Annotated in this window: 45 protein-coding genes, 4 tRNA genes and 2 pseudogenes; 36 read left to right on the top strand and 15 right to left on the bottom strand. The window is 38.8% G+C overall.

Translation table 11 applies throughout. The features are described 5' to 3' along the window. Positions 1-343: 343 nt before the first annotated feature. Entirely contained in the window at positions 344-526 is a 183-nt protein-coding gene (locus tag FIM66_RS06235) for a hypothetical protein (protein WP_120927827.1), read from the bottom strand. A gap of 80 nt (positions 527-606) precedes the next feature. Here FIM66_RS06235 and mscS point away from each other — a divergent pair, with 80 nt between their 5' ends. The 6 genes from mscS to FIM66_RS08175 are packed head-to-tail and all read left to right on the top strand — an operon-like array spanning position 607 to position 3,010. After that, on the top strand, positions 607-1,431 hold the full coding sequence (mscS, locus tag FIM66_RS06230; protein ID WP_000343432.1) for a small-conductance mechanosensitive channel MscS: 825 nt from the start codon (positions 607-609) through the stop codon (positions 1,429-1,431). A gap of 52 nt (positions 1,432-1,483) precedes the next feature. Next, positions 1,484-1,615 carry a hypothetical protein gene (locus FIM66_RS08240; protein ID WP_274595187.1) on the top strand — a complete coding sequence of 44 codons (132 nt, stop codon included), beginning with the start codon at positions 1,484-1,486 and terminating at the stop codon, positions 1,613-1,615. Beyond that, positions 1,602-2,135, top strand: coding sequence for a hypothetical protein (locus FIM66_RS06225; protein ID WP_140490729.1), 534 nt, complete (start codon positions 1,602-1,604; stop codon positions 2,133-2,135). Before FIM66_RS08240 ends, FIM66_RS06225 begins: the two co-directional genes overlap by 14 nt. Then, a complete protein-coding gene (locus FIM66_RS06220; RefSeq protein ID WP_238699365.1) occupies positions 2,117-2,281 on the top strand; it encodes a hypothetical protein in 165 nt (54 codons plus the stop codon). The genes FIM66_RS06225 and FIM66_RS06220 overlap by 19 nt, the downstream gene beginning before the upstream one ends. 26 nt (positions 2,282-2,307) lie before the next feature. Beyond that, complete coding sequence (locus FIM66_RS08180; RefSeq protein WP_238699363.1) at positions 2,308-2,859, top strand: hypothetical protein; 552 nt, start codon at positions 2,308-2,310, stop codon at positions 2,857-2,859. Then, positions 2,846-3,010 (top strand): hypothetical protein, encoded by a 165-nt coding sequence (locus tag FIM66_RS08175; protein WP_238699361.1) that lies wholly within the window; start codon positions 2,846-2,848, stop codon positions 3,008-3,010. Before FIM66_RS08180 ends, FIM66_RS08175 begins: the two co-directional genes overlap by 14 nt. Positions 3,011-3,382: 372 nt before the next feature. On the opposite strand, the gene ftsZ is transcribed toward FIM66_RS08175, so the two are convergent. The 3 genes from ftsZ to FIM66_RS06200 all read right to left on the bottom strand — a co-directional run bounded on the left by ftsZ (position 3,383) and on the right by FIM66_RS06200 (position 7,628). Next, entirely contained in the window at positions 3,383-4,540 is a 1,158-nt protein-coding gene (gene ftsZ, locus FIM66_RS06210) for a cell division protein FtsZ (protein ID WP_140600232.1), read from the bottom strand. A 130-nt stretch (positions 4,541-4,670) separates the two neighbouring features. Next, positions 4,671-6,164: a cell division protein FtsA gene (gene ftsA, locus FIM66_RS06205; RefSeq protein WP_194149266.1), complete on the bottom strand. Its 1,494-nt coding sequence runs from the start codon at positions 6,162-6,164 to the stop codon at positions 4,671-4,673. Next, positions 6,165-7,628: a peptidylprolyl isomerase gene (locus FIM66_RS06200; RefSeq protein ID WP_140600230.1), complete on the bottom strand. Its 1,464-nt coding sequence runs from the start codon at positions 7,626-7,628 to the stop codon at positions 6,165-6,167. A 128-nt stretch (positions 7,629-7,756) separates the two neighbouring features. On the opposite strand from FIM66_RS06200, the gene FIM66_RS06195 reads away from it, so the two are divergent. Then, the gene (locus FIM66_RS06195) at positions 7,757-9,067 is read left to right on the top strand and encodes an adenosylmethionine--8-amino-7-oxononanoate transaminase (RefSeq protein ID WP_140548525.1); all 1,311 of its coding nucleotides are present in this window, start codon (positions 7,757-7,759) and stop codon (positions 9,065-9,067) included. Between the two features lie 85 nt (positions 9,068-9,152). Here the strand turns inward: FIM66_RS06195 and gatC are convergent, their stop codons facing one another. From gatC to FIM66_RS06180, 3 genes are read right to left on the bottom strand one after another with little or no spacing between them, the layout of a single operon-like run. Further along, the gene (gene gatC / locus FIM66_RS06190) at positions 9,153-9,434 is read right to left on the bottom strand and encodes an Asp-tRNA(Asn)/Glu-tRNA(Gln) amidotransferase subunit GatC (protein WP_140600229.1); all 282 of its coding nucleotides are present in this window, start codon (positions 9,432-9,434) and stop codon (positions 9,153-9,155) included. A 14-nt stretch (positions 9,435-9,448) separates the two neighbouring features. After that, positions 9,449-10,924, bottom strand: a complete 1,476-nt coding sequence (gene gpmI / locus FIM66_RS06185; RefSeq protein WP_140479061.1) for a 2,3-bisphosphoglycerate-independent phosphoglycerate mutase — start codon at positions 10,922-10,924, stop codon at positions 9,449-9,451. A gap of 12 nt (positions 10,925-10,936) precedes the next feature. Next, positions 10,937-12,010 (bottom strand): hypothetical protein, encoded by a 1,074-nt coding sequence (locus tag FIM66_RS06180; RefSeq protein ID WP_140502085.1) that lies wholly within the window; start codon positions 12,008-12,010, stop codon positions 10,937-10,939. Positions 12,011-12,121: 111 nt separating this feature from the next. Here FIM66_RS06180 and glyS point away from each other — a divergent pair, with 111 nt between their 5' ends. The 18 genes and pseudogenes from glyS to FIM66_RS06085 all read left to right on the top strand — a co-directional run bounded on the left by glyS (position 12,122) and on the right by FIM66_RS06085 (position 34,228). After that, positions 12,122-14,224: a glycine--tRNA ligase subunit beta gene (glyS, locus tag FIM66_RS06175; RefSeq protein WP_140479057.1), complete on the top strand. Its 2,103-nt coding sequence runs from the start codon at positions 12,122-12,124 to the stop codon at positions 14,222-14,224. After that, positions 14,214-15,509 (top strand): TolC family protein, encoded by a 1,296-nt coding sequence (locus FIM66_RS06170; RefSeq protein ID WP_194149265.1) that lies wholly within the window; start codon positions 14,214-14,216, stop codon positions 15,507-15,509. The genes glyS and FIM66_RS06170 overlap by 11 nt, the downstream gene beginning before the upstream one ends. Continuing rightward, entirely contained in the window at positions 15,506-16,585 is a 1,080-nt protein-coding gene (locus FIM66_RS06165) for an efflux RND transporter periplasmic adaptor subunit (protein WP_140600228.1), read from the top strand. Before FIM66_RS06170 ends, FIM66_RS06165 begins: the two co-directional genes overlap by 4 nt. After that, entirely contained in the window at positions 16,585-19,644 is a 3,060-nt protein-coding gene (locus tag FIM66_RS06160) for an efflux RND transporter permease subunit (RefSeq protein WP_194149268.1), read from the top strand. The genes FIM66_RS06165 and FIM66_RS06160 overlap by 1 nt, the downstream gene beginning before the upstream one ends. A gap of 10 nt (positions 19,645-19,654) precedes the next feature. Next, the gene (locus FIM66_RS06155) at positions 19,655-19,936 is read left to right on the top strand and encodes a DUF3240 family protein (RefSeq protein WP_140600226.1); all 282 of its coding nucleotides are present in this window, start codon (positions 19,655-19,657) and stop codon (positions 19,934-19,936) included. A 69-nt stretch (positions 19,937-20,005) separates the two neighbouring features. Then, the gene (locus FIM66_RS06150; RefSeq protein WP_120927837.1) at positions 20,006-20,293 is read left to right on the top strand and encodes a virulence factor; all 288 of its coding nucleotides are present in this window, start codon (positions 20,006-20,008) and stop codon (positions 20,291-20,293) included. 267 nt (positions 20,294-20,560) lie between these two features. Beyond that, positions 20,561-22,207, top strand: coding sequence for a dynamin-like GTPase family protein (locus FIM66_RS06145; RefSeq protein ID WP_140600225.1), 1,647 nt, complete (start codon positions 20,561-20,563; stop codon positions 22,205-22,207). Between the two features lie 2 nt (positions 22,208-22,209). Next, positions 22,210-24,542: pseudogene (locus FIM66_RS08045) on the top strand (dynamin family protein). Next, on the top strand, positions 24,542-26,701 hold the full coding sequence (gene acpP / locus FIM66_RS06130) for an acyl carrier protein (protein ID WP_140600224.1): 2,160 nt from the start codon (positions 24,542-24,544) through the stop codon (positions 26,699-26,701). Before FIM66_RS08045 ends, acpP begins: the two are co-directional and overlap by 1 nt. Before the next feature lie 131 nt (positions 26,702-26,832). Then, a complete protein-coding gene (locus FIM66_RS06125) occupies positions 26,833-27,771 on the top strand; it encodes an NAD(P)H-dependent glycerol-3-phosphate dehydrogenase (protein WP_140600223.1) in 939 nt (312 codons plus the stop codon). A gap of 13 nt (positions 27,772-27,784) precedes the next feature. Further along, positions 27,785-28,696 carry a glycine--tRNA ligase subunit alpha gene (glyQ, locus tag FIM66_RS06120; RefSeq protein ID WP_140600222.1) on the top strand — a complete coding sequence of 304 codons (912 nt, stop codon included), beginning with the start codon at positions 27,785-27,787 and terminating at the stop codon, positions 28,694-28,696. After that, a complete protein-coding gene (locus FIM66_RS06115; RefSeq protein ID WP_140548542.1) occupies positions 28,683-29,414 on the top strand; it encodes a GTP cyclohydrolase I in 732 nt (243 codons plus the stop codon). Before glyQ ends, FIM66_RS06115 begins: the two co-directional genes overlap by 14 nt. A gap of 9 nt (positions 29,415-29,423) precedes the next feature. Next, a complete protein-coding gene (locus FIM66_RS06110) occupies positions 29,424-30,176 on the top strand; it encodes a zinc ribbon domain-containing protein (RefSeq protein ID WP_140548544.1) in 753 nt (250 codons plus the stop codon). After that, complete coding sequence (gene waaA / locus FIM66_RS06105) at positions 30,177-31,358, top strand: lipid IV(A) 3-deoxy-D-manno-octulosonic acid transferase (protein WP_140548546.1); 1,182 nt, start codon at positions 30,177-30,179, stop codon at positions 31,356-31,358. A gap of 17 nt (positions 31,359-31,375) precedes the next feature. Further along, positions 31,376-32,104, top strand: coding sequence for an RluA family pseudouridine synthase (locus FIM66_RS06100; RefSeq protein WP_140548548.1), 729 nt, complete (start codon positions 31,376-31,378; stop codon positions 32,102-32,104). 9 nt (positions 32,105-32,113) lie between these two features. Further along, positions 32,114-32,968, top strand: a complete 855-nt coding sequence (gene lgt, locus FIM66_RS06095) for a prolipoprotein diacylglyceryl transferase (RefSeq protein WP_140600221.1) — start codon at positions 32,114-32,116, stop codon at positions 32,966-32,968. Next, positions 32,965-33,596, top strand: a pseudogene (gene rdxA / locus FIM66_RS06090) (oxygen-insensitive NAD(P)H-dependent oxidoreductase RdxA). Before lgt ends, rdxA begins: the two are co-directional and overlap by 4 nt. Positions 33,597-33,661: 65 nt before the next feature. Further along, positions 33,662-34,228: a hypothetical protein gene (locus FIM66_RS06085; RefSeq protein WP_024118295.1), complete on the top strand. Its 567-nt coding sequence runs from the start codon at positions 33,662-33,664 to the stop codon at positions 34,226-34,228. 1 nt (position 34,229) lies between these two features. On the opposite strand, the gene FIM66_RS06080 is transcribed toward FIM66_RS06085, so the two are convergent. Both FIM66_RS06080 and recO read right to left on the bottom strand, forming a co-directional pair. Beyond that, on the bottom strand, positions 34,230-34,886 hold the full coding sequence (locus FIM66_RS06080) for a CinA family protein (protein WP_140600220.1): 657 nt from the start codon (positions 34,884-34,886) through the stop codon (positions 34,230-34,232). 10 nt (positions 34,887-34,896) lie between these two features. Then, positions 34,897-35,511 (bottom strand): recombination protein RecO, encoded by a 615-nt coding sequence (gene recO, locus FIM66_RS06075; protein WP_194149264.1) that lies wholly within the window; start codon positions 35,509-35,511, stop codon positions 34,897-34,899. Between the two features lie 81 nt (positions 35,512-35,592). On the opposite strand from recO, the gene accD reads away from it, so the two are divergent. From accD to FIM66_RS06060, 3 genes are read left to right on the top strand one after another with little or no spacing between them, the layout of a single operon-like run. After that, positions 35,593-36,462, top strand: coding sequence for an acetyl-CoA carboxylase, carboxyltransferase subunit beta (gene accD, locus FIM66_RS06070; protein ID WP_140600218.1), 870 nt, complete (start codon positions 35,593-35,595; stop codon positions 36,460-36,462). Between the two features lie 13 nt (positions 36,463-36,475). Further along, the gene (gene rlmH, locus FIM66_RS06065; RefSeq protein ID WP_140499969.1) at positions 36,476-36,928 is read left to right on the top strand and encodes a 23S rRNA (pseudouridine(1915)-N(3))-methyltransferase RlmH; all 453 of its coding nucleotides are present in this window, start codon (positions 36,476-36,478) and stop codon (positions 36,926-36,928) included. A 9-nt stretch (positions 36,929-36,937) separates the two neighbouring features. Continuing rightward, positions 36,938-37,951 (top strand): LapA family protein, encoded by a 1,014-nt coding sequence (locus FIM66_RS06060; RefSeq protein WP_001213468.1) that lies wholly within the window; start codon positions 36,938-36,940, stop codon positions 37,949-37,951. Between the two features lie 395 nt (positions 37,952-38,346). Here FIM66_RS06060 and FIM66_RS06050 read toward each other — a convergent pair whose 3' ends face one another. The 6 genes from FIM66_RS06050 to FIM66_RS06025 form a co-directional block, all read right to left on the bottom strand. Continuing rightward, a complete protein-coding gene (locus FIM66_RS06050; RefSeq protein ID WP_014536165.1) occupies positions 38,347-38,709 on the bottom strand; it encodes a hypothetical protein in 363 nt (120 codons plus the stop codon). A 311-nt stretch (positions 38,710-39,020) separates the two neighbouring features. Then, complete coding sequence (locus tag FIM66_RS06045; RefSeq protein ID WP_140600217.1) at positions 39,021-40,511, bottom strand: Na+/H+ antiporter NhaC family protein; 1,491 nt, start codon at positions 40,509-40,511, stop codon at positions 39,021-39,023. A 125-nt stretch (positions 40,512-40,636) separates the two neighbouring features. Continuing rightward, a tRNA-Ser gene (locus FIM66_RS06040) sits at positions 40,637-40,724 on the bottom strand. Between the two features lie 47 nt (positions 40,725-40,771). After that, positions 40,772-40,846: transfer RNA gene (locus FIM66_RS06035), tRNA-Cys, on the bottom strand. Positions 40,847-40,898: 52 nt separating this feature from the next. Further along, positions 40,899-40,985: transfer RNA gene (locus FIM66_RS06030), tRNA-Leu, on the bottom strand. A 41-nt stretch (positions 40,986-41,026) separates the two neighbouring features. After that, a tRNA-Gly gene (locus tag FIM66_RS06025) sits at positions 41,027-41,101 on the bottom strand. Positions 41,102-41,490: 389 nt separating this feature from the next. On the opposite strand from FIM66_RS06025, the gene FIM66_RS06020 reads away from it, so the two are divergent. The 8 genes from FIM66_RS06020 to FIM66_RS05985 all read left to right on the top strand — a co-directional run bounded on the left by FIM66_RS06020 (position 41,491) and on the right by FIM66_RS05985 (position 50,602). After that, positions 41,491-41,868, top strand: a complete 378-nt coding sequence (locus FIM66_RS06020; RefSeq protein ID WP_000665793.1) for a RidA family protein — start codon at positions 41,491-41,493, stop codon at positions 41,866-41,868. A 21-nt stretch (positions 41,869-41,889) separates the two neighbouring features. Further along, positions 41,890-43,122, top strand: coding sequence for an NAD(P)/FAD-dependent oxidoreductase (locus tag FIM66_RS06015; protein ID WP_140548924.1), 1,233 nt, complete (start codon positions 41,890-41,892; stop codon positions 43,120-43,122). Positions 43,123-43,162: 40 nt separating this feature from the next. Next, complete coding sequence (locus tag FIM66_RS06010) at positions 43,163-44,515, top strand: alanine/glycine:cation symporter family protein (RefSeq protein ID WP_140600216.1); 1,353 nt, start codon at positions 43,163-43,165, stop codon at positions 44,513-44,515. A gap of 6 nt (positions 44,516-44,521) precedes the next feature. Beyond that, complete coding sequence (gene alr / locus FIM66_RS06005) at positions 44,522-45,655, top strand: alanine racemase (RefSeq protein ID WP_140548928.1); 1,134 nt, start codon at positions 44,522-44,524, stop codon at positions 45,653-45,655. 67 nt (positions 45,656-45,722) lie between these two features. Further along, positions 45,723-46,493: an amino acid ABC transporter substrate-binding protein gene (locus FIM66_RS06000; protein ID WP_140600215.1), complete on the top strand. Its 771-nt coding sequence runs from the start codon at positions 45,723-45,725 to the stop codon at positions 46,491-46,493. Continuing rightward, entirely contained in the window at positions 46,477-47,190 is a 714-nt protein-coding gene (locus FIM66_RS05995; protein WP_140548936.1) for an amino acid ABC transporter permease, read from the top strand. The genes FIM66_RS06000 and FIM66_RS05995 overlap by 17 nt, the downstream gene beginning before the upstream one ends. A 67-nt stretch (positions 47,191-47,257) precedes the next feature. Next, positions 47,258-48,958: a DUF262 domain-containing protein gene (locus tag FIM66_RS05990; RefSeq protein ID WP_140548932.1), complete on the top strand. Its 1,701-nt coding sequence runs from the start codon at positions 47,258-47,260 to the stop codon at positions 48,956-48,958. Positions 48,959-49,222: 264 nt separating this feature from the next. Further along, positions 49,223-50,602 carry an MFS transporter gene (locus FIM66_RS05985; protein WP_140600214.1) on the top strand — a complete coding sequence of 460 codons (1,380 nt, stop codon included), beginning with the start codon at positions 49,223-49,225 and terminating at the stop codon, positions 50,600-50,602. Positions 50,603-50,976: the final 374 nt, after the last annotated feature.

Here is a 50,976-nt window from a genome sequence, read left to right as displayed (position 1 = left end):
AGTCTTGCTTTTTATTTGATTTCATTATTGATTATATTTTAGTGCTTTATTTTTCTGTTGCTTTTTTCATTTCTTTTATTTTTAGTTGTTTTGGTTTGTGGTTTATTGTTTTGTTGTTTTATTGTTTGAGAAAAAGGAAAGAGCGGGTTATAAGCCTTATAAAAGGGGTCAAAAAATTAAGATTGCTAACCACATCAATATTGATCAAAATTGAGAAAGCCCCAACTCCCCTAAATTCTTAAAGAATTACTCAGAGACTTTTAAACACATCATAGCCTTTATGCGAAAATCTTATAGAGCGGTATTTGTTGATAGCATAACGATAAAATCCATTAAAGACAAGCTAGGGGGTAACCATTGCCATAAAGTAAGCGGTAGTCATCAAGTAGGAGGTGTGCGTAAAGTAATCTCTAGGTTCAACACTCAAAAATCCTTCTTCATCAGATAGCGTGCTAAAAGCCAATCCCTTTGACGCTGGCACTGGGTTGAGCGTTTGAGTTGTGGTAATAAGGTTAGTCCTAAACATGCTAACATGTCAAAATTAGCTATATAAGGGTAAGTTATCTTGTCTCTTTTAGCGATTTTGTGATTTGCAAGGAAAGATTTATGGATGAAATTAAAACGCTGTTAGTGGATTTTTTTCCGCAGGCAAAGCATTTTGGGATAATCTTAATCAAGGCTATTGTTGTCTTTTGTATAGGTTTTTATTTTTCGTTTTTCTTACGGAACAAAACCATGAAACTTTTATCCAAAAAGGATGAGATTTTAGCGAATTTTGTCGCGCAGGTTACTTTTATCTTAATCCTTATCATCACTACAATCATCGCGCTCAGCACGCTAGGCGTGCAAACCACTTCTATTATCACTGTTTTAGGAACGGTGGGGATTGCGGTGGCGTTGGCTTTAAAAGATTACCTTTCAAGCATTGCTGGAGGGATAATCCTTATTATTTTACACCCTTTCAAAAAAGGAGACATCATTGAAATCTCTGGCCTAGAGGGCAAAGTAGAAGCGCTTAATTTTTTTAACACTTCTTTACGCTTGCATGACGGACGCTTGGCGGTTTTACCCAATAGAAGTGTCGCTAATTCTAATATTATCAATAGCAATAACACGGCGTGTCGGCGCATTGAATGGGTCTGTGGGGTAGGGTATGGGAGCGATATTGAACTGGTGCATAAGACTATAAAAGATGTTATTGACTCAATGGAAAAAATTGATAAAAACATGCCCACTTTTATTGGGATCACGGATTTTGGACAAAGTTCATTGAATTTCACCATTAGGGTTTGGGCAAAGATTGAAGACGGGATCTTTAATGTGAGGAGCGAACTCATTGAACGCATCAAAAACGCCCTAGACGCTAACCACATTGAAATCCCTTTCAATAAGCTAGATATTGCTATTAAAAATCAAGACTCTTCTAAGTGATTGGTGTGAGATGCATTGATTGTGGTAATACTTGAATTTTAAAGGAGACCCTATGTCAAGCGATTTTAAAAACCTTTTCATCGGTGCGGATAATTCTAAACGCACCAAGTCTAACTTATTGGATAGCGAAAAAGCCCCTATCAATTCTCATTCGTTATCATCTCTCATTGATGCCCACCTTTAAGGAATACAAGGAAGCTAGAAGCCAACTACCTCTCTTTAAAATCTCTGTCAATCCTAATCAATCCCTATCCGCCCAACTAAAAGAGTATGATAAGAAAAAGTCAGCGTTAAGAGCCGTTTTAAACACAAGGTCAAAAAGAGACAATAACCTGGTGCATTATGATGATTTGACTATGGCTCAAAAAATGAATACCACCGCTTTATCTATGAGCCGATTATGCGATCGGATGCTAAACTGCCCAGTAGCAGTTATCTCTGGTTATAGAACTTATAACGATAAAGCCATTATTGCAGATTATGGATTAAAAGAAGCCACCAAGATTTTAGAACTGAATGCGACAACAGAGGGCGAGAAAAAAGAGGAAGTTGAAGCCCTTTTAAAACCCTTTATGCTCACTAACACTGATAACGAAAAAAGAACCAAGTGGTTGAGAAAAAAGCTAGACCTATACAAGGGCTACATAGGATACAAAATTGTTAAAGGTTATACAGAGAAGCAGGTATGCCACAAGCTAACATAGAAACTAGCTTCATTTGTTTTGAACTCAAACCATTCCATAATAAAAATCAGTTCAAAGACATCATAGTGAATTTGGGTAGGGAGTTCAACCAAGACAGCATTATTATCAACAGCCCTAAGATAAGCGTGGGGCTGTATTCACTTTAATATGCACTACCCCTTACCCCTACTTGATGCTTGATGGGGAAAAAACAAGACTTGGAGAACCCTTTGCTGAATTAAAAGACCCTAAATTTAGGAACTCTATCGCTGATGAAGCCTTACCTAATGGTCAGTCAAACCCTGACTTTTTGATTGCTTTCACGGAGTTTATGCGTAGCGTTGCTAAACACAGCTACAGCGAAACTAAAAAAGATAAAATCAAAAGAGATGATAAATCTAAATCCGCTAGGTTTGGGTTCTCTACCTATGAAAGTATAGCAAGAACTTATAAGGCAACCGAACAAAAAGACATTACCGCTAACAGTGTTCTTGCTAAATTAAAAGCCAATTTAATAGAGAACGGGCAGAGAAAAATAAGAGGAACTAGGGGTGGTTGGGAGAATTGGAGCAAGTGGGTTCCTGGATACTCCTACGACTTGAACGCTTCCTTTACTATGGATAGCGTTCTAGATAATACATACAAACCCAAACCCCTTAAAGCCAATCAATTTGATACTAACGCTGGGTATTGTTTTATTAACGAACAAGACCTACTCAATCAGTTCATCAATGTTGAGCGTTAAACTATCCCACGACACCTTATTAGCGATAAGACAAACAGAAAACATAGACCCAGTTTATGCTTTGATTAAAGACACCACTTATAACAGCTTGAATAAGCGCTATGATTCTATCTTTGAGATTGATAAAGCGGTGAAGCGTTCAATCATCTAGTCATTGAAGTTTCTCAATCCGCCCTTAAGAATGCAGAACTCAATCAAGTCAAAAATGTGTTGACCTCACAAATTCATAACGGAGCGTATAGTTTTAGAGATGATGCGTATAGGAGTGAATACTAAACACCTGGATTTATACTAGATTGAGTTATAGCGTTTTATTAACTATAAGAATTAGGAGGTATTTTGGGATAATTTCCCCCTTTAAGTGCCTTAAAACCCTCTAAACGCTCTAAAAGTCAGCACGCCGAAAAATCAAAGTTTTAAAATCAAAGCTTCTTAATTTTATTCTAAAAAAATAAATGAGAGCAAACCCAACAAACCGCTTTATTATGACCCTATAAATAGGGGAGAAAAGCGAGATCTGCAATTAATCTTGCTGAATCCTTATGGCTGTGGGTGTGGATAGTTCTTCTTCAGTAGGGATTCTTAAAAAATCGCTATTACCCACTTTTCTTGTTTGTTTCACCACAGGCTGAGAGGGCGTAGCGATAGATTCCAAACTCGCTCCAACGCTGTTTCTTTCAGCACCGGTTGCAATGATGGTAACGCGCACATGATCGATGGGGATACTATCGCTCGTGTGTTGGCCAAACTTAACATCAACATCTTGATGGGCTTGATCCTGAATAAAATCGCACGCTTGAGAATAAGCCATCATAGGATAATCAGGGTGGTGCTCAAAAAAGACAATAATGCTCTTAGCCCCTTCAATAGAAGCGTCATCAAGAAGAGGCGATTGGATCGCGCTTTCTACCGCTAATTTAGCGGATTCTTCGCCAGTGGCTTCACCAATACCCATTAACGCAAAGCCTTTAAAACCAAGAGCGCTCTTTAAATCGGCAAAATCAACATTGATATTACCGGGTTTAGTGATGATGGTAGAAATGCCACTCACAGCCCTAACCAACACATCATCAACTTCCTTATAACATTCCGTGGTGCTAGCGTTTTTTTTCATGGTGAGAAGGATTTTGTCATTAGGGATAACCAAAATAGAATCGCTAGATTGCTCCAATTCTTTCAATCCCTCTTCAGCCCTCTTTCTTTTTTGATTCCCCTCGTATTTGAAAGGCTTGGTAACGATAGCGATCGTGAGCGCTCCCACTTCTTTTGCGATTTTAACGATAGTAGGGGTGGCTCCAGTCCCAGTCCCTCCTCCAAGCCCTGTAGAGACAATGACTAATTTGGCGTCCTTAATCGCTTCTCTAATTTCATTAGCACTCTCTTCAGCGGCTTTCCTACCAATATCAGGAACCCCTCCAGCGCCTAAACCTCCAGTGGATTCTTTGCCTAAAAGGATTTTAACCGGAGCGGGATTGTTTTTGAGATGTTGGCCATCAGTGTTCGTTGCAATGGGGGTAACATCTTGATGTACGCCGTATTCAACCAGGTGTTTAATCATGTTAGACCCACCACCTCCAACACCGATGACGACAATCTTAGCCCCTTTATAAGCTAGATCGCTTACTTCTTCAATGCTCGCTTGACCAATATTATAATTTTCCATCTCTGATTGATGAACCATAGCCACATTCCCCTTGAGATACGATTTTTGCAAATCTTAAACTTTGATAAATAGCTAAAGGATTATACCATGTTCTCTGGCTTTTGATAACTATCAAGGCGTTTTTATCGCATAAAGAAATGGCTGTATCTTAAAAGAGTTTGGAAATCTTATCAAGGAAACTTTTAAAAAAACCTTTTTGTTCGGTGGGTTTTATAGGCAAGAAGTCATCGTTTTTAGCGGTGTTTAAAGGAGCGTTAGGGGTTTTTAAATCGCTCAAATTCCTTTCTGTGGGCGATGAATGGATATGGGGGGTAGGGCTTGATTGATGGGCTGTTCTTGTGTAATCATCGCTTTCATGGTAGCGGATAACCCCTTTAGAGTCTCTTTCATAATTGGTATGCCCCCCTGCTTTGTATAAAATCAAGCCAACCACGACTGAAAAGCGAGGGTCTTTCAAGTCTTCAAACATGCCCATGATATTGTATTTTTCCACAGGGGCAGCCAAACGCACCGGGTAATTAGTGAAATGGGTTCTGGCTAGTTCTTTGAACCCTTTCATTAAAGCCATCCCACCGGTTAACACAACGCCCCCGCCCAAATGCTCTTCTAAACCGCTATCTTGAATGCTCCTATGGATGATTTTAAAAGTTTCTAAAGCCCTTTCCCTCATGATAGTTTGGATTTCACTAAGCGGCACAATATGGCTTTCATGGCCATCAGAGCCGGTGGTAGGGATTTGGACGCTTTGAGAGGGCGTTTCTTCTCCGCCTTCAAAAGAAAGATCCCCATATTTGATCTTAACTTCTTCAGCGTAAGGGAATGGGGTGTTGAGCATGTGCGATAAATCCGTGGTTAAATGGTGAGAGCCTACGGGTAAATATTTGTTATAGCGTATGGAATTGCCGCTATAAATCGTAAGGTTGCATGTCTCTCCGCCCATATCCACGCAAGCCACGCCCAATTCCCTTTCATCATTAGACAAGGTAGCAATGGAGGCTGCATAAGAATTGATCACGATGTTTTCAATCTCTACTCCAGATTGGATCATGATTTTTTCTAAATTTTCAATGTTGTTTTTCTCTGTATAGACAATGTGGATAAAGACTTCCAAGCGAGTCCCGCTCATTCCTAAAGGGTCATTCACTTCTTGCTTGTCCAAAGTGAAGCGATAGGGGAGGGCATGCAAAATGTGTTTGTCGTTATCCAAGCCTGCTTTAGCACATGCGTTATTGATAGCGCGATTGATTTCATCTATAGTAACCACATTGTCTTTAGTGCTAGCCACACCGGTGATATCTCTAATGCTTTCAGTATAAGCCCCAGAAAAAGAAACAATCGCCTTAGTTTTAGGGTGGTATTCCCCAAAATGGGGCATGGGGTTATTTCTGTCTTCATCAGCGTTCAAACCTGCCATTTTTTTAGCGCTATTAATCACTTCTTTAATGGCGTTAGAAGCGTGAGCAAGGCTATTGATACGCCCTCTTTTAATGGCTTTTGAATTGATTTCTTTGGAGTCTTGATGGGCTGTGCCAATGATGCGCAAAATCCCTTCTTTAAATTCAGCCACTATCGCGCAAATCTTTCTAGAGCCTATATCAACCCCTATAACGATTTCTTTATGTTCCATGATTTCCCCTTGCATTTATTGAATGTATTTGACTATCTTATAGCGTTTTTTCAATTCTTCTATCAACGCTTTATCAAAAAAATCCGTTTTAGTGTTATTGACTAAACGCTGCATATACTGGCTTTCTTCTGCACTAAAGGAGTGGTTGAAATTTTGCTCTGTGATTTGATAAAGCACCACTTTATTACCTATGGTTACAAACCCCTTTTTTTCCTGGCGGTTAAAAAGGGTGTTGATAAACTTAGCGCTTTCTTCTTGGTTAAGTTCGCTAATAGTGCCTCCAAAATTAGGGCTTACATAGCCCACGCTTTTGCCTTTAAAATCCTTAAGCTTTTCTTTAGCTAATGCTTGCAACGCCATAAGGGTTTTTTCTTGAGTTAGGCGGGTTTTAAGAGCGCTTTTAGCTTCATTAAAATTTTGCAATTCGTCTTTAATTTGAGAGATGAGCTGCACCACAATAAAACCATCTTTAAAAGGCTCTGGTTTTAGGATTTCAAGGGGCTTGAGAGCGGCGAGTTTTTGCGTGATTTCAGCAGTATAGGGGGAGTTGTTTTCTTCAAAATCTTGCGTGGTGTAGTTTTGCTCATTCGCTTTTTTTAGAGCGATATAGCTCCTTAAGGCTTTTTCATTCGCTTTTTGCATGCTTAAATCATGCTTGACTTGCTCTTGAACGCTTTTAAAATCCTGTAATTTCCCCTCTTTGTCCAAATAAGACACCTTGTTTTTGTGGTAGTATTCCTCCAATTCTTTCAAATCAGGTTTTTCCAAACTAGCGTCAAAATATAAAGAGCGTGTTTTAAAGCTCGTGGGCTTTTTAAAATCCTTTTTATGGGACTCGTAATATTTTTTCATCTCTTCTTCATTAAGAGAGATTTTAACATCATTAGGGTTTAGGATAAGAATGTCTAATTTGTCTTGCAATTTTGCCCAAAGCGATAGGCTGGATTGCTCCAAAGGGGTAGTGGTTTTGGGGAAGAGTGCGCTGATTTTTTGAAGGATTAAAAGCCTTTCAACGCTTTCTTCAAAATGCTTGGGGCGGTAATGGCTTTGCTTTAAGATATTTTTATACAATTCTTCATCAAAAACGCCATCTTTTTGAAAAACGCTCGTTTTTCTGATCTCTTTCGCTACTTCTTGCTTCGTAGCACCAAGCCCTAAATCTAAAGCGAGATTTCTCAATAGGGCTTGATTGATGAGCGAATCTAGAGCGCTTTTTTCTAGATGCATGGCTTTGATTTGATCTTCAGTGAGTTCTTTAAAATCAGGGATAGACTCAGCATATGCGTCTTTAAGGCGGCGGTATTCTTGGGCTAATTCTTCTTGAGAAATCTTAATCTGTCCCACTTTGGCAGCGCTATCGCTATCTAAAGAAAAGCTGTATTGCCCCCAACCTATCATTCCGGCAGCAATAAAAGCGATCGTGCTTATCCATATTGTAACCACTAAATACTTTCTATGATTTTGCATCCATTCAATCATAAGAACTCTAATCCCTTTTAAAAAATCAAAAATGTGAAATTCAGGTTTAAACAACCTTATAGTAAAATCAAATAGCCCTATTTTAACCAAAGGTTATTAAAATTATCCTTATTATAGAGAGTTTTAACATGAATTTTCAAGAAAATTTAGCCGCTTTGGATTTGGAATATCTTTGGCACCCTTGCTCGCAAATGCAAGAGCATCAAAATTTCCCCATTATCCCCATTAAAAAGACTCAAGGGATTTACCTCTACGATTTTAATGATAACGCTTACATGGATTTAATCAGCTCATGGTGGGTGAATCTTTTTGGGCATAATAACGCCTACATCAGCCAGCAGCTTAAAAATCAAATTGATAGTTTGGAGCATGTCCTTTTGGCTTCTTTCAGCCATAAGCCCATCATCACGCTCTCTCAAAGGCTTTGCCAGCTCACCCATATGGACAAATGCTTTTATGCGGATAACGGCTCATCTTGTATTGAAATCGCTTTGAAAATGAGCTATCACGCCCATTTTTTAACGAATCAAACGCACCGCAAAAAGCTTTTTTTATCGCTTTCTAATTCCTATCATGGCGAGACTTTGGGAGCCTTAAGCGTGGGCGATGTGAAACTTTATAAAGACACTTACACCCCTTTATTGCTCAAGAATCTCACCACACCCGTGCCTAAAAACGACCATGAAATAGAAAATAGTTTGAACGCTTTAAAGCGTTTGTTAGATGAGCATCATGAAGAAATTTGCGCCTTCATTGCAGAGCCTCTTTTGCAATGCGCAGGGAATATGCATATTTATAGCGCAAAATATTTAAAACAAGCCGTTTTATTGTGCAAGCAAAAAAACATCCACATTATTTTTGATGAAATCGCTACCGGGTTTGGGCGCACGGGGAGCATGTTTGCTTATGAACAATGCGCAATTGAGCCTGATTTTTTATGCTTGTCTAAAGGGATTAGTGGGGGGTATTTGCCTTTAAGCGTGCTATTAACCCGCAATGAAATCTATAACCAATTTTACGCTCCCTATGAAGAAAATAAAGCGTTTTTGCATTCGCACAGCTACACAGGAAACGCCCTAGCATGCGCATGCGCGAACGCCACGCTGGATATTTTTGAAAAAGAAAATGTTATTGAAAAGAACAAGGCTTTAAGCGGGTTTATTTTTAATACGCTCCAAAACGCATTAAAACCCTTGATAGAGCAACAAGTGGTGTCCAATTTAAGGCATTTAGGCATGGTTTTTGCCTTTGAAGTCTTTATTCAAACTAAAGAGCGTTTGAGTTTGGCGGTTTTTAAAAAAGCTCTAACCAAAGGCCTGTTATTGCGCCCTTTAAACAACACCATTTACCTCATGCCCCCTTACATTATCACGCATGAAGAAATCAGCAAGGCGATTGTAGGGCTAGTGGAAACCCTCGATGAGTTAAAAAAAGGCTGAAAGCGCTTTTTTCTGTCTGTTTGATTTCAAAAATCAAGTTTTTAACCTGATATGAAACCTTTCAATCAAACCTATTCAATAAAATCTATTCAATGATTTTGGGCACAACGAAATAATGATCCTGGTTGTGTTTGTTTTGGCTTAAAATCTCTTTAGCGATGTTAGGTTGGCTTTTGGGTTCGTCTTCTCTTAAAGGGGTGCTAAGATGCGTATCTGTTTTTAGCACGCTAGTTTCTAAAGCGAAAATGTTTTCTACAAAGCCTAAAATCTCGGCTAAATGGCCTTTAACGCTCTCTTTATGCTCGTCTTTAATCTCTAGCATGCTCAATTTTTCCAAGCGTTGCAATAATGCGTCATCAATTTGCATTCTTTTCCTTTAGTTTAAAATAGGGGTTCGTCCATCGTTGCTGGGGCTTTAAGGCCCATGAGTTTTAACACGCTGCTAGCAATATTGTTTAGCGCTCCGTTTTTAATGGATCTAACTCCATTCCCTAAAACAAAACAATACACGCTCCCGGCGGTGTGGTTGGTTAAGGGGTTTTGATTTTCATCTTTCATGCGTTCGCAATTCCCATGATCGCTGGTTAAAAGCATGGCGTAATCCAATTTTTTAGCCAGTGAAAGGATTTCCCCTAAGCATGCATCCACCGCTTCTACCGCTTTGATGCTCGCTTCAAAATTCCCCGTATGCCCCACCATATCGCCATTAGCAAAATTCACAATGATCAAATCCGTGCCTAATTCCATTTGCTCTAACACCGCAAGGGTTACTTCTTTGGCGCTCATTTCAGGCTTTAAATCATAAGTGGTTACTTTTGGGCTTTGGATAAGCACCCGGTTTTCATTTTTAAAAGGCGCTTCCACTCCGCCATTGATGAAAAAGGTTACATGCGCGTATTTTTCAGTTTCAGCGATATGGCTTTGGGTCAGGTTGTGTTGAGAAACCACTTCAGCGAGCGTGTTTTGAACGCTTTCTTTGGGGAATAAAACAGGGTAGGGGAAAGTGTTGTCATAAGGCGTCATGGTAGCGATATGGAGTTTTTTAAAAGCTTGGCGTTTAAAACCACTGAATTCCTTTTGACCTAAAGCGCTCACGATTTCTCTAGCCCTATCATTCCTGAAATTGATAAAAATGAAGCTTTCATTTTCTTGCATGCCGCAGTAATTTTCAAAACAAGCGGGCATGATAAATTCATCGGTGATATTTTTATCGTATTGGCTTTGGATATACTCGCTAGGGCTTAAAGGCGTGTGATTAAGCCCCATTAAGCTATGATACGCAAGCTCAATCCTTTCAAAGCGCTTATCCCTGTCCATGGCATAAAAACGACCGCTTATGGTAGCGATTTGAATGTTTTCATTGCAGATATTTTGCATTTGTTTTAAATAAGTTAAAGCGCTTTTAGGAGTAACATCGCGCCCATCGGTGATCAAATGCAGACAGACTTTTTTTTGGGATTTTTCACACTCTAAAGCCAGAGCGATAAAATGCTCAATGTGTGAATGCACGCCTCCATCGCTCATTAAACCCATAAGATGCACCACTTTGCTTTTTTTGATCGTGTTTAAAAAAGCGGGGTTGTTTTTTAAGTCATCGTTTTGAAGGCTTAAAGAAATTTTAACTAAATCTTGATACAGCACCCTACCAGCCCCAATACACATATGCCCCACTTCAGAATTTCCCATTTGCCCCTTAGGTAAGCCCACGCTCAAGCCATGCGTATCAATCAGGCTATAAGGCAAGGTTTTAAACATCAAGTCATAAGTGGGTTTTTTAGCATGAAAGAATGCATTATGATCGCTATCTTTATGATACCCGATGCCATCAGTGATAATCAAAAGAGTTTTTTGCGCCATTTTTAGGACTTTTTAAAGCTCTTGCATGAGAGTGATGTGGTTAGCTAAAATCGCATTCCTTTGCCCTGGAGAGCAATTTTTGCACACTTCTTGTTTTTTGGAAGCGGTTTTGGTGCTGCTTTTTACATTATTTTTATTGTTTTTGGGGGAGCGTTTTGGACTCACTTTAGCTGTTTTTTTGGGGCTTTTTTTAGCGGGTGTGAAATCAGCGCTGTTGATTTGAGCCAAATACATGGGTTTATCTTTTGCTTTTTCTGGCTTACTGGTTGTTTGCTCGCTAGTTGCCTCTTTCATTTCTTGGGATTTTTCTGCTTGGGTTTCCTCTGTTTGAGATTTTTCTATTTGAGATTTTTGGGCGACTAAAGTTTGGGGCATAGCGTTACCGATAGGGTCTAAATCCAAGTTGCTATTAGCGCTTTTTTGCAATTCTTGGTCATTACTGGACTGCGAATCAAAGATTTTAGATTCTTTCAAACGCCTGATTCTGTCTTGTATCTCTTTATAATATTTTTCAGCTTCAGTGTTAGACTTTTCACTCCTTTCCCAACGACTGCCCTTATTGTAAGATTTAATCATGTCTTTTAGATTGTCATGGTAGCGTGTTTTCCAATAGAGCAACTCTTTTAAAGCCACTTCAGAAGCAAACGCATCGTTTTTAATGAGCAATTCCCCCATCACATTACGCAAAAAGGGGCTATCATTATGCCCATAGCTTTTTAGAACGCTTGGGATATAAGAATGATACACGCCCGCGCTCGGATCCGAAAAATTGATTTTATAAACCCCTGCGCATGACTCTTTCCATGCAATGCCTGCCATTTCATAGCCTAAATTTTCTTTAGAGCCGAATTGATAAGCGGCTTTTAAGACCTCTTTTTGCTTAGCGTTAAAGTCTTTAAGGTTATCGCAATTGGTCATCATGACTTTAGTAACGGGCGATTTGGGCTTGTTTTTAACCCCTTTAGCGGACTTAGGCTCTGTTTTAGTGGGGCTTTCTGTTGCGGCTAAGCTTAAAGATGCACTTAAGGCTGTGCCTAGCCATAAGGCTTTAAAGATGGTGTGAGTGAGTGGGGTTAAATGTTTCAAAACGCCTACCTTTTGTATTGAGAAATAAACTGAACTAAGAATAAATTCAAGTATAATTCTAACATGATTTAGTCTTAAAAGTGATTTTGTTTTTTAGGGAGAATTGAGATTTTGCATTCAGATGAATTGTTAGTAGAGATTTTAGTTGAAGAATTGCCCGCGCAAGCGTTATTGAATGAATATAAAGAAATGCCTAAAAAACTCCACGCTCTTTTTCAAAAACGCGCTTTAGAAGTGGGAATTATAGAGATTTTTTACACCCCTAGGCGCTTGTGTTTGTTTATTAAAGACTTTCCTCTTTTAACCCAAGAAACCAAAGAGGAATTTTTTGGGCCTCCCGTTAAAATCGCATGCAACAATGAAGATAAAACGCAAGGGTTGAACGCGTTGGGTTTAGGGTTTTATCAAAAATTAGGACTAAAGGATCACCAGCATTTCCAAACAGCGTTTAAAAACAATAAAGAAGTGCTTTATCACGCTAAAATCCACGCCAAACAGCCTACAAAAGATCTAATCATGCCCATTGTGTTAGAGTTTTTAGAGGGTTTGAATTTCGGGAAGTCTATGCGTTGGGGCAATGTGGAAAAAAGCTTTATCAGACCCATTCATAATATTTGTGTGTTGTTTAATGGGGAAAATTTTAACGATATTGAAGTCAAAGAGTATGGTTTTAAAACCAAGCAAGCCACGAAAGCGCACCAACAAGAGGGTTTTGATTTTATCCAAGTGGATAGCCCTAAAGCGTATTTTGAAGTTTTAGAAAAAAACCATGTCATTTTGGACCCTAAAAAGCGCGAAGCTAAAATCTTACAAGAAATTAAAAAGTTAGAAACAAAGCATCACATTAGCGTAGAAATTGATAGGGATTTATTAGATGAGGTTGTAGCGATCACGGAATACCCCAGTGCGCTTTTAGGGGAGTTTGACAAGGCGTTTTTAAAATTGCCCAGTGAAATCATCACCACTTCCATGAAAGAAAACCAGCGCTATTTTGCAACCTTTAGTCAAAAAAGCCAAGAAAGCCCAACATTACACAACGGCTTTATTGTGGTGAGTAACGCTATCAATAAAGACAAGCAAAAAATCATTGCAGGCAATCAAAAGGTTTTAAAAGCCCGTTTGAGCGATGCGGTTTTCTTTTATGAAAACGATCTCAAAAAGCCTTTAGATAACGCCCCTTTAGAGAGCGTGGTTTTTGTGCAAGGTTTAGGGACTTTGAAAGATAAAATGGAGCGAGAAGCAATCATCGCTGAATATTTGACGCAAAAATATGCTTCATCTTTAAACATGCCTTTAGAAAAAGCCCTTGAATTGGTTGGCCGAGCTGTTAGAATCGCTAAGGCGGATTTACTCAGTGAAGTGGTGTATGAATTTAGCGAGCTTCAAGGGATCATGGGCTATTACTACGCTTTAAAACAAAACGAAAACGAATTAGTCGCCTTGAGTGTGAAAGAGCAGTATTTACCCACAAGCGAAAACGCTCCCTTGCCCTCTAGTGTTTTTAGCGCGATCGTGGCTTTGAGCTTGAAATTAGACAGCCTGTTTTCTCTTTTTAGCGTGGGTAAAATCCCTAGCGGATCTAAAGATCCTTTTGCTTTAAGGCGCTTGAGTTTTGGGCTATTGAAAATTATCGCGCATTATGGGTTAGGATTTGATTTGAAAGCGGATTTAAAAAATCTCTTTGAAAAAGTGGGCGTTTATCAAAGCTTTGATTTAGAGGTTTTAGAGAAGTTTTTACTGGAGCGCTTTAATAACTTAATAGATTGTAACCCTTCTATTATAAGGAGCGTGTTAAACACCAACGAGCGAGACATTGTTAAAATCATTCAAAAAGTCAAAGCCTTAAAACGCTTTTTAGACGATCCCAAGAACGCTCAAAAAAAAGAGTTGCTTTTTAGCGCTTTCAAACGCCTAGCCAATATCAATAAAGACAGAAACCCTAACGAATCAAGCGAGTTTTTTATAAGTCTTTTCAAAGAATCGCAAGAGCATGCCCTTTTTGAAGCGTTCAATGCGATCAAAACAAGTGCTTTTGAGAGTTTGGATAGCAAAATAGAGGCTTATTTTGGTTTGCATGCGCCTTTAGAAGAATATTTTAAAAGCGTGCTGGTGATGGATAAAGATATAGAAATCCAAAAAAATCGTAAAAATTTCTTGTGGAGCGTGTATCAAAGTTTCTTAGAAATTGGAGATATTAAAGAAATTGCGATTTAATTCTTTCAAACGCAAAGTCCAGCGTTTTTGTTTGGGGGTAACTTTTTTAATAAGCGGTGCGGGTGTGCTTGATGCGAAAACCTTTACCCTACAAGAATTTTTTAAAGAAGTAGAAACCAACTCTATGGAGTTGATCGGCAAAAAAGCCGATTTTAAAAGCCGTCTGAACGAACAGCGTTCAATCAATGCATGGGATTTTCCCTATATTGATAATGAAACTTCTATGGTGAAAAACTTCCAAGGCATTATAGAAGCGCAACCCAGAACCCTTTTAATAGTAAGACCCAAGCTCCCATGGGTGAGTTCGCTTTTATCCAAAAGCCTTTCTATTAAAACCATTCAATACGATAAAAGCTATCAATTGAATAAAAATCTCGCTTTTATTGGCGCTAAACGCCTTTATTTGACTTACGTGATGACTAAGGAAAAGTATCAGGTGTATGTGCAACGAGAAGCGAATTTTTATTCGCAGCTCAAAATCGCTAAAGAAAAAGTCAAAGCCGGCAGCATGAGCGAAAAGGACTATATCAACTTCAATAATTCTTATTTGGAATCCAAACTCGCTAAAACCAATGTGGAAACCAAACTCATAGATTTAGAAAAAATGCTAGACACGATGCTAGCGATTGTGGAGCCGGTCAAAGAGGGGGCGCATTTTGACACTTATTTAAACCATTTGCATGATGTCAAGGTGATCGGTTTGGATTTTGAATACGTGCGATTAGAGCCTGAAGCTTTAAAGTTTAAATTGGATCGCTCGTTGTATGTGGATATTTTGGATTTGACGGCTAAAGATTATCAGGTGAATGCGAAATTGGCTAATAGAGATGTGTTTAATGCATTTGAGTTTGGGATTGGCTCTGAAAGCTATAACTCTTCCACTAATCTTTCTGTAGAAGTGCGTATCCCTTTGCCGGTAACGCCTAAAAACATCTATCAAAAGCGTAAATTCTTGGATTTGCAAAGCGGGACGCTCGCGCAAAATGAAGTGATGAAACGAAACATTAGGATCAACGCCAATTCCTACTTAAACCAGCTCAAAACCAAAGAAGCATACATTGAAACCCAAAAAGAAGCCATTGCCAATAAGAAGCGTTTGATGGAAATGGGGCGCATCGCTTATGAAGCCCAAAAAATCGGGCTTTTTGAATACTTGATTTATCAAAATTCTTACATGGACGCCCTCATCACTCTAGCGGAAGCCAAGATTGAATACATTGATATTAGCGCGCTTTTAGAAGAGACTTTAGGGGAGAGCTTGACCAGATTAGGAGAATTGCATTGAAGCGGGCGTTATGGTGGCTTATGTTAATGGGCGTTTTTTCAATGGGTGTTTCTTTAAAGGCCAAAGAGTATCCAGAAATTGTTTTAGAAGAAAAAAACTTGCAACCCATGGGGTTAAAGGTGATTAAATTAGATAAAGAGATTTTCAGTAAAGGGCTTCCTTTTAACGCTTATATTGATTTTGATAGCAAGAGTTCTGTGGTGCAGAGTTTGAGTTTTGATGCGTCTGTGGTCGCTGTTTATAAAAGAGAGGGCGAGCAGGTGAAAGCTGGAGATGCGATCTGTGAAGTGAGCTCTATTGATTTGAGCAATTTGTATTTTGAATTGCAAAACAACCAAAATAAATTAAAAATCGCTAAAGATATTACTAAAAAAGATTTAGAGCTTTATAAGGCTGGGGTGATCCCTAAAAGGGAGTATCAAACGAGCTTTCTAACCAGTGAAGAAATGGGCTTAAAGGTGGAACAATTAGAGAGCGCGTTTAAAAGCTTTGGCGTGGATCCCAAAAACCCTAAAGGGCATTATGGTTTTAGGATTGTGGCTAGCGATAGCGGTCTTTTAGCGTTAGCGCCTAAAAATGTGGGCGAGAAGATTTTAGCTTTCACTAGCTATGTGCGTATTTCAAAAAGCGATGATTTGATCGCTCAAATCAAATTGCCTGTAGGCGTTTCTAAATCCATTAAAAGAGATTCGCCGGTCTATAATGAAGAGGGGGAAAAAATCGGGAAGATCCAAAGCGTTTCGGTGGTGTTAGACAAAGGCTCTAACACGATTTTAGCCACCGCTTTATTAGATGAGGGCAATTACCATGTGGGGGAAATGGTAGAAATGTATATTCAAGGCTCTCAACCCAAAGACTCGGTTTTAATCCCTTCAAACGCTTTGATTAGAAACGGAAAGGATTACCTGGTGTTTGTGAGAACGCCTAAAGGTTTTAGGCCTGTGGTGGTTCAAGTTTTAGAAGAGCGCAGCAAGATTTTTATCGTGAACGCTCAAAATTTACACCCTAATGACAGCGTGGCAGTGGGGTCATTGATAGGGTTAAAAGGCATGATCAACAATTTAGGGGAGGAATGATGCTCGCTTCTATCATTGAATTTTCCTTACGCCAAAGAGTGATCGTGATTGTTGGCGCGATTCTTATTTTATTTTTTGGGACTTATAGTTTTATCCACACTCCAGTGGACGCTTTCCCGGATATTTCGCCCACTCAAGTTAAAATCATTTTAAAACTCCCCGGCTCTAGCCCTGAAGAAATGGAAAACAACATCGTGCGCCCTTTAGAATTGGAGCTTTTAGGGCTAAAGGGGCAAAAATCTTTAAGAAGTATTTCAAAATATTCTATTTCAGACATTACGATAGATTTTGATGACAGCGTGGATATTTATTTAGCGAGAAACATTGTTAATGAACGCTTGAGCAGCGTGATGAAAGATTTACCCGTGGGGGTTGAAGGGGGCATGGCGCCCATTGTTACGCCGTTGTCAGACATCTTTATGTTCACCATTGATGGCAATATCACCGAGATAGAAAAACGACAGCTTTTAGACTTTGTGATCCGCCCGCAATTAAGAATGATTAGCGGCGTGGCGGATGTCAATTCTATTGGAGGCTTTAGCAGAGCGTTTGTGATTGTGCCAGATTTTAATGACATGGCGAGGCTTGGGATAAGCATTTCTGATTTAGAAGAGGCTGTAAGAGTGAATTTAAGAAACAGCGGAGCGGGGCGCGTGGATAGGGATGGCGAAACCTTTTTAGTCAAAATCCAAACCGCTTCTTTGAGTTTAGAAGACATTGGCAAAATCACCGTTTCCACTAATTTAGGGCATTTGCACATTAAGGATTTTGCGAAAGTCATCAGCCAGTCTCGCACCCGTTTGGGGTTTGTTACTAAAGATGGCGTGGGTGAGACCACAGAGGGCTTGGTGCTTTCTTTAAAAGAAGCCAACACCAAAGAAATCATCACTCAAGTGTATCAAAAACTAGAAGAATTAAAACCCTTTTTACCGAGTGGCGTTTCCATTAATGTTTTTTACGATCGCTCAGAATTCACGCAAAAAGCCATTGCCACCGTTTCTAAAACCCTCATTGAAGCCGTTATTTTAATCATCATCACGCTCTTTTTATTTTTAGGGAATTTGAGGGCGAGCGTGGCTGTGGGGGTGATTTTACCCTTAAGCTTGTCCGTTGCGTTTATTTTTATCAAGCTCAATAATTTGACTTTAAACTTGATGAGTTTGGGGGGGTTGATCATCGCTATAGGCATGCTCATTGACTCAGCCGTGGTGGTGGTGGAAAACGCTTTTGAAAAATTGAGCACCAACACTAAAACCACTAAACTCCATGCGATTTATCGCTCTTGTAAAGAAATCGCTGTTTCAGTGGTGAGCGGGGTGGTGATCATCATTGTGTTTTTTGTGCCGATTTTGACCTTGCAGGGTTTAGAGGGCAAGATGTTTAGGCCTTTAGTGCAAAGCATTGTGTATGCGCTTTTAGGCACTTTAGTTCTATCGATCACTATCATTCCTGTAGTGAGCTCTCTTGTTTTAAAAGCCACACCCCATAGCGAAACCTTTTTAACGAGGTTTTTAAACAGAATCTATGCTCCTTTATTGGAATTTTTTGTGCATAACCCTAAAAAAGTGATTTTAGGAGCGTTTGTTTTTTTAATCGCAAGCCTTTCTTTATTCCCTTTTGTGGGGAAGAATTTCATGCCCGCTTTAGATGAGGGCGATGTGGTTTTGAGCGTGGAAACCACCCCCTCTATTTCCTTAGATCAATCTAAAGATCTCATGTTAAACATTGAGAGCGCGATTAAAAAGCATGTCAAGGAAGTTAAAAGCATTGTCGCGCGCACAGGGAGCGATGAATTGGGGCTGGATTTAGGGGGATTGAATCAAACCGATACTTTTATTTCTTTCATCTCTAAAAAAGAATGGAGCGTGAAAAATAAAGACGAATTGTTAGAAAAAATCATGGATTCTTTAAAAGACTTTAAGGGGATTAACTTTTCTTTCACCCAACCCATTGAAATGAGGATTTCTGAAATGCTTACAGGGGTTAGGGGGGATTTAGCGGTTAAGATTTTTGGAGATGATATTAGCGCCTTAAACGAGTTGAGTTTTCAAATCGCGCAAGCTCTAAAAGGGATTAAAGGATCTAGTGAAGTTTTAACCACGCTCAATGAGGGCGTGAATTATTTGTATGTAACCCCCAATAAAGAAGCGATGGCGGATGTGGGGATCACTAGCGATGAATTTTCCAAGTTTTTAAAATCCGCTTTAGAGGGCTTGATCGTGGATGTGATCCCTACAGGGATTTCACGCACGCCGGTGATGATCCGCCAAGAGAGCGATTTTGCAAGCTCTATCACTAAAATCAAAAGTTTAGCCTTGACTTCAAAATATGGCGTTTTAGTGCCTATCACTTCTATCGCTAAAATTGAAGAAGTGGATGGCCCTGTTTCTATCGTGCGTGAAAATTCAATGCGCATGAGCGTGGTTCGCAGTAATGTGGTGGGGCGCGATTTGAACTCTTTTGTAGAAGAGGCTAAAAAAGTGATCGCTCAAAACATCAAACTCCCTTCTGGCTACTATATCACTTATGGGGGGCAGTTTGAAAACCAGCAACGGGCCAATAAAAGGCTTTCCACCGTTATCCCTTTAAGCATCTTAGCGATTTTTTTCATTCTTTTTTTCACTTTTAAAAGCATTCCTTTAGCCTTGCTCATTCTTTTGAATATCCCTTTTGCGGTTACCGGAGGCCTTATTGCGTTGTTTGCGGTAGGGGAGTATATTTCCGTGCCAGCGAGCGTAGGCTTTATCGCTCTTTTTGGGATTGCGGTTTTAAACGGCGTGGTGATGATAGGTTATTTCAAAGAGCTTCTCTTACAAGGAAAAAGTGTAGAAGAATGCGTTTTATTGGGCGCTAAAAGGCGTTTGAGGCCGGTTTTAATGACCGCTTGCATTGCCGGTTTGGGTTTGATACCTTTATTGTTTTCTCACAGCGTGGGATCAGAAGTCCAAAAACCTTTAGCGATCGTGGTGCTTGGGGGCTTAGTCACCTCAAGCACTCTAACCTTACTCTTACTACCGCCTATGTTTATGCTCATTGCTAAAAAGATTAAAATCAATTAAGGGATTTTACATGCTCGCTTTAGAAATTTATATTGATATTTGCTTGAAAGACGCTTTAATAGATTATTTATTTGAAAAAGGCTTTGATGATTTTTTTTATGTGGAATGCTATAAATACGCCGCTTCTTCGCTGCTTTTAAGCCAAAAAGAACAGGTGAGCGGGTGCAAAGACTACGCTAAATTCAAGCTTTTTTTAAGCGATGAGATCGCTTTATCTTTAGCAAAAGCGCTAAAAGATCACTTCGCTTCTAAAGAAATGAAATTGTTTTATTCTCAAACGCATGGGTTGTAAAAAGCATGCACCAATCAAGCGGAATTCTCAGTAAAATACGCTATAACACAAACCAATAAAGGAATTAAGATGTATGCTGTAACCTTTGACCTTGACACCAATTGCTTGAACGAAAACGCAGTGAATCTCTCAAAAGTTTATTCTGATATTCGTAAATTCATGGAACAACATGGCTTTAAATGGCAACAAGGCAGCGTGTATTTTGGCGATGAGACCATCAACGCTGTTACTTGCGTCGCTACGGTGCAAATTTTGGCCAAACAAATACCATGTTTTGCAAATTGCGTTAAAGATGTCAGAATGTTAAAAATAGAAGAAAACAACGATTTGATGCCGGCTATTAAAATCGTTTTATAAGCATAGCTCTTGCGAGTTTTGACAAACAAGACAAGAGGATCTCACGCTATATCCGTAAAAATCAAGTATAATACCCACTATTAAATGGTGCTAGGAGTTTGTAATGACTATCATTCTTAAAAATCCGCTTTCTCTCTCTCTCTCTCTCTCTAGTTAGCCTTTATCTTTTCACCCCCATATAAACCCATACCCATATAAACCCTATCTATAATTTTAGGGATTTTTGCGTCTTGTTTAGATTTTAATTTTTAATATAAAGGATTGGTAATGATTTTACGCACACAGACGAATTTTGTGGAGTTTTTAGAACAGGTTTTAGAAGTTTTAAAAGAAGTGGAGATCGATAAAACAGAATGCTCTACTCTTTTAGCAAGCATTCAAAAACAACAGCTTGTGATACCCGTTGTGGGGAATTTTAGCGCAGGCAAAAGCACGCTATTAAACCGCTTTTTAGGCAGTAGCGTTTTGCCTACCGGTATCACGCCAGAGACTTCTTTAGCCACTGAGTTGCACTATAGCGCTAACGAACGCATAGAAGCTTTTTCAAACAATGATGAAAAAACAGAAAGTTTTGAACTGAATGAGCAAAGTTTTGAGGTGATTAAAGAGAATGCGGCGGAGTATTCCTGCCTTAAGGTTTATTTGAATAATGAAGCTTTGAAAAACAGCGCTCCTTTAGTGTTTGTGGATATGCCAGGCTTTGATAGCCCCATTTCAAGCCACACCCATGCCATTTTGGAATATTTAGAAAGAGGTGTGCATTTTGTCATTCTCACAAGCGTAGAAGAGGGCAACCTCACTAAACGCATGGTTAGGGAATTAAAAAGCCTTTTAGAGTTTGACAAAGGCCTTAGCTTTATTTTGAGTAAAACGAATTTAAGAACGCCTTCGCAAGTGGGAGAAATCTCTCACTACATTCAAGAGCAAATCCAGGATCACCTTGATTTGACAACGCATCTTATTTATTCTAATAAAGACAACAACGCTCTTTTAGAGGTAGCGGATAAAATAGACGCTGAAAAGCTTTTTAGCGCTTTGTATTTGGAACGATTGAAGTTTTTAAATTCCCAGTTACAAAACAGTCTAAAAAGCGTGATGGAAAGCTTTGATTACTCCAAAGAAAAGGCTTTAGAAGAAATACAAGCGTTGGATTTGAGCGTTAAAGACATTGAAAAAACCTATGAAAAATTAAGGGCTAATTTAGAGGAAGAATATTCCAGCGTGGCTGTGGGATCTGTGGTTAAAAAAGTGCTAGAAGATGTGAGGGATCAAAAGCCTTATTTAGCCTCTTTAATCAACAAGCCTAACGAGCTTAATAGCGAAATAGAAAGCATCACGCAACAAAGCTTGATCAAAAACACGAAATTAGAGATTGAAAAGATCAACCTTTCTTTTTCAAAGGATTTCCATGCGGAATTTGAAAGCTTGAACAACACGCAGCTTTCTAGCGATTTGTCTGTGAATTTAGAGCATAGCCTTGAATTAGGGATCAACGCTTTAAGCGTGATTTTATCCAAGAACTGGGCTACAAGACCCTTTGCACTGATTTTGCAAGGGTTAAAACCTCTTTTAAAAGATTTACTGACATTGTTGCCTAATATCATCGCTTCATTCTTTAGAAATGAGGAAAAAGAGCGGGCGAAATTAGAAAATCTGATTGAAGTTAAAGTGATACCAGAGGTTCAATACAAGCTTAAAAAAGTTTTACCGGGCTTGTTTAATGAATGCTTGGAAAATTCCCTAAAAGGTTTAAAAGATCGGTGCGAACTGGAAATCACGCATAAAAAACAAGAAATCGCGCTCGCTCAAAAGGAAAAAGAAAAACACCTTAACGATCTAGAAAATCAAAAACAAATCTTAGAAAACAAGATCAACGCTTTAAGCGATCTAGAACAACAATATTTAAAGGATTAATAATGAACGCTCAAGAACTCATTAAAAAAAGCACTTTAATTGAAAAAACGCTAAAAGAACAAGGCTTGCAAGAAAGAGCGAGGCCTTTTATGAGCGATAACTCTGTGATTACAACCGAAGAGTTAGAGAAAACGCTAAAAGAGTTGCAAGATACAAATAGGGATCTTAAAGTCGGTATCATCGGACGCGTGAAAGCGGGCAAAAGCTCGCTTCTAAACGCTTTGATTTTTGAGGGTGTAGAAGTTTTACCCAAAGCGGCAACGCCCATGACCGCTAGCCTTACTGTTTTAAAATACGCCAATACCCTAAGCACTGAAGTGGAGTTTTATAGCCAAAAGGATATTGCAGAACTTAAAAACGAACATGAAAGGTATGTAAGGGAGTTTAACAAAATTGTTGAAGAAGAAGTCAAAAAGCAAAAAGAAAAACAGAGCCTTTCAAATAGGGCTAAAGAGGGATTAAATAAGTTTGGCAAATTTATCAGCGGAAACAAAAGTGATAAAGAAGTGCCCAAAGAGAGGGTTTTAAGCGATGAAGAAATAGTAAAAAGGGCTGAAAGGATCGCTAAAAACGAGTTAGAAAAGGACACAAAACTCGTTTCATCATACGATCAATACGAAAAAATGAAAAAAAGCGGATCGCTCAACACGGAAAACTTGGATCCGCGCATTCAAGCCAACAGCTTAGAAGAGCTGAATCAGAAATTGCTTGAATTCGTGGGCGCGGACGGGAAGTTCATGCCCTACACTAAAGCGGTGCAAATTTCTTTGAATAACCCCAATCTTAAAGATTTGGAGGTGATTGACACCCCTGGCGTGAATGATCCGATCGCCTCAAGAGAAGAGCGCACCAAAGCCTTATTGAAAGATTGCGATGTGGTGTTTATCATAAGCCCTTCTGGTCAGTTTTTAACGGATAGCGATATGGATTTGTTTGATAGGGTTTCTAACAAAGAAGGCCTTCAAGAAATTTATTTTGTGGCAAGCCAAGCCGACAGCGCTGTTCTTTCTATGAGTGAAGTGGAAAAATCTGGCCAACACCTCCCTACAGCCTTTGAAAACGCACAAAAAGCCCTTTCATCTCAATTAAATAATATCATGGAAGCGTTGATTCAAAAATACCCTAACCAACGAGAGGTTTTTGAAAAAGCGATCAAAAATGGCGTCATTTTGGCTTCAGGGGTTTGCTTTAGCATGTATAAAGACTTTAACAACCAAGCTTCTTGGGAAAGAAACCAAAAAACAGAAGAGTATCACAATGCATTACGGAATTTAAAAGATTTTTACCCTGACGCTTTTAGTAGCGATGATAAGTCTAAAGAAAGCTTATTGCTCTTAAGCAATATGGGCGCGATTAAAGATCGTTTAGAAAAAGCCGCTCAAAGGAAAGAAGAAATCATTTCTCAAAGATTGCAAGATTATGCAGAGAGCCAAGCGAACAACCTCCATGCATTGATAGTGCAGTTGTTGCAAGATTTGGAAGAAGAAAAAAGAGGATTAAAAACGCTGATATGGGCGCGATTAAAAAGCAAATAGAGGCTTATGAAAACCTCTCTGGTAACATTGAAACAGAATTTAGGGAGGCGTGTGAAGAATTTATTTTGCATTTCATCAAAAACATTAGAGATGGCTTGGATGAAACCTTAACGAAAACTATCCAAACGGCTAAAACGCGCTCTAGAGAAGAAGAGGAAGAAGAGCATTATATTGAAAGAGTGAAGCAAGGCGGTCTTGTTGGAAGCTTTAAAAGAAATTTTTTGAGTTGGGCTGATGATGATGCGGGCTATGATGAAGTAGAGCGCACAAGAGCAGTCATTAAAGCCGGAGCGGTGCTTGATTATTTGACAGAGATGCATGAAAGCTGCGAAAGCACTTTGAATGATAGCGCTGATTCTTTTAAAGTCGTTTTCAAAAAAGAACTCTACGCTAAAGTCTTTAAACAATTGCGCAAAATCATCTCTGATGATTTGATTGATGAGGTGGCTTTCAAAAGAAGCGTGATGGCTGTTTTAGATTCCATTGAATTTAAAGAGTTTGATTACACTGATAAGTTTCCTGGCGAGATAAGGGGGAAAACGGGTGAGTTAAAAGGCGATGAAGCCGATGCTTTTATAAAAAGCGTGGAAATGCATTTGAGGGATTTTGAAGCTTGGGCTAAAAAAGATGTGAAAGGCTATATCCAAGGTTTAAGAGAGAATTTAGAAAAGCAAAACTTCGCCAACGATACGCTTCAAAAACTTCAAAAAGACATGCAAAATTTGCAAAATCAAGTCCAAAATAAAGTGCAATCCATCGCTCAATTAGACGCGCAAATCAAGGCTTTAAAGGAGATCTAATGAGCGTTAATTTTTTTAAGGGCATTTTTAATGACAATAGCAGGTCTGAAAACCACCACAATACAGAGGGTTTAAAAGAACGCTACGATCTAATCGCTCGTATTTTAAACGCTAAAACAAAAAATGAAGGGCTAGAAGAATACCAGAGCATTTTAGACAACAAGTTTTTAGAGTTCGCTAGCGGCGTGGATTCGCTCAAAGAAAAGGAAATAGCGTTACTAACGCTCCAAGAAATTAAAAAAGAATTGCAATTAGTAGCGAGCTACCCTAGTTTGTTTCAAAAAAACATCGTTGCGGTGGGGGGAGGGTTTAGCGCGGGCAAATCCACTTTTTTAAACAACTTGTTGGGCTTGAAATTAAAACTCCCTGAACACATAGATCCCACCACAGCTATCCCCACTTATTGCTTAAAGGGTAAAAAAGAAGTTTTAATGGGGTTTTCTCAAAATGGGGGCATGGTGGAATTACCCAGTCTCACTTTTGACCATCAGTTTTTAAAATCCCTTGGCTTTAATTTGAAAGAAATCATGCCTTTCATGCTTTTGAGCGCTCCTAGCGTGCCTTTTGAATTTTTATGCTTCATAGACACGCCTGGCTATAACCCCGGCAATCAAGGCTATACGGGTGGGGACAAACAAGCCTCTAAAGAATCCCTAAAGCACGCTAAACACATTTTATGGCTCGTTAGTTGCGAGCGTGGGGAACTTCATAAAGATGATTTAGAGTTTTTGCAAGAATTATACGAAGAAGAGGGCAAGCAGGTTTTTATCGTATTGAGTAGGGCTGATAGGCGCACCAAAAGCCAGTTAGAAGAAGTCGCTATTAAAATTAGAGAAACTTTAAAAGATAATGGCATTGAATTTTTAGGGATTTGCGCTTATAGCGCTACAAGGTATCAAGAATACAAAGAGTTCAGCGAAAAAAGCCATGTTTTTAACTCGCTTGAGGAATTTCTAATGAAGTTAAATCAAAGGAGCGAGAAACAAAACGAAATTTTAAGCGTTTTATACGAGGTGCATGGGATGTATGAAAAGGCTATTAAGCAAGACGCTAGCCAATTCAAACGCTACCAAAAGGCTTTGCATTCTGTCAAATTGGATTTGATGCAAAAGGGCTTTGATGATTTCAACGATGCTACCTTTAATAAAATTCATTCGCTCAAAAAAGAATTTGCCGAGCAAGAACAATCCAAAAGAGAGAATTTAGCGCGATTGAACGAAGTGATTGACTTGTTTAAAGAAAGTATTGATAAGGTTTTTGATCGTGTGAGCGCTTTCACTTGGGAAAAATACAAAGAACAAAACGACGACGAAGAGGACGACGAAGCAAACTACAGAGAGTTTGAAGAAATCAAAAAGATGGTGCTGTATTTTAGGGACTGGTGCATGTTTCGTTTAGATTGGTATGAAATGAGCCAAGAAGACATCCAAAAACATAGAGATTGGATGGATAATGATAATAGACTGCTCCAACTAGACTACTCTTTAGCAAATTTGTCAAGGCTTAAAGATTTTAAAGAAAGAAATGAGAAAGTCTATCAAGACCACTTAAACGATGAGGAGCTTCAAAATAATTTGCGGGAGTGGAGGGATTTAAAAAACACACCGGAAGAAATAAACCGCCGAGAATTTGAAGAAATCAAAAAAATGGTGTTGTATTTTAGGGATTGGTCCATGTTTCATTTAGATTGGTATGATTTGAGCCAAGAAGAAATCCAACAATATAGAGATTGGATAGATTATGACAATGAACTGCTCCAATTAGACTATTCTTTAGGAAATTTGTCAAGGCTTAAAGATTTTAAAGAAAGAAATGAGAAAACTTATCAAGAGTGCTTAAACGATGAGAAGCTTCAAAATAATTTGCGGGAGTGGAGGAGAACAAAAAATCAACAAAATAACAATAAAACTTTCAATACGAATGATACGAATTTATTTGAAACTATTCAGGCAGTTATTGCTGAGCAGTTGGAAATAGATGTATCACAAGTTACGCCAGAAGCGAAATTTGTGAAGGATTTGGGTGTGGACTCTTTAGATGTCGTGGAATTAATCATGGCGTTAGAAGAAAGGTTTGGCATTGAGATTCCTGATGAGCAAGCGGAAAAAATCGTCAATGTGGGCGATGTAATGAGATATATTGAGAAACAACTAATTTAACGCTTTTTAATTTTAAAATATTATTTAATATGTATATGTTTTAATCAAAGACAGTGTTTTGAATGTAAGGGCTATTTTAAACTTATTATTGTAAAATGATGAGTTTTACAATCAATGAGATTAGGAATTTAATGGAAATTGCAGTATTTGGTGGCGGGGCGTGGGGGAGGGCTTTAGCCTTTGCTTTTGGAGAAAAGAATGAAGTCAAAATCATTTCAAGGCGCGATTTAAACGAGCCGTTAAAAAAGCTCAATGACGCTTTGATTTCTAAAGGTTCTGCCCCCATAGAGCAAGTGGATTTACAAAGAGGCTTAAAAGCAGCGCTCTATGTCATCGCTATTAGCGTGCAGCATCTAAGGGAATGGTTTCAAAACGCTTCTTTACCCAAAAACGCTAAGGTTTTAATCGCTTCTAAAGGGATAGAGGTGTTAAATAAGGCGTTTGTGAGCGAGATCGCAAAGGATTTTATCGATCCTAACGCTTTGTGTTTTTTAGCGGGCCCGAGTTTTGCGGCTGAAATCATTCAAGGCTTGCCTTGTGCGCTAGTCATTCATTCCAATAATCAGGCTTTAGCGCTAGAATTTGCCAATAAAACCCCCTCTTTTATCAGAGCCTACGCCCAACAAGACATCATAGGGGGTGAAATCGCCGGGGCGTATAAAAACGTGATAGCCATTGCTGGGGGGGTTTGTGATGGTTTGAAATTAGGCAATAGCGCTAAAGCGAGTTTATTATCTAGAGGTTTGGTGGAAATGCAGCGCTTTGGGGCGTTCTTTGGGGGCAAGACGGAGACTTTTTTAGGGCTTTCTGGGGCTGGGGATTTGTTTTTAACCGCTAATTCTATTTTATCCAGGAATTATCGTGTGGGTTTGGGGCTAGCCCAAAACAAGCCTTTAGAGATGGTTTTAGAAGAATTAGGCGAAGTGGCTGAAGGGGTGAAAACGACCAACGCCATTGTGGAAATCGCTAGAAAATATGGCATTTATACGCCCATTGCGAGCGAATTAGCCTTGCTTTTAAAGGGTAAGAGTGTGCTAGAGAGCATGAACGATTTGATCAGACGCGCTTAAAAGGAAAGAGAGCATGCAAGATTTTTCAAGTTTATTATTAAAATTACAAGAGTATTGGAAGAATCAAGGCTGTTTGGTGATCCAGCCTTATGATATTCCTGCAGGAGCCGGGACATTCCACCCGGCCACGCTTTTAAGGAGTTTGGATAAAAAGCCGTGGAATGTGGCGTATGTCGCACCCTCTAGAAGGCCTACTGATGGGCGCTATGGGGAAAACCCCAACCGCTTGGGGAGTTATTACCAATTTCAGGTGGTCATCAAGCCTAGCCCTTCTAATATCCAAGAACTCTATTTAAAAAGCTTAGAAGTGTTAGGGATAAACCTTAATGAGCATGATATACGATTTGTAGAAGACAATTGGGAGAGTCCGACTTTAGGGGCATGGGGGCTTGGCTGGGAAGTGTGGCTTGATGGCATGGAAGTTACGCAATTCACTTATTTTCAGCAAGTGGGGGGCATTCCTTGCAACCCTATCCCTGTAGAAATCACTTACGGCTTAGAAAGATTGGCGATGTATGTCCAAAAAGTGGAAAATATCCTAGAGATTGAATGGGCTAAAAAAGATTATGACAGCGTGAATTACGCGCAAGTGCATTTAGAAAGCGAATACGAATTTAGCAAGTATCATTTTGAAATAGCGAGCGTGAAAAGGCTGTTAGAAATGTTTAAAAACGCGCAAGCTGAAGCCTTGCATTGCTTGGAAAACAAGCTCCCGTTGCCCGCTTATGATTTTGTGATGCTGTGTTCGCATTTTTTCAATATTTTAGACGCCAGAAAAGCGATTTCGGTGGCTGAAAGGCAAAATTATATTTTACAAATCAGGGATTTAGCCAAAGGGTGTGCGCTTCTTTATAAAGAGCAAGAAGAAGAAAGAGAAGAGCGTTTAAAAAACACTCTAACAAAGGCTGAAAATGGCGTTAGTTAGGGAAGTGTTGGGAGTTTTGAACCGCCTTTCGCCTTTTGAACTCCAAGAATTGTGGGATAATAGCGGGTTGAATGTGGGGAGTGAAAATAGCGAGTTTGGCGAGATTATCGCATGCTTAGAAATCACGCTTCAAATCGCTCTAAACGCGCCGCAAAACGCCCTAATCATCACGCACCACCCTTTAATTTTCAAGCCCTTAAAAACGCTTAACGATGAGGCTTATCCGGGGAATATTTTAAAAATCTTAATCCAAAAAAACATTTCAGTCATCAGCATGCACACGAATTTTGACAAAACGCATTTAAACAAGCATTTCGCGCACGCGCTTTTAGGGTTTGATGGCTTGATAGAAAAAGGCCTTATGCTAGTGAAAGAAAATGCTAATATGGAATTTGATGCGTTGGTGAAAAAAATCAAATCTTCTTTAGGGGTGGGACAATTAGCGTGTGTCAAAAGTTCTCAAATGATTAAAGATTTAGCGTTTGTGTGCGGATCGGGGGCGCCCATGTTTTCTTCTTTAAAAGCGCAAAGCTGTTTGATTACAGGCGATGTGAAATACCATGACGCTATGATCGCTCAATCTTTAGGGATAAGTTTGATTGACGCCACGCATTATTATAGCGAAAGGGGTTTTGCACTGATTGTGGCTGAAATTTTGCATTCTTTTAATTATTTGGTTACAATAGAGAATTTTAAAAACCCCTTGCAAATCATTTAAAGGAAAGCGATGAACACCCACCTCAAACAATTGATTGAAATTTCGCATTTGGATAAAGAAATTGACTCCTTAGAGCCATTGATCAGAGAAAAACGAAAAGACTTGGATAAAGCCTTGAATGATAAAGAAGCTAAAAATAAAGCGATTTTGAATTTAGAAGAAGAAAAATTAGCTCTAAAATTACAGGTTTCTAAAAACGAGCAAACCCTACAAGACACGAACGCTAAAATCGCTAGCATTCAAAAGAAAATGAGCGAGATCAAATCCGAAAGGGAATTGCGATCTTTAAACATTGAAGAAGATATTGCTAAAGAGCGATCCAACCAAGCCAACAGAGAAATTGAAAACTTGCAAAATGAAATCAAGCACAAAAGCGAAAAACAAGAGGATTTGAAAAAAGAAATGCTAGAGCTTGAAAAATTAGCACTAGAATTAGAAAACTTAGTGGAAAATGAAGTCAAAAACATCAAAGAAACCCAACAAATCATCTTTAAAAAGAAAGAAGAACTCGTGGAAAAAACCGAGCCTAAAATCTATAGCTTTTATGAAAGGATTAGAAGATGGGCGAAAAACACGAGCATTGTAACGATCAAAAAACAGGCTTGTGGGGGTTGTTTTATTAGACTAAACGATAAGATTTATACCGAAGTGCTAACGAGTGGGGATATGATCACTTGCCCGTATTGCGGGCGTATTTTATACGCTGAGGGCGCGTATGAAAACAGCGCTCAACCTCCAAAAGAAAGCCAAGAATTAGTTTGATTGTTTAAGTTTTTCTACCTTTTATTGTTAACTTTGGGGCATCTTTTTGGTGTGCTTTTCATCTTTTTTTGGAGCTTTAAGGAAAAATACCGCCATTCTTTAAAAGCCCGTTTTTTTCTCAAAGACAATCTTTTAAAAAGCGAGCCGGTTTTTTGGTTTCATGCATGCTCTTATGGGGAGGTCAAATCTTTAGAGCCGATTATTCAAGCTTTAAAAGAGCCGATTTTAATTAGCGTTACCACTAATACCGGCTTTGAATTAGCCGCTCAAACTTATCAGCACTCTCAGCATATAGAAGTGCGTTACCTGCCTTTTGAAACCCTATTATTTGCATGGGAAAAAAACTTAAAACGCTTAAAAACTTTGGTGGTTACAGAAGCGGAATTGTGGTTTAATGTGTTTGATACGGCTCAAAAATTAGGGGCAAAAACCATGCTCATTAACGCTAGGATCAGCGTCCGCTCTTACCCCAAGTATCAGCGTTTTTCTTTTTTTTATGCGCTTTTATTCAAACGCATTGATTTGATCTTGGCGCAAAGCAAGGAGGATAAAAAGCGCTTGTTGAATCTAGGGGCTAAAAAAGTGGTGGATTTTTTGAATATCAAGCGTTTTTCAAAGCCTGTAATCGCTTCGTTTTACCCTAAAAACCCAAGCGCTTTAAACATTGTTTTAGCCAGCACGCATGAGGGCGAAGAAAAATTAGGGTTAAAAGCGTTTTTAGAATTGAAAAAGACTTTTAAAAACGCACGACTTTTTATCGTGCCGCGCCACCCTGAGCGTTTTAAAAGCGTGCAAAATTTATTGCAAGACGCTTTAAAAACGACTCGTTTTAGTTGGGAGTGTTTTTCTTCAAAAGGTTTTGTGGAATGCGATATTTTGTTAGTGGATAGCTTGGGGGAATTGAATAACTTCTACAAAATCGCAGACATTGTCATTTTAGGGGGTTCGTTTGTCAAAATGGGGGGGCATAACCCTTTAGAGCCGGCGTTTTTTAATACGCGCCTAATCACAGGGGAGTATATTTTCAACCAAGTAGCGTTGTTTGAATTAGTCAAGCCTTATAAAATCGTTCAAAAAGAGGATCTGTTAGGCGCTCTTTTAGATTACAAAAATTTAGGCGTGGTGCGTTTTTTAGAAAACGGGCATGATTTAAACGAATTGCTCGCTTTCATTAAACATTAAAAAGGATAAGGATAAACATGGAAAAAGCTTATAAAATACTGAGCGTTCAAGAAAACATTTCGCATAAAAAAGCCAAAGCTTTGATTGATTTGGGGTTAGTGAGTATAGGGGGGAAGAAATTGATGGTCGCCAGAAAAGAACTCCCCAAAAACACGCATTTTAGCGTCCAAAAGGTTGAAAAACCCGGCGTGATTTTTGAAGATGAAAACATTCTAGCCCTTTTTAAACCCCCTTTTATAGAGAGCTATGATTTACTCTCTTTTTTCAAAGGTTGGGTTTTGTTGCACCGCTTGGATAAAGAAACAAGCGGGGTGGTTTTATTGGTGAAAGAAAATTCAGAATTCCACTTAAAAGCTAAAAAGGCTTTTAAAAATAGGGCGGTTAAAAAGGAGTATTTAACGCTCACTCAAGGCATTATAGAAGAAGAGCGAGAAATCAACGCTCCCATTCTCACGATTAAGACCACTAAAGCTTTCAGTAAAATCTCTAAAAAAGGGCAAGAAGCGGTTACGATAATCACGCCCTTAAAAATCATCAACAAAAAAACCCTTTTAAAAGTGGGAATCAAAACCGGAAGAACCCACCAAATCAGAGTCCATTTAAAGCATATCAACCACCCCATTATAGGCGATACGCTTTATAATAATGAGCCAGGTTCAGCCAAACGCTTGATGCTCCATGCGCATAAAATCGCGCTGCTAGGGTATGAATTTGAAGCGATCCCCCCTAAAGAATTTGAATTTTAAGGATTGATCATGAACGCTTGGAATACGATTTATGATCAATTTAACCCCATCGCTTTTAGTCTTGGCAGTATTGAAGTGCATTGGTATGGTTTGGCGTATGCGTGCGCGATTGTTACCGCTTTTTATATGGCGTTAAGAATGATCCAAAAAGACCCCAAGCGATTCCCCATTGAAAGGAAGGAATTTGAGAGTTATTTTTTATGGGCTGAGCTTGGCATCGTGCTAGGGGCAAGGGTAGGATACATTCTTATTTATGAGCCTAATTCCAGCTATTATTTGACGCATTTTTGGCAAATCTTCAACCCTTTTGACAGCCATGGGGATTTTGTAGGCATTCGTGGGATGAGCTATCATGGGGGGTTGGTGGGGTTTTTGATCGCTTCGTATCTTTATAGCCGTAAGGATCTAAAAAAGCTTTTGATTTATTTGGATTTGATTGCGATTAGCCTGCCTTTAGGGTATGTTTTTGGGAGGATTGGGAATTTTTTAAATCAGGAGCTTGTGGGGAGGGTTGTCCCCAAAGACAGCCATTTAGGGCAAATCATAGGCATTATGGTGGATAATGAATTGCGTTATCCTAGCCAATTGATTGAAGCGTTTTTAGAGGGGGTTATCGTGTTTTTAATGGTAATGTGGGCTAAAAAACACACCAAAACGCATGGGTTGCTGATTGTGGTTTATGGTTTGGGGTATTCCCTGATGCGCTTTATTGCGGAATTTTACAGAGAGCCGGATAGCCAAATGGGGGTTTATTTTTTAAATTTGAGCATGGGGCAGATTTTAAGCTTGCTTATGGTAATTGTTTCATTAGGGATTTTATTGTATGCTACAAAAAATTCTAAAAAAATAAAGGAAAATCAATGAAATTTTTGGATCAAGAAAAAAGAAGACAATTACTAAACGAGCGCCATTCTTGCAAGATGTTTGATAGCCATTATGAGTTTTCTAGCACAGAATTAGAAGAAATCGCTGAAATCGCTAGACTATCGCCAAGCTCTTACAACACGCAGCCATGGCATTTTGTGATGGTTACTAATAAGGATTTAAAAAACAAATTGCAGCACACAGCTACTTTAATGAAGAAATGATTAAAAGCGCTTCAGCGTTAATGGTGGTATGCTCTTTAAGACCTAGCGAGTTGTTACCCACGGGTCATTACATGCAAAACCTTTACTCGGAGTCTTATAAGGCTAGAGTGATCCCCTCTTTCGCTCAAATGCTTGGCGTGAGATTCAACCACAGCATGCAAAGATTAGAAAGCTATATTTTAGAGCAATGCTATATCGCTGTGGGGCAAATTTGCATGGGCGTGAGCTTAATGGGATTGGATAGTTGCATTATTGGAGGCTTTGATCCTTTAAAAGTGGGCGAAGTTTTAGAAGAGCGTATCAATAAGCCTAAAATCGCATGCTTGATCGCTTTGGGTAAGAGGGTGGCAGAAGCGAGCCAAAAATCAAGAAAATCAAAAGTTGATGCAATTACTTGGTTGTGATTAAACAAAATCAAAACTTTTTAACTATAATCAAACTTAAATTTTAAAGTTTAAGGAGTGGTATTTTGTTTAAAAGAATGGTTTTAATCGCTCTTTTAGGGGTGTTTTCAAGCGTTTCATTAAGTGCTAAGAGTCTTTTAAGAGATGATGGGATTTTAGTCTCTGATTTAAAGGGCATGAAATCAGAACTATCTGATGCTCCTGCTTGGGTTTTTGAAGACCCTAAAGTCCCCTACGAAGAAATGGGCGTGGCGTATATCCCTGTTAATAACAAATATTTAGGGATTGAGCAAGCGACCTTAAACGCTAAATTGAGCTTGATTGTGGTTTTTCATGAAATCATGTTGAAGTATAAAAAACGCTTCATGGAGCAATTCCATGAGTCTGAGCAAACGGCTACGAATATCAGCTACGCTATCTATAATTACCTAGCGACTAAGATCCAAGTATCTGACACCTACACGAATTTAAAATCTGAGGTGGCTGTGGTGAAAATCAAGCTAGTGGGTTGCCAGATTGAGCAAATCAAAAGGTATTTAAAAGCGAGCGTTGAAAACCTTAACGATAACGAAATCGCTTATATCGCTAAGGTCGCTCAAAAAGAATTTGGTAGCGTTTGTGCATTAAGGTAGTTTATAGCATTCTAGCGAGCATGTTTAGGGCATGCTCTACGCTTTTATTTTGAACGCTTTCTCTGTTCCCTTCAAAAAAACAGCGATCAATTAAAGCTTGAGATCCTAACTTTTGTGCGCCGATATAAATCGTGCCTACAGGATTAGCCTTGCTCCCTCCATTAGGGCCAGCCACCCCGCTGATCGCAAGTGCTAAATCCACTTTAAAATTTAAAAACACGCCTAATAGCATTTCTTTCACGCATTCTTCGCTATAAACCCCAAAGACTTTTAAAGTCGTGGCATTGACCTTCAATAATTCGCGCTTAACCTCTTCATTGTAACACACAACACCCCCCATAAAAACCGCTGAAGCCCCGCTAATGGAAGTGAATGCATGCGATAACAACCCCCCAGAGCAGCTTTCAGCCACCGCAATTTTTAAACCTAAAGATTTCAAGCGCTCTATTAAAGCGTTTGCGCTTTTTTGATTGTCGTCTAATTCCACAATATTGGAGTTAAAAAGCGTTTTAAGATAGATTCTTGCTTGTTTGATGTTATCGCCTTTTAATTCAATGCAATCTTCTTTGACTTGAGCGAGAATGTCCAATCGTTTTAATTCTTTTTCAATCAAAATAAAACCGCTCTCATTATCCATATTCAAAAATTTAAATTTCATTTTTAACCTTTCAAAACCCTAAATTCAGCGTGCGCCATAATTCTTCCACCTCTTCTGTTTCTAGATCAATCGTGCTTTGAGTGCGGAAAAAAGCTTGGATTTTTTCTAAATCCAGGCTTTTAGTTTTCAAACAAGAGGGGTGCGCTAGAATAAACCCTTGCGCTAAAGCGACAGAACGCTCTAATTTTGCCTCGCATAAAAAACAAGAATTGTAACTTTGCAAGCGCCCTTCAAAATTCAAAAGCGTGGCATACATTTCTAAAACCACTCTTAAGGGGTGCTGTTTGGAGAGTTTGTTAGCCCCATCATCTAAAGTGTCAAAATAGATGCTATCCAAAGAATGCACGCCCTCTAAATGCTTGAACAAGAGAGCGCAAAAGCGTTGCCAAAAAAACAAGCGCTCCATTTCTCTTTCCCAAATATAGCCTAAATGCAAAATATTCCTTAATTTGGGTAAAAATTTATCATCGTTTTCTTCTTCAAAATCAATTTTACGCCCCACATTCAGCACGCTATGGCGTTTGCCATAGAAACGATAGAGGGTTTTGAGCTGGTTTTTGGTTAAAACGCGCACGATCAAATCTTCATCTCTTATGCTTTGTGTTTGTAAAAGAAACCCTTGCATCACTACTCTTAAGCTAATTTTGTTTTATTATAAGCAAAACTTGGATACAATCCTAACAAAACTGCAAAATTAAGGAAAAACATGGGATTTGCAGATTTCTTTAAAAATTTTAAGATCAATAAATTGCGGACAGCACCAAGTAAGGAAGAACAGCCAAGCCATTGGGTGAAATGCCCTAAATGTTATGCGTTAATGTATCATAAAGAAGTGTTTAGTAAATACAGCGTGTGTTTGAAATGCCATTACCATTTCCGCATGAACGCGACTGAAAGGATTGAATTTTTATGCGATGTGGGGAGTTTTGAAGAGTTTGACAAGCACTTACGGCCTAATGATCCTTTAAATTTCGTGGATAAAGAGAGCTATAAGCAACGCATTAAAAAATACGAAAAAAGGACTAACCGCCCAAGCTCCGTGATCAGCGGTGAGGCTAAAATTAATCGCATGCCTTTGCAGATCGTGGTGTTTGATTTTAGCTTTATGGGGGGGAGTTTAGGCTCTGTGGAAGGCGAAAAGATCGTAAGAGCGATCAATCGCGCGGTCGCTAAAAAAGAAGCGTTATTGATTGTTTCAGCGAGTGGGGGGGCTAGGATGCAAGAATCCACTTATTCGCTCATGCAAATGGCTAAAACGAGTGCGGCTTTGAACCGATTGAGTGAGGCCAAACTCCCTTTCATTTCGCTCTTAAGCGATCCCACTTATGGGGGCGTTAGCGCGTCTTTTGCTTTTTTAGGGGATCTCATTATCGCAGAGCCTGGGGCGATGATAGGTTTTGCAGGGCCTAGGGTGATTAAGCAAACTATAGGGGCGGATTTGCCTGAGGGCTTTCAAACAGCGGAATTTTTATTAGAGCATGGCTTGATTGATATGATTGTGCACAGGAGGGATTTGAAAAAAACTTTAAGCGATCTCATCACTATGATGACGCATAAGACTTCAAAGATTTTTTAAAGTTTTAACATTGATGCGTTGCGTGGTGTATTCTATCGCTAAAAGTTCACCCCTAGAGTTAGTGAAAAGCTATCAAAAGCAATGCAAGCAATTTGATTGCGAGTTGGAATTAGTGGATTTATTCCCTAAAAATACCGCCAACGCTCAAAAAGTTTCTAAAGAGTTCGCTCAAAAAAGCTACTCTCTAGCCTTTGAGCCGTATTTAAACCCTAAGGCAAAAAATATTGCCTTACACCCTAAAGCTCAAAGGGGCGATAGCTTTGCGTTTAGTAAAATGTTAGAAAATCATCTTAATATTAATTTTTTTATCGCTGGAGCGTATGGGTTTGAAGAAAAGTTTTTAAAGGATTGTCAAGCTTGGAGTTTGAGCGAGATGACTTTTAGCCATGAAGTGGCTAAAATTGTCTTGTGCGAGCAAATTTATAGGGCTTTGAGCATTATTTTTAAGCATCCATACCATAAATAGGAGGTACGCATGCGTTTTTATATTATCTTTACATTTTTGTTTATCGTGGGTTTTGGCGTGTTTGTTTATAGTATTGATCCGCAAGCTTACGCTTTCAATTTAGGGAGCTACAGCTTTAATCTCCCCATTGCGGTATGGCTTATGGGCGTTTTGGGCATGTTCGCTTTTTTTTCATGGGTTTTTTTATTCAAGCACAATCTCAGCCATAAAATCCGCTTATACCATGAAAAAAAGGATTTTGACAAATTGCTCAAGCAAATCCTGTCCCAAGACACCCAAAAGACTTTTTTAAAAACAAAATTTAAAAGCGATCTCGCTAAAAACCTCTCCCAAATCTTAGCCCGCTATGATTTAAAAGCTGATTTAAACACGCCAAATAGTGGGTGCGAAAAAGTGGATAACCTTTTTAAACATTACCACAATATAGAAAACAACACCCTTGAGCCTAAAGATCACGCTAAGCATTCCCTAGCTTATGAGCATGCTTATTTTTCTAAACGCTTGAAGGCTTTCATTCATAACGATTTAAAAAACGCCTTTGAAGTTTTAACAAACGCACAAATCCCTTTGGAATTACGCCGCTACGCTTTTATAGAAATCGCCCAAAAAGGCAGCAAAAAAGAGGTTTTAAAGGCTGTGAATGCGATGCAAGAGAACTTGGATAAAGAGTGCGTGAAAGCTTTTTTAAAAGCCTTTTTTGAAAAATCTTTAAACACAGACACTTTAAAGATTTCAGAGCTTTGCAAAAAGGTGGGTTATGACAAAGACGATTATTTAAAGCTCGCGCAAAAAGCGCAAAAATTTCTTGTTCCCGATCAATGGTTCCAGTTTTTTGAGATTTTAAGCCAAGAAGACGATAAGGCGCAAAAAGCCTTTTTATTCGTGTTGTTAGAATTAGAAATGAACGATCTCGCTAAGGAACATCTAGCGGTTTTATCTTTTGAAGAATACATGCTTTTAAACGCTTACATGGATTTGAAACAAGAGCATAAAAAAGCCTATAAGTTAGAAGCGTTTTTGTAGGGGGTTTGTTTGGCTTCATGTTTTTAGGGCAGATAAAAATAGATGATTACAAAAAATTCAAGGAATGGGCTAATTGGATCGCTTTTAGCGCCAAATGATAAGAGGAAAGACGCTAATGCTTTAAACCTTGATGAAACTAATCCTAAAATAAACAACTAGCCAAAAATACGCTTTAACCCACCATAAAAAGTTTTAGTAACCCGTATTTGATGAAAACAGAGCCTTTTTATTTTTCTTCTATGAATTTTATCCATATTTTAAAAATACTTTGCTCAATCAATACAACAAAAGAGTTTTAAGAAGATTTAAAAAAAGGCTAAAAAATAAATTTGTGCTTTTGAAAGATGATATTTTAAAAGATGATAAGGGTATTAAAGAATACCCCAAATAACGCTTTAAAAACGCACCACCATAGTGGCCATGTATGAGCCTGATTTGAAGTTGCTAGGAGCACCTTCAGGCAATTTGATATGGAAGTACTTTTGGCAACCATTGATCGCCTTTTCATAATTTTTAGTGAAAGAATGATGGTGGCGGTTTTCCAAAGGCCCTTTCATGTGTTTGCTCGTCAACGCAGAATGCTTTAATTTGACAAACAAAAGCAAGTTTTCACCGAACAACGATTTCATCGTGAAAGCGAATGCTCGTTTATAGAATGTCCGTTTGTCAATATCAATCCCAATAATCCCACTTCCAGCCGAATAGACTAAAGGTTTTGAATACAATCTCAGATCATCGCCATTCAAAACGCTTAACAAAATCCCTAAACTTATTAGTGTCCTAACCCTATTTTCTTTCCTTAAGATATAACATTATCCGTATGTTTAACAGATAAGGAAATTTAACTTAAAACACCTTAACGATTGATTAAAAAATTAAAAAAAATGTATTTTTTTAAAAAGCGTTACTCTTTAGAGATTTGTGGAGATTTTTATAATTGATGGTTATTTTTGAATAACTTTTTTTAATGATTGATAATGGAATAAGACTCTTTTTTAATCCAATAGGGATCGCTGAAACCTTATTTTAATTTTAAAAAATGGGATTTTTAAGCTTCTTCAATCAATATTCAAGTTTTTAGATTTTCACCATAAAATTTTTTTAAAAGATAAAACACCCCCACAAGCAAAGCCACACCGATTAAAAGAGCGAGCGAGCGCGAATGCATAAAACTTGCCACCCCCAAACTCACCGCGCTGCAAAGCATCGCAATAGTCGCATAAGGGAGTTGCGTGATGAAATGGCTTTGCACCGAACACCCTGCCCCCGTAGCCGATAGTATAGTCGTGTCAGAAATGGGGCTTGTGTGATCGCCATAAACCGCGCCTGAGAGGATCGCTGAAACAATCAAAATAATATCGCTTTCATTGGCCATGCCCGCTCCAATGGGCAGCATGATCGCAAACGCTCCCCAGCTTGTGCCGGTAGAAAAAGCGATGAACCCAGAAATTAAAAAAAAAATTAAAGGCATATACGCGCCTCCCCCGCTATTTAAAAACCCCTTGCTGATGTGGGCCAAGTAAAGCCCTGTTTGAGCGTCATCTCTGATCACAGGCCCAATAGCCCAAGCGAGCGTTAAGACTAATATCGCCGGCCCCACACTCTTAAAGCCATCCAACATGAGTTTAAAAAAACTCCCTTTTTCTAAAAACTTATAAGCTAAAAGATAGGTGATAATGAGCGAAAACAGCCCCCCATAAAAGAGCGAAAAACTCGCATCAGTGTTTTTTAAGACCACTCCTGTATAAAAAATCAATGATGAAATGGACACAATCAATAATAAAATAGAAAGGGGTAACAGGCTTAAGGGGGCTAGTTTTGAAGAGTTTTCTTCTTGTTCGCTATAAAAATCCTTCACGCCTATGTTTTGATACTTTCTCATGCTAGGGAGGTTGATTTGCCATAGAATGGTGAGAAAGACTGCAATGAGCGCAAAAATCGCATAATAATTACTGCTTAAGCTTTGCACAAGCACCGAAAAACTATCTTTTAATAAGGGCGAGCTGTCGTTATTCATGATCCCCATGATATATGCCCCCCAGCTAGAAATGGGGACTAATAAGCACACCGGCGCTGAAGTGGAGTCTATAATATAAGCTAGGCGTTCTCGTGTGGAGTTATGAGCGTCGTTTAAAGATTTTGAGATTTGCCCCACGGTTAGGGCGTTAAAATAATCATCTACAAAAATAATAATGCCTGAAAAAAAAGCGATAAATTCGGGGGTTTTAGCGTTTTTAGAGTATTTTTTAGCTTTTTTGACAAAGTTCTGCACGCTACCGGATTTTAAAATCACCTGGCTTAAGACGCCTAAAAAGATTAAAAACCCAAAAACATAGAGATTGGAAAGATTGAAATGAAGCCCTTTTTCTGGCTCGTAAGTGTAAAAAACGGAAGTGATCTTGATATAGGCATATTCTACGATGTAAGAAAGGTGTAACGAATGCATTAAAACAGCGCTCACTAAAATGCCCACAAACAACGAGAGCGCGACTCGTTTAGTGAAAACCACCATCAAAATAACGCTAAGAGGAACAATGAGGCTTGATGCTGACAATCCCACCGAATAAAATCCTTTAAACTAATCTTTAAATTTCAATTAAAAGAGACAATCAATATTCACAAAATTCTTTGTTAAAAGAAGAGATGAATTTGCCAAAACAAATCGCTTAAAAGATTTTAATCAAGTGGCCGGGAGAGAGGGATTCGAACCCCCGGAGGCATGACCCTCAACGGTTTTCAAGACCGCCGCTTTCAACCACTCAGCCATCTCCCGCTATTTTCATAAAAGTCCCTTACAAAAGTCCCTAAATGACTACAATATGGAGGCGACACCCGGATTCGAACCGGGGAATCAAGGTTTTGCAGACCCATGCCTTACCACTTGGCTATGTCGCCTTAAATTTAACACTAGCGTATTAAAAAATAAAATCACGCTCAATTTGAAAAATGGTGCCCAAAGCCGGACTTGAACCGGCACGGTATTGCTACCGAGGGATTTTAAGTCCCTTGTGTCTACCAATTCCACCACCTGGGCAAACTAAATAGAAACCATGCTCTAGAAGTTAAATCAAAATATGGAGCGGGAAACGGGGATCGAACCCGCGGCCCCGACCTTGGCAAGGTCGTGCTCTACCACTGAGCTATTCCCGCACTCTTTATTCAAAAAGACAATTATTATTGTATCTAAACTCAATAATAAAAGTCAAGGTTTTGTCCAAATTTCCAATTCTCTTTTAAAAACAGGTTGTGGCTTTGCCCTCTTTTAGTGGCAATGAGTGTCTGTAAAAATGCTCAAAGGCATTTTGTAAAATAAGCCATAATAAAAGGGCTTGCAAGCGAGTGGTAGCTTTTAAAATTGATGACAACAAAACCTAAAATTCAAATCAAACCCGTTTAAGAATTTCTAAATATGGGTAAAAAATATACAATACCTTATAATAAGATGAAAATTCATGGCGTTTTGCGCTCATTTTTTATTTCTTTTTAATTTGATTGCATAATAATAGCTGACATAACACATCATCATAGGAGTTTCAATCATGAAAGAAGTCATCCATTCAACGCTAGCCCCAAAAGCGATAGGCCCTTATTCTCAAGCTATCGCTACTAACGATCTTGTTTTTGTCTCTGGGCAATTGGGCATTGATGCGAGCACCGGCGAATTTAAAGGCGCGGACATTCATTCTCAAACCACGCAATCCATGGAAAATATCAAAGCGATTTTAAAAGAAGCAGGGTTAGGGATGGATAGCGTGGTTAAAACGACTATTTTATTAAAAAGTTTAGACGATTTTTCGGTGGTGAATGAAATCTATGGGAGTTATTTTAAAGAGCCTTATCCGGCCAGAGCGACCTTTCAAGTGGCTAAACTGCCTAAAGACGCTTTAGTAGAAATTGAAGCGATAGCCATTAAGTAATTTATTAAAGGGACTATCAGCATGAAAAAAGAAGTCGTGGTAATAGGCGGTGGGATTGTAGGGCTTTCTTGCGCGTATTCTATGCATAAATTAGGGCATAAGGTTTGCGTGATTGAAAAAAGCGATGGTGCAAACGGCACTTCTTTTGGGAATGCTGGGCTCATTTCTGCGTTTAAAAAAGCCCCGCTCTCATGCCCTGGTGTGGTGTTAGACACCCTAAAACTCATGCTCAAAAACCAAGCCCCTTTAAAATTCCATTTTGGGCTTAATTTAAAGCTCTATCAATGGATTTTAAAGTTTATGACAAGCGCGAACGCCAAATCCACGCATCGCACCATGGCGTTGTTTGAACGCTACGGGTGGCTGAGTATTGATGCGTATCATCAAATGCTAAAAGACGGCATGGATTTTTGGTATAAAGAAGACGGGCTTTTAATGATCTACACTCTAGAAGAAAGTTTTGAAAAAAAGCTTAAAACTTGCGATAACAGCGGCGCTTATAAAATCCTTAGTGCCAAAGAGACCAAAGAATACATGCCCATTGTTAATGACAATATCTGCGGGAGTGTGCTTTTAACCGAAAACGCGCATGTGGATCCGGGCGAAGTGATGCGCTCTTTACAAAAATATCTACAAAACGCAGGCGTGGAGTTTCTTTATAATGAAGAGGTTGTTGATTTTGAGTTTAAAAACAACCTTATTGAGGGCGTCATCACGCATAAGGAAAAAATCCAAGCAGAAAAAATCATTCTGGCCACCGGGGCTAACCCCACTCTCATTAAAAAAACCAAGAACGATTTTTTAATGATGGGGGCTAAAGGTTATAGCATCACTTTTAAAATGCCTGAAGAATTAAAACCCAAAACCTCTTCTTTGTTTGCGGATATTTTCATGGCAATGACCCCACGAAGAGACACTGTTAGGATCACCTCTAAATTAGAATTAAACACCAACAACGCCCTCATTGATAAAGAGCAAATCGCTAACATGAAAAAGAATTTAGCCGCTTTCACGCAGCCTTTTGAAATGAAAGACGCCATAGAGTGGTGCGGTTTCAGACCCTTAACCCCTAATGATATTCCTTATTTAGGGTTTGACAAACGCTATAAAAACTTAATCCATGCGACAGGGCTGGGGTGGCTTGGCATCACTTTTGGCCCGGCCATTGGTAAAATCATCGCTGATTTAAGCCAAGACGGAGCGAATGAAAAAAATGCCGATATTATGCTTTTTTCTGCATTTTTTAGGGATTAAGGAATTTCTTTTTTAAACCCTAGTTTATTAAGGAGTTTTTATGGAAACGATCGATTCGGTGGTGCGTTTGTTATCTAATTTGGTGTGGGGGATTCCCATGCAAATTTTATTAGTAGGCACCGGCGTGTTTTTAACCTTCTATCTTAGGGGTTTGCAATTCAGTAAAATTCTTTATGCGATTAAAATCCTTTTTGACAAAGAGTCCCAATCCAAGGGCGACATTTCGCAATTTTCCGCTCTCATGCTCTCTTTAGGGGCGACTGTAGGCATTGGGAGTATCGTAGGCGTAGCGACTGCTATCAGCATTGCAGGGCCAGGAGCGGTGTTTTGGATGTGGGTTACTGGGCTTGTTGGCATGGCGACTAAGTATTCTGAGGGGATTTTAGCGGTGAAATACAGGGAAAAGGGGGCGTTTGGATACAACGGAGGGCCTATGTATTATATCAAAAACGGCCTTAACATGCCCAAACTCGCCATGGCGTTTGCGATTTTTACGATTATTGCAAGCATTGGCACCGGTAACATGACGCAATCTAATGCGGTTTCTTCCATTTTGAGCGAACAAGCGAACTTGCCCACTTGGGTTTCAGGCTTATTGCTCACGATTTTAACCGCTTTCATTGTCATAGGGGGGATTAAATCCATTGGTAAATTCACTTCTTACTTAGCTCCTGTGATGGTGCTTTTATATTTGATCGCTATCATTTATATTATTGTCAGCCATTTTGATTTAGCCCTTCAAGCGATCAAACTCATTTTTGAAGAAGCCTTTAACCCTAAACCCGTTGTGGGCGGAGCGAGCGGTGCGTTGGTAGCGACGATGATAAAAACGGGCGTGGCTAGGGGGTTGTATTCTAATGAAGCGGGGTTGGGGAGCTCAGCCATTATTGCTGCAAGCGCTCAAACGCGCCACCCGGTGCGCCAAGCCTTAGTGTCCATGCTCCAAACCTTTATTGTAACCTTAATAGTGTGTTCGGCAACAGCGAGCGTGATTTTAATGGCGCCAGAATACAACACCTTGCTCCCTAATGGGGAAAAATTAAGTGCTAATTTGCTCACTTTAAAAAGCACGGAGTATTTTCTAGGCTCATTGGGGACGGTGGTGATTTTTTTGACCATGATCTTTTTTGCCTACTCTACGATCATTGGTTGGGCTTATTATGGGGAAAAATGCACTGAATACGCCTTTGGTGAAAAAAAAGTGAAATATTACCGCTTGATCTTTTTAGCGAGCGTGATGGTGGGGGCTATGGCTAAAATTGATTTTGTGTGGAATTTAGCGGATTTTTCTAACGGGCTTATGGCTATCCCTAATTTAATCGCTTTGATTTTATTGCATAAAGTGGTGTATTCTGAAACTCGTTGGTATTTTAGCAAGCATTCTAACAAGTAAAATGACATGTTAAAAAGGGCGAGTTTTGTAGAAGTGGATACCGCTTCTTTAAGGCATAATTTTAGCGCAGTCAAAAGCATTGTCCCTAAAGACGCCCACATCATGGCGGTTGTCAAGGCGAACGCTTATGGGGCAGGTGCAATTAAAGCGAGTGAAATTTTTTTACAAGAAGGGGCTAATTATTTAGGGGTAGCGGCCTTAGATGAAGCTTTAGAATTGCGCTCTCATTTTTCTAAAACCCCCATTTTGATCTTAGGTTATAGCCCTAACGCTAACGCTTCCATGCTGGTTGATAACGATTTGAGTGCTATGGTTTTTAGCCTTGAACAAGCAGAAGTTTTTTCTCAAATGGCTTTAAAATCTCAAAAACGCTTAAAAATTCATCTCAAAATTGATACCGGCATGCACCGCTTGGGCTTAGAGCCTAATTTTAAAAGCATAGAAACCATTAAAAAAATCCGCGCTTTAAAAGGCTTGGAAATAGAGGGGATATTCACGCATTTAAGCAACGCTGATGCTAAGATTAAAACCCATGCTAAAAACCAAATGAAAGCCTTTAACGCTTTTTTAGAGCAGCTTTTAGATCAAAAAATAGAGTTTCAATACCGCCATGCCTATAATTCCGCCGGTATCCTTTCTTTGTGTAATGGGAATGAAAATCGTTTGTTAAATCTCTATCGCCCAGGGATCATGCTCTATGGTTTTTACCCCTCTAATGAAATGAAAGAATCATGCCCAACCATTTTAAAAAATGTTATCAGTTTAAAAGCTCAAATCGTTCAAATCAGAAGCGTTAAAAAAGGCGAATTTATTGGCTATGGTGAGCATTTTTATACCAATGAAGAGACTTTAGTGGGTGTTTTAGCTCTAGGGTATGCAGACGGGTTAATGCGCGCCTTAGGCAATCGCATTCAAGTAGTAATCAATAACCAATTAGCCCCCCTTATTGGCAAGGTGTGCATGGATCAGTGTTTTGTCAAACTCAATAATATTCAAGCCAAAGAGGGCGATGAGGTCATTTTGTTTGGGGATAAAAGCGCTAAGGCTAATGACGCAAGCGAGATTGCTGCGCTTTTAAACACCATTGCTTATGAAACTATCAGCACCCTATCCAAACGCTTGGAGCGTGTTTATATCTAAAATCAAACCATGCAAAATTTTTATTTTGTGTTAGAATGCTTGAAAAAATTTAGGATTAAAATATAAAATGAAAAAAGTTTTATTTTTATTGGTAATAAGCTTTTTTTGGGGTTTTTTGGACGCTTCTAGCTTGTATGAAAAACTTGTCAATAAAGAAACGATCAGCGTTGGCACAGAAGGCATTTACCCCCCTTTCACTTACCATAATAAAGAGGGCAAGCTCACCGGCTATGATGTGGAAGTGGCTAGGGAGTTGGCTAAAGAGCTTGGCGTGAAAATCAAATTCCACGAAACTTCATGGGATATCATGCTGACAGGTTTGAAATCAGGGCGTTTTGATATGGTCGCTAACCAAGTGAGTTTGACGACTAAAAAACGCCAAGCAACTTTTGATAAAAGCTTGCCTTATAGCTATTCAGGCACGATCATGTTAGTTAGAAAAGATGAAAACCGCATTAAAGATATTAAAGACATTAAGGGTTTGAGAGCGGCTAACACTTTAAGCTCCACTTATGGGGAAATCGCTTTTAAATACGACGCTCAAATCGTTTCGGTGGATTCTATGGCGCAAGCCTTGTTATTAGTGGCACAAAAACGAGCCGATTTCACTTTAAATAGTTCTTTAGCGATCTTAAACTACCTTAACACCCACAAAGATAACCCCTTTAAAATCGCATGGGAGTCCAAAGAAAAAGATGGGGGTGCTTCCTTTGTTATTAACAAGCACCAAGAAAAAGCCTTAGAGCTTATCAACCAGGCGATGCAAAGATTGATCAATAAAGGGGTTTTAAAACGCTTAGGCGAACAATTTTTTGGAAAAGATGTCAGCCAGCCATAACCTGTCTTTGTTTTTTGAATCTTTAGATTTGAGCAAGGAGCGTTTGGAATTATTATTAGAGGCTTTCTACCCCATGCTAAAAGCCGCTTTTTGCATTTCTTTGCCTTTAGCGGTTATCTCCTTTATTTTGGGCTTATTGATTGCTATTGTGGTGGCTCTCATTAAAATCGCACCTCCTAAGCATTTCATTCATAGGGCTTTATTAATGGGCGTGAATTTCTATGTCTCGCTCATTAGAGGCACGCCTTTATTGGTCCAAATTGTGGTGGTGTTTTATGGTTTGCCCGCCCTTGGGGTCTATATTGATCCAATCCCAGCAGGCATTATTGCGTTTTCCTTTAATGTGGGGGCATACGCTTCAGAGACTTTAAGAGCGAGCTTTCTTTCTGTCCCTAAAGATCAATGGGATTCAAGCTTGAGTTTGGGGTTGAATTACTTGCAAACCTTTTGGCATGTCATCTTTTTTCAAGCGCTCAAAGTCGCCACGCCAAGCCTGAGTAACACTTTCATCAGCCTTTTTAAAGAAACTTCTTTAGCTTCTGTGGTAACTATCGCAGAGGTTTTTAGAATCGCGCAGCAAAAAGCGAACGCCAGCTATGACTTTTTGCCTATTTACTTGGAAGCCGCTTTGATTTACTGGCTTTTTTGCTTGGTTTTAGAAGTGATCCAAAAGCGCGTGGAAAAAATTTTAAATTAAGTTGGTTCAATCTAATCTCTTTAATATTTGATTATAATACAGCCTGAATAAAAATAAGGAAATTTGCATGGGTGTGTTTTTGGATAAGAGCATTAAAGAAGTGGTAGATGAATTGAATGTTGTTTATTTTTTGCCCAACATTCAGCGTGAGTATGTGTGGCTCAAAAAAGCCGATGAAAAAAAGATAGAGCAACTTTTTGATTCCATTCTTAGGGGCTATCCTATCGGCTCTTTTTTATTTTGGAAATTACAAAAGGAGGATATAGCCAAAAGCGACGAACAAGATAGCGATAAACTCAATTTCCAACTCTATCAATTCATTACAAACTACGATGAGCGAAAGCCTCACAATGAAAAAATCCATATTGAAGAAATCAGGCGTGATGATTTGTATATTGTCCTAGATGGCCAACAGCGTTTAACCTCGCTTTATATCGGGCTTAAAGGCACTAGAACGCTTAAGAAAAAGAACGCTAAAATCAACAACCCTAACGCTTATGAAGAGAAGCGTTTGTATTTGAATTTAAAACACCAACCAAACATGGACAAACCCGAAGACAATTACCAATTTGAATTCCATGCCAAAACGCCTGAAAACGATAAAAATCATTTTTGGTTTAAGGTGGGGGATATTTTGGAATTAAAAAGTGTTTGGAATTATGTGCAAGAACATGGTTTAAAAGGTGATGAATTGGAATTACTAGAAACACTAAACAAAGCTTTTCACGACAAACAACTCATTTCATTTTTTGAAGAAACAGAAAAAAATCTTAATAAAGTTTTAAATATCTTTATCCGTGTCAATAGCGGCGGGGTCAAGTTAAGCTATTCTGATTTATTGATGTCTATTTTGACAGCAAGCTTTTCAAGCGATATTAGAGAAAAAATGAATGAGCTAGTGGATGCTTTAAAAGACAAAGGCTTTTCAAATGTGGGGCAAGACCAAGTGCTAAAAACCTGCTTGCTTCTCATTGGTAAAGACACTACTTTTGAATTAAAAAATTTCAATAAAAAAAATATCAAAGAGATTGAAGACAAATGGGAAAAGATTACAGAAAGCATTTATAACGCTGCAAAACTATTAGAAAATTTTGGTTATGTAAAATATTTGGGTTCAGCTTATATTTTATCCAGTTTGGCCTATTTTTATTTTTTAAATTCAAAAATGGATAAAAACAATGAAGAACAAGCCCTAAAATTTGTCCGCAACGCTCAAATCACGAGTTATTTTACTCCTTCAACGGATACAAAATTAAGCGCCATAGCTCATAGCATCAAAGAAGCTCGCACTTTTGAAGCATTCAACCACAATTTAGCCAAACACCAAACATGGCCTTTAAAAATCACTAACGATGCTATAGAAGACATGATATATTCTAGTAGCGATGCTAGGGTCTTTCCTATTTTACAAATCTTATACCCAAACCTGAACTACAAAACCACCACTTTTCATATAGACCATATTTATCCAAAGTCCAAGTTTAAAAAGGAAAATAAAAAATTGGATAAAGATTTCTATGAGTGTGGGAATCATTTATACAACCTCCAGCTTTTAGAAGGCCAAGAAAACAGCGCCAAAAAGGATAAAGACCCTGAAGCGTGGCTCAAAGAAGAATGTAAAAATGAGCAAGCCATAGAAGAATATAAAAAAAGAAATTATATTGACCCTAAACTAAAATTAGAATGGGAAAATATAAAGGAATTTCGTAAGAAAAGAGAAGAAGCTATCATTGAAAGATTAAAGGAAGTGTTATTACCCCAGTCTTAATAGGGGGTGTTTTCGTAGCTGATACAATCAAGTAAGCGTTTTGACAAAACGGGTAAAACAAAATTTAAATCCTTTTAAGTGATGCTTAATGAGAAAAAAGATAAAATGATTCACTTTTTGAGCGATAATAAAATTTCATTTAATGCTTGTTATCTAAAAAATGCCCTTAAGGTGTAAGGTAGTTATATAAAATCAATCTTATCTATCTTAGTTTCAAAATGAAAAATTTAAAATAGGGCGATAGCCTTAGTGAAAGGATAATCAATAAAACATTTAGGCAAAAAAGAGATAAGAACCTTAGGATTGTCTTCGCTTGGCGGGACTTTAGAGTTTTACGATTTTATTATCTTTGTATTTTTTACAAGCATCATTGCCAAGCACTTTTTCCCAAACACCCTCAGCCCTATTTGGTCTGAAATCAACACTTATGGTATCTTTGCTGCAGGTTATCTGGCACGCCCGCTTGGCGGCATAGTGATGGCCCACTTTGGGGATAGATTCGGTCGTAAAAACATGTTCATGCTCTCTATTTTATTGATGGTAATCCCAACCTTTGCGCTCGCTTTGATGCCAACTTTTAATCATTTGGTGGGTTTTGGCGTTGATAGCATGGGACTTAGCCTAAAAAACGCTCATTATCTTGGTTATATAGCTCCTGTTTTTTTGGTGTTTGTTAGGATTTGTCAAGGCGTTGCTGTGGGTGGTGAATTGCCTGGTGCTTGGGTTTTTGTCCATGAACATGCTCCGCAAGGCCAAAAAAACACTTATATTGGTTTTTTAACCGCTTCTGTAGTTTCTGGGATTTTGCTTGGGAGTTTGGTTTATATAGGGATTTACATGGTTTTTGACAAGCCTGTTGTTGAAGATTGGGCTTGGAGGGTTGCCTTTGGGCTTGGAGGGATTTTTGGTATCATTTCTGTGTATTTGAGGCGCTTTTTAGAAGAAACTCCTGTTTTTCAGCAAATGAAGCAAGACGATGCCTTAGTCAAATTCCCGCTTAAAGAGGTGTTTAAAAACTCTCGCTTTGGCATATTAATCTCCATGCTTATCACTTGGGTTTTAACCGCTTGTATTTTGATTTTTATCCTTTTTGTTCCCAATTTTACCCTTACGCATCCTAATTTTCATTTCACTCCTTTTGAAAAAACCTATTTTCAAATTTTAGGACTTGTTGGTATTGTAAGTTCTATTATTTTAACCGGGTTTTTGGCCGATAAAATCAAACCGCACAAAGTTTGCATGGCTTTTAGTGTAGCCTTTGCCTTTTTTGGCTTTTTATTCTTCAAAGAATTTTATTCTAATGCGCCAAGTTTAGTCAATACCATAGTTTTATACTTTTTAGCTTGTTTTTGCGCAGGTATTATGAATTTTTGCCCCATTTTCATGAGCGATGTGTTTAGCGCCAAAATCCGTTTTAGCGGGATTTCCTTTGCCTATAATATAGCCTATGCTATAACCGCTGGCTTTACCCCTCAACTTTCAAGCTGGTTAAACGCAAAAGCTATAGCAGCGCCTGAAAGCTTGCAAAGTTATGGTCTAAGCTTTTATATTCTCATAGTTTCTTTAATTGCCTTTATTGCATCGCTTTTAATGGCACCAATTTACAACAAATCTAACCCCAAACACAAATCGCCCATAACATGAGCGCAAACCTTTGAGTCATTCAATCAAAACTTAGCCGATAGCGTTGGTGAATTTTGGTGATGATGAGATTTTTAACCTTCAAAGATTTTTGCAAAGATTTTTAAACTTGTTGTTTTAGATTTTATTTTGTTGTAAAACTCTTAAGGGGGTGAGATGATATTATATTCCCCTCTGCAGATCCCTATGGAGCGCATCGCAATGAGATTATCGCTTGATTAAAATCAAGCTCTCTAATATTTTCACGCCCTAAAACACCCACCCATAATTAAAAAACACTTTAAAATGGCTAGCCCCTTCATTAAAAACAAGAGAGTTTGTGTAACCATCACCGCTAGAAACGACGCTGGCTTTTCTTTGGATCAAAGGAATGCTAA

This window comes from Helicobacter pylori (genome assembly GCF_006439795.1).
In the GTDB taxonomy this organism is placed as follows: domain Bacteria; phylum Campylobacterota; class Campylobacteria; order Campylobacterales; family Helicobacteraceae; genus Helicobacter; species Helicobacter pylori_CR.
Note: the sequence above shows the minus strand (reverse complement) of the source record. Positions and strands in the feature narration are given on the sequence as shown.

Excerpts from the sequence above, each read along its gene's own strand:
- FIM66_RS06020 (WP_000665793.1), top strand. The coding sequence starts at position 41,491 with ATGAAAGAAGTCATCCATTCAACGCTAGCCCCAAAAGCGATAGGCCCT.
- FIM66_RS05995 (WP_140548936.1), top strand. The coding sequence starts at position 46,477 with ATGTCAGCCAGCCATAACCTGTCTTTGTTTTTTGAATCTTTAGATTTG.
- alr (WP_140548928.1), top strand. The coding sequence starts at position 44,522 with ATGTTAAAAAGGGCGAGTTTTGTAGAAGTGGATACCGCTTCTTTAAGG.
- FIM66_RS05990 (WP_140548932.1), top strand. The coding sequence starts at position 47,258 with ATGGGTGTGTTTTTGGATAAGAGCATTAAAGAAGTGGTAGATGAATTG.
- FIM66_RS06115 (WP_140548542.1), top strand. The coding sequence starts at position 28,683 with ATGGCGTTAGTTAGGGAAGTGTTGGGAGTTTTGAACCGCCTTTCGCCT.
- FIM66_RS06155 (WP_140600226.1), top strand. The coding sequence starts at position 19,655 with ATGCTCGCTTTAGAAATTTATATTGATATTTGCTTGAAAGACGCTTTA.
- lgt (WP_140600221.1), top strand. The coding sequence starts at position 32,114 with ATGAACGCTTGGAATACGATTTATGATCAATTTAACCCCATCGCTTTT.
- FIM66_RS06225 (WP_140490729.1), top strand. The coding sequence starts at position 1,602 with ATGCCCACCTTTAAGGAATACAAGGAAGCTAGAAGCCAACTACCTCTC.
- acpP (WP_140600224.1), top strand. The coding sequence starts at position 24,542 with ATGAGCGTTAATTTTTTTAAGGGCATTTTTAATGACAATAGCAGGTCT.
- FIM66_RS06145 (WP_140600225.1), top strand. The coding sequence starts at position 20,561 with ATGATTTTACGCACACAGACGAATTTTGTGGAGTTTTTAGAACAGGTT.
- FIM66_RS06150 (WP_120927837.1), top strand. The coding sequence starts at position 20,006 with ATGTATGCTGTAACCTTTGACCTTGACACCAATTGCTTGAACGAAAAC.
- FIM66_RS06000 (WP_140600215.1), top strand. The coding sequence starts at position 45,723 with ATGAAAAAAGTTTTATTTTTATTGGTAATAAGCTTTTTTTGGGGTTTT.
- recO (WP_194149264.1), bottom strand. The coding sequence starts at position 35,511 with ATGCAAGGGTTTCTTTTACAAACACAAAGCATAAGAGATGAAGATTTG.
- FIM66_RS08175 (WP_238699361.1), top strand. The coding sequence starts at position 2,846 with ATGTTGAGCGTTAAACTATCCCACGACACCTTATTAGCGATAAGACAA.
- FIM66_RS06110 (WP_140548544.1), top strand. The coding sequence starts at position 29,424 with ATGAACACCCACCTCAAACAATTGATTGAAATTTCGCATTTGGATAAA.
- FIM66_RS06220 (WP_238699365.1), top strand. The coding sequence starts at position 2,117 with ATGCCACAAGCTAACATAGAAACTAGCTTCATTTGTTTTGAACTCAAA.
- FIM66_RS06010 (WP_140600216.1), top strand. The coding sequence starts at position 43,163 with ATGGAAACGATCGATTCGGTGGTGCGTTTGTTATCTAATTTGGTGTGG.
- FIM66_RS06080 (WP_140600220.1), bottom strand. The coding sequence starts at position 34,886 with ATGAAATTTAAATTTTTGAATATGGATAATGAGAGCGGTTTTATTTTG.
- FIM66_RS06060 (WP_001213468.1), top strand. The coding sequence starts at position 36,938 with ATGCGTTTTTATATTATCTTTACATTTTTGTTTATCGTGGGTTTTGGC.
- accD (WP_140600218.1), top strand. The coding sequence starts at position 35,593 with ATGGGATTTGCAGATTTCTTTAAAAATTTTAAGATCAATAAATTGCGG.
- rlmH (WP_140499969.1), top strand. The coding sequence starts at position 36,476 with ATGCGTTGCGTGGTGTATTCTATCGCTAAAAGTTCACCCCTAGAGTTA.
- gpmI (WP_140479061.1), bottom strand. The coding sequence starts at position 10,924 with ATGGCGCAAAAAACTCTTTTGATTATCACTGATGGCATCGGGTATCAT.
- gatC (WP_140600229.1), bottom strand. The coding sequence starts at position 9,434 with ATGCAAATTGATGACGCATTATTGCAACGCTTGGAAAAATTGAGCATG.
- FIM66_RS06125 (WP_140600223.1), top strand. The coding sequence starts at position 26,833 with ATGGAAATTGCAGTATTTGGTGGCGGGGCGTGGGGGAGGGCTTTAGCC.
- glyQ (WP_140600222.1), top strand. The coding sequence starts at position 27,785 with ATGCAAGATTTTTCAAGTTTATTATTAAAATTACAAGAGTATTGGAAG.
- FIM66_RS08240 (WP_274595187.1), top strand. The coding sequence starts at position 1,484 with ATGTCAAGCGATTTTAAAAACCTTTTCATCGGTGCGGATAATTCTAAA.
- mscS (WP_000343432.1), top strand. The coding sequence starts at position 607 with ATGGATGAAATTAAAACGCTGTTAGTGGATTTTTTTCCGCAGGCAAAG.
- ftsA (WP_194149266.1), bottom strand. The coding sequence starts at position 6,164 with ATGCAAGGGGAAATCATGGAACATAAAGAAATCGTTATAGGGGTTGAT.
- FIM66_RS06015 (WP_140548924.1), top strand. The coding sequence starts at position 41,890 with ATGAAAAAAGAAGTCGTGGTAATAGGCGGTGGGATTGTAGGGCTTTCT.
- ftsZ (WP_140600232.1), bottom strand. The coding sequence starts at position 4,540 with ATGGTTCATCAATCAGAGATGGAAAATTATAATATTGGTCAAGCGAGC.
- FIM66_RS08180 (WP_238699363.1), top strand. The coding sequence starts at position 2,308 with ATGCTTGATGGGGAAAAAACAAGACTTGGAGAACCCTTTGCTGAATTA.
- FIM66_RS06195 (WP_140548525.1), top strand. The coding sequence starts at position 7,757 with ATGAATTTTCAAGAAAATTTAGCCGCTTTGGATTTGGAATATCTTTGG.
- FIM66_RS06200 (WP_140600230.1), bottom strand. The coding sequence starts at position 7,628 with ATGATTGAATGGATGCAAAATCATAGAAAGTATTTAGTGGTTACAATA.
- FIM66_RS06235 (WP_120927827.1), bottom strand. The coding sequence starts at position 526 with ATGTTTAGGACTAACCTTATTACCACAACTCAAACGCTCAACCCAGTG.
- FIM66_RS06100 (WP_140548548.1), top strand. The coding sequence starts at position 31,376 with ATGGAAAAAGCTTATAAAATACTGAGCGTTCAAGAAAACATTTCGCAT.
- FIM66_RS06160 (WP_194149268.1), top strand. The coding sequence starts at position 16,585 with ATGCTCGCTTCTATCATTGAATTTTCCTTACGCCAAAGAGTGATCGTG.